Consider the following 56,626-nt stretch of genomic DNA (forward strand, 5'->3'; position numbering starts at 1 on the left):
CCCCCAGGGCGAGGCCGTCGCGCGGGTCGAGGTGACGCTGCTGGAACCGGCCGCCGATGGCTGGCGCGCGCTGGCCAAGCCCCTGCGCAAGCTGCGCGAGGGAGAGGTGATCCGCTTTGGCGACGCCCTGTCCGCCGAAGTCGCCGCCATTGCGGAAGGCGAATTGCGGCTGCGCTTCGATGCGCAGGGCGATGCCTTCGACACGGCGCTTCAGCAGGTGGGCGCCATGCCGCTGCCCCCCTATATCGCGGCGCTTCGCGCGCCTGACGACCAGGACCGGCAAGATTACCAGACCGTCTGGGCCGCGCGGCAGGGCGCCGTCGCCGCCCCCACGGCCAGCCTGCATTTCGATGCGGCATTGCTGGATGCGCTGGCCGCAAGGGGCGTGGAATTCGTTCATGTCACGCTTCATGTCGGCGCGGGAACGTTCCTGCCCGTCAAGGTCGATGACGTGACCACCCACCGGATGCACGCCGAATGGGGCGAGGTGGGGGCAGGGGCAGCCGATGCGATCAACCGGGCCAAGGCCCAGGGCCGCCGCGTGATCCCTGTCGGAACCACCGCGCTGCGGCTGATCGAATCGGCGGCGCTTGGGGATGGCAGGGTTCGGCCATTTCAGGGCACGACCGACATCTTCATCTATCCCGGCCATCACTTCCGGGTGACCGACGGGTTGATGACGAATTTCCACCTGCCGAAATCGACGCTGCTGATGCTGGTATCCGCGCTGATAGGGCAGGAAAGGATCAAGGACATCTATGCCCATGCGGTTGGGCAGGGCTATCGCTTCTTCAGCTATGGCGATGCGTCGCTGTTGATCCCCTAGGGTCGCTTTCCGGGTAGCCCCTCCGCGCCGGATGGGCGAGACAAGACCATTCCTGCGACCGGAGTCGAGACGACCATGCTTTCCGTGCTGCGAACCACTTGGCCGCTGTTCCTGGGCATCCTGCTGCTGATGGTCGGCAACGGGATGCAGGGCACGCTGCTGGGCATCCGCGGCGGGATCGAGGGGATCCCGACATTCCAGATGTCGGTCGCCATGTCGGGTTATTACGCAGGCTTCCTGTTGGGCAGCCTGTCGGTGCCCGCGCTGATCAAGAACGTGGGCCATGTGCGGGTCTTCGCCGCGCTTGGGTCGATGATCTCATCGGTGCTGGTGCTGTATTCGGTCGAGCCGAACTGGATCTGGTGGACGGTCCTGCGGGTCATCATCGGATACTGCTTCTGCGGGGTCTACATCACGTCGGAAAGCTGGCTGAACGCGGGATCCACGAACGAGAACCGGGGCCAGACCCTCTCGGCCTATATGATCGTGCAACTGCTGGGGATCGTCGCGGCGCAGGCGCTGCTGAACCTCAGCGATCCGGGCGGCTATACGCTGTTCATCGTCGCGTCGGTCCTGGTGTCCTTCGCCTTCATGCCGATCCTGTTGTCCGCACGTCCCGCGCCGCAGTTCCAGACGATCAAGCGCATGACCTTCGGTCAGCTTTACCGCGCCTCGCCCTTGGGCTGCGTCGGCATCTTCCTGATCGGGGGGGTCTTTGCGGTGCTGTCGGGAATGTCGTCGGTCTGGGGCGCCACGATCGGCCTGTCGGTTGCCCAGATCTCGATCTTCGTGGCGGCAAGCTATGCGGGCGGGTTGGTGATGCAATATCCCATCGGCTGGATCTCGGACCGCTATGACCGGCGCAAGCTGGTGCTGATGCTTTCCGCAGTCGGGGCGGTGACGGGCATTGCCGTCCTTGCAAGTCAGCCCGGCACCCTGGGGCTTATCGTTGCGGGCGCCCTGATGGGGGGGCTGGTGAACCCGATCTATGCGCTGCTGCTGGCCTATACCAACGACTACCTGGACCAGTCGGACATGGCTGCGGCATCTGCCGGGTTGTTGTTCATCTATGGCATCGGGTCTATGGGCGGGCCGATCATCACCGGCTGGCTGATGGAAGTGATCGGCCCGGACGGCTACTGGGTCTATATGGGCGTCCTGCTGGCGATGCTGGCGGTCTATGCCGGCTGGCGCACGACCCGCCGCCGTGCCCTGACACCGGAGGAACAGGGCAACTTCGCCGTGATCACGCCTAATGCCACCACTATCGCCGTCGAGGCCGCATTGGATGAAAAGCAATCGGACCCCGACAAACGAGCGCCCGACGCGGCGTAACTGGCCTGCTTGTTCCCCTTTGCGGAATGGTTTAACGCTCAACTATCGTGACCAGACGAGGATAGCTGATGGCCCAGAATTTCGACATGGTGGTGATTGGTGCCGGGCCGGGGGGCTATGTCGCCGCGATCCGGGGCGCGCAACTGGGCCTGAAGGTCGCCTGCATCGAGCGTGAGCATCTGGGCGGCATCTGCCTGAACTGGGGCTGCATCCCCACCAAGGCCCTGCTGCGATCGGCCGAGGTGTTCCACCTGATGCACCGTGCCAAGGATTTCGGGCTGTCGGCCGACGGCATCGGCTTTGACCTGGAAAAGGTCGTGGCCCGGTCGCGCGGTGTTGCCAAGCAACTGACCGGCGGCATCGGCCACCTGTTCAAGAAGAACAAGGTCACCACCATCATGGGCGAGGCGCGTCTGGTCGCCCCCGGCAAGGTCAGCGTCAAGACCGACAAGGGCACCGAGGAAGTCACCGCCAAGTCCATCGTCCTGGCGACCGGCGCCCGCGCCCGCGAACTGCCGGGGCTGGAGCCGGATGGCAAGCTGGTCTGGAACTACAAGCACGCGCTGGTGCCGCCGCATATGCCGAAAAAGCTGCTGGTGATCGGATCGGGCGCCATCGGCATCGAATTCGCCAGCTTCTTCAACACCCTGGGTGCCGATACCACCGTGGTCGAGGTGATGGATCGCGTCCTGCCGGTCGAGGACGCGGAAATCAGCGCCTTCGCGAAAAAGGCTTTCGTCAAGCAGGGCATGAAGATCCTGGAAAAGGCCACGGTCAAGAAGCTGGACCGCAAGGGCGGCACCGTGACCGCCCATATCGAAACGGGCGGCAAGACCGAGACGCAGGACTTCGACACGGTGATTTCCGCCGTGGGCATTGTCGGCAACGTCGAAAACCTGGGCCTGGAAGACCTGGGCGTGAAGATCGACCGCACCCATGTCCTGACCGACGAATATTGCCGCACCGGCGTCCCCGGGCTTTATGCCATCGGCGACGTGGCGGGCGCGCCCTGGCTTGCGCACAAGGCCAGCCATGAAGGCGTGATGGTGGCCGAACTGATCGCGGGCGGGCATCCGCATCCGGTCAAGCCCTCCAGCATCGCGGGCTGCACCTATTGCCATCCGCAGGTCGCATCCGTGGGCCTGACCGAGGCCAAGGCCAAGGAACTGGGCCACGAGGTCAAGGTCGGCCGCTTCCCCTTCATGGGCAACGGCAAGGCCATCGCGCTTGGCGAGCCAGAAGGCATGATCAAGACCGTCTTCGACGCCAAGACGGGCGAATTGCTGGGCGCGCACATGGTGGGCGCCGAGGTGACGGAACTGATCCAGGGCTATGTCATCGGACGCCAGCTTGAAACGACCGAGCAGGATCTGATGGAAACCGTCTTCCCGCACCCCACCCTGTCCGAGATGATGCACGAGTCGGTGCTGGACGCATACGGCCGGGCGATCCACTTCTGACACCCGTTGCGCGGGGCAGGGCTGCAACGCCCGCCCCGTCAATCCTGCGTTAACCGTTTGGTAACTATCCCTTCACCCATGCGCCTGCCGCGGCTGAAGGAGATAGGTCATGAACATCGCGATCACCAACGGGCTTGTGCTGATGCCACCCGCGTTCCGGGGTGGGCTGAATGCCTGGTCCACGACGAACGGCACGCCCGGCAGCCCGACCTGGGGATCGGCGGACAACGGCGCCCTTGTCCCGGCGGACCAGGATTTCGGCACCTGCCTCGAGGTGATGAAGCAGCAGACCACCACAAGCATTCGCTTCAAGGGCGAGACGCCCATGATCCCGGGCGTCTATCTGCGCGTCTCGGCCCGGATCAAGGCCGTCGCGGGCGCCTTGTGCGGCGCGCGGATCGCAGGATGGGCAGGGGACGGGTCGCGCAACCGCGTCGCCAGCCTGGTCGAGGTCGGGCCAACCCTGCCCCTGACCGCTTATGGCGAGGTGGTGGAGATCAGCGCCATTGTCGGTGTCGGATCGCGTCGCGGGGTGGACATGGCCTGGGGAACGGCGCCGGTCTATGGCCATTTCGGGCTGGATCTGGTGGGCGCGAACGGCGGGGCCTTTCGCATCGAATCGATCCGCATCGAGGACGTGACATCGGCCTTTATCCCGTCGCTGATCGACTGGGTGGATGTGCGCGATTTCGGTGCCAAGGGCGACAACGAGACCAACGACCGCGCGGCGTTCATTGCCGCCGACCAGGCGGCGAATGGCGGCTGGGTGGTGGTCCCGGAAGGCACCTTCTTCATCAACGGCGATCTAGGCATCAACAGTCCCATCCGCTTCAAGGGCACGATCCGCACGCCCACGGAAACGCGCGTGTCCTTGATGCAAAGCTTCGATTTCCCGACCTATGCCGATGCCTTCGGCAGCGAGACACTGGGTATGAAGAAGGCCTTGCAGGCGTTGTTCGGATATACCGACCATGTGTCGCTGGACCTGTGCGGGCGGCGCGTCGATCTGGAGGAGCCGCTGGATGTCGGCGTCCTGGCCCCCAGCCTGACCGGGTTTGACAATCGCCGCGTGATCAGCAACGGCAGCCTCAGCGCCAAGCCGGGCGCCGCCTGGGACACCGGCAAATGGACCAGCACGGCGACCTATGACCCCGCCCAGCCCTTGCGCCTGTCCAACGTGGCCAACGTCGCCGCCATCGAGGTGGGCAGCCGCGTGATCGGCAATGGCGTTGGCCGAGAGGTGTATGTGAACGCCAGGGACGTTGCCGCCCGCACGCTGACCCTGTCGCAGCCCTTTTACGGCGGGGCGGGGACGCGCAGCTATTCCTTTGAACGCTATCGCTACCTGTTCGACTTTTCGGGCGTCGAGCAGATGTCGCGGCTGAATTTCGTCGATCTGGACCTGAACTGCGAGGGCGTCGCCAGCGGCATCATGCTGCCCCCCAAGGGCGAGATGATCGCGCTGCGCGACTGCTATCTGACCAAGCCCAGGGACCGGGGCATCACGTCCATCGGGCGGGGATGCCAGGATATGCTGGTGGACCGCTGCCAGTTCCTGTCCAACGAGATGGACCTGCCCGCGCAGCAGCGGAAAACGGTCGCGATCAACGTCAACGCCAATGACGTGAAGATGCGCGACAACCGCTTTGTGCGTTTCGCGCATTTCATGGTCGCCAATGGCGGCGGGCATATCATTTCCGGCAACCACTGGTTCCAGGGGGACGGGTCGGGCGAGGGACTGCGCTATGCCGGGCTGGTGCTGACGCGGCCGAATGTGCAGACGACGATCAACGGCAACTACATCGACAATGCGTCGATCGAATGGACCAACGAACACAGCGCCCTGCCGAATTACACGGGAGACGAGTTCAGCTTTGGCGGGTTGACCATCAACGGCAACACCTGCCTGTGTTCCAACACCGCCGCATGGTTCACTTGGCTGACCGTGAAGCCCTATGGCACGGGGCATTTCATCCACGGGCTGACCGTGACCAGCAATGTCTTCAAGGCGCTGTATGGCGACATCGACCGGATCGAGCGGGTCGATACCTCGATCGCCGATCTGAACTACAACAATATGCGCAACCTGCAATTCGAGGGGAACACCTTCAACGGCGTGAAAAGCTATGTCTCGAACCCGCTGATGTTGCAGCACAACCAGACCTCGGCCTCGACCGCGTGGACCTTGCCGGTGATCGACGGGCTGCCCTTCAAGGGCTGGGCCAAGTCGGTGCAGTCGGTGATCGCGGAATCGGCCATCGTCAACGCCAGCGGGGCGCGCGTCGATGCCGCCCCCTGGGTGCAGACCGAAATCGGCACCACCAAGCGTCAGATCCGGCTGAACTGGCCATCGGGGGTAAAGGGCAAGGTCTCCATCTATGCGAGGATGGACCGCCCGCAATAGTCCGCCTGACCGCCGCGCCCGTCGCGGCGGTTCTTCATCGCAACCCCAGATCGGCGGGCGTCAACCGGAACGCCGCGCCGAAACCGGCGTTCAGAAAGCCCGACAGCGGCACCAGCCGCCAAAAGCGAAAATCCGGCAGGTCGATAAAGACCGCTGCCTTGGGATGCGCATCCAGCCAGCGATCCCGCAGTCCGGCAGGATCGTCGATCACATGGGCCGCGACCTGCAAGGACAGGCGCGGCCAGGTCATCGGATCGCCCCGATCCCCCTGCGCTTCCACCAGCAGCGCCGCGCGGTCATCGGCGGCCAGCGCATGGCTGTGGACTGCCAGCCCCGACAGCAGCGCAACAGGCACGCCGGATGCGTCGATCTGGCAGGCGATCTTGGACAGGTGCGGGTGGCCGGTTGGCCGGTCATTCACCGCCAGCACCGCATGACGCATTGCGGCCAGCATCCCCCGCGCGCTGTCGCGGGCGGCGTCGGTGATCGTACGAACGGGATCCTTTGTCATGCGCAAACGCTGGCGCCGGTCGGCGCGGTTTGCAAGGCTTGTGAATAATTTACCGCCACGCCAATAATTTCGTCAATTAGTTTTCAAAATTATCGTTTCGATAAAAACACTTAACAGACTCTCTGCGATGTGATTAACATTTCCCAGGGCGCGCCGAAAGTCCTGCTGCGACCAGCCAAAAGGCACCGGCCAGCAGCATGGCACGAAAAGCGAGGAGGGGACCACGATGACCGAAGCGATTGAAAAGCATCCAATTCCGGCAGGTTTTGAAAAGGCCCATGTGGGGCCAGGCGATTACGCCCGCCTTTATGCCGAATCGGTCAGCGACCCCGAATCGTTCTGGCGCCGCGAGGGACAGCGGCTGGACTGGATCCATCCCTACAGCGTCGTGAAGAACACCGACTTCACCTTTGGCAAGGTGTCGATCAAGTGGTTCGAGGACGGGATCCTCAACGCCTCGGTCAACTGCGTGGACCGCCACCTGCCTGCGCGCGCCAACCAGACCGCGATCATCTTCGAACCCGACGATCCCGCAACGCCCGCTCAGCACATTACCTATGCCCAATTGTCGGAAAAGGTGAACCGCTTTGCCAATGTGCTGCTGTCCCAGGGCATCATGCGCGGCGACCGGGTGGTGATCTATCTGCCGATGATCCCCGAGGCGGCCTATGCGATGCTGGCCTGCGCGCGGATCGGGGCGATCCATTCCATCGTCTTCGCGGGCTTTTCGCCCGATGCCCTGGCCAACCGCATCAACGACTGCGGCGCCAAGGTGGTCATCACCGCCGACACCGCCCCGCGCGGCGGGCGCAGGACCAACCTGAAATCGAATGCCGACGCAGCCCTGCTGCATTGTTCCGACCGGGTGCGCTGCCTGGTGGTCAAGCATACCGGCGACCAGACGACCTGGATCGGGGGCCGTGACGTGGACGTGAAGGCGCTGATGGAAACCGCCAGCCCCGATTGCCCGCCCCGTCCGATGGGGGCCGAGGATCCGCTGTTCATCCTCTATACCTCCGGCTCGACCGGCAAGCCCAAGGGGGTCGTGCATACGACCGGCGGCTATCTGGTCTATGCCGCGATGACGCATCAATACACCTTCGACTATCATGACGGCGACGTGTTCTGGTGCACGGCGGATGTGGGCTGGGTCACGGGCCACAGCTATATCGTCTATGGCCCGCTGGCCAATGGCGCGACCACGGTGATGTTCGAGGGCGTGCCGACCTATCCCGATGCCGGCCGCTTTTGGGAAGTCTGCGCCAAGCACAAGGTCACCCAGTTCTATACCGCGCCCACCGCGATCCGGTCGCTGATGGCCAAGGGCACCGAGCCGATCGAGAAGCACGACCTGTCCAGCCTGCGCCTGCTGGGCAGCGTGGGCGAGCCGATCAACCCCGAGGCCTGGAACTGGTATAACGAAAACATCGGCAAGGGCCGCTGCCCCATCGTCGATACCTGGTGGCAGACCGAGACCGGCGGCCATCTGATCACGCCGCTGCCCGGCGCGACGGAAACGAAGCCCGGTTCCGCCACGGTCCCCTTCTTCGGCGTCATGCCCGCGATCCTGGAGGCCGAAAGCGGCAAGCTGGTCGAAGGCAACCCGGCCGAGGGCGTGCTGTGCATCGCCGACAGCTGGCCCGGCCAGATGCGCACGCTGTGGGGCGACCACCAGCGGTTCATGGAGGCCTATTTCCAGCAATATCCCGGTTACTACTTCACCGGCGACGGCTGCCGGCGCGACGAGGACGGCTATTACTGGATCACCGGCCGGGTGGACGACGTGATCAACGTCAGCGGCCACCGGATGGGCACGGCCGAGGTCGAATCGGCCCTGGTCGCCCATGAGAAGGTCGCCGAGGCTGCCGTGGTCGGCTATCCCCATCCGCTGAAGGGGCAGGGCATCTATGCCTATGTCACGCTGATGAACGGCGTCGAGCCCAGCGACGAGTTGCGCGGCGAGCTGGAGAAATGGGTCCGCACGGAAATCGGCCCCATTGCCAAGCCCGACGTGATCCAATGGGCGCCCGGCATGCCCAAGACCCGTTCCGGCAAGATCATGCGCCGCATCCTGCGCAAGATCGCCGAGAACGACTATGGCAGCCTGGGCGACATCTCGACCCTGGCCGAACCCGAGGTGGTCGACGACCTGATCGCCAACCGGATGAACCGGGCCTGACGCAAGGGGCCATGCGCGCCCCGCGATGACAAGGCGGCCTCCGAAGGAGGATCGGGTGCCGCCAGACCCGCCTGACGAGCAATCCCCCGCCCGCGTTTCGGCATCCGAAGCGCGACCGGAGAAGGCTTGACCGTCGGGATCCCATGCCAGCACAGGGGCTGGCCCAACAGGAGGAGGATTGATGGCTTACGCATCGCCCGACGCGACGACCCGTTCGCGTCCCATGACATCCGAGGAAAAGAAGGTCATCCTGGCCTCGTCCGCGGGCACGATCTTCGAATGGTACGATTTCTACCTTTACGGCTCGCTGGCCTCGATCATCGGCGCGCAGTTCTTCACGGCCTTCCCGGAAGCGACGCGCAACGTGTTCGCGCTGCTGGCCTTTGCGGCGGGCTTCCTGGTCCGTCCCTTCGGCGCGCTTGTCTTCGGGTCGCTGGGTGACATCATCGGGCGGAAATACACCTTCCTGGCCACGATCCTGATCATGGGCTTCTCGACCTTCCTGGTCGGCCTTCTGCCCGGATATGCGTCCTGGGGGATCGCAGCCCCGATCATCCTGATCGCGCTGCGGATGTTGCAAGGCCTGGCGCTTGGCGGCGAATACGGCGGGGCGGCGGTTTATGTGGCCGAACACGCGCCGCAGGGACAGCGCGGCTATTTCACGGCCTTCATCCAGACCACGGCGACGCTGGGTCTGCTGCTGTCGCTGGTGGTGATCCTGATGGTCACGGCTTATGTGAACGGCAACTATCCCATGGTTCCGCAACTGGGCCTGGACGGACAGCCGCTGCTGGACGCGACCGGCGCCCAGGTCATGCTGGAGCCGTTCCGGGCCTGGGGCTGGCGCATCCCGTTCCTGGGTTCGGTCTTCCTGCTGCTGATCTCGCTCTATATCCGCCTGCAGATGAACGAATCCCCCGCCTTCAAGAAGATGAAGGAAGAAGGCGCGCAGTCCAAGGCACCGCTGAAAGAGGCTTTTGGCAACTGGAGAAACGGCAAGATCGCCCTGATCGCGCTGTTCGGTCTGACGGCAGGCCAGGCCGTCGTGTGGTACTCGGGCCAGTTCTATGCCCTGTTCTTCATCCAGAACGTGGTCAAGGTCGACCAGTTCAGCGCCAACGTCTTTGTCGCCTGGTCGCTGATCCTGGGCACTGCGGGCTTCATCTTCTTCGGCTCGCTGTCCGACCGCATCGGCCGCAAGCCGATCATCCTGGGCGGCTGCGCCCTGGCTGCCGCGACCTATATGTGGGTTTTCCCGATGCTGACCAGCGTCGCCAACCCGGCGCTGCACGCGGCCCAGGAAACCCCGGTCATCGTGACCGCCGCGCCTGACGACTGCTCGTTCCAGTTCAACCCGGTCGGCACCGCGCAGTTCAACAACAGCTGCGACATCGTCAAGGCGGCACTGTCGCGGTCGTCCGTGAACGTGCAGGAAACGGTCGAAGCCCCGGCAGGCACCGTGGCCTCGGTCCAGGTGGGCGAGACGGTCATTCAGGCCTATGACGGCAACACGCTGACGGGCGATGCCCTGGCTGCGGAAAAAACCCGCTTCACGGCCGAAGTCAACGCGGCGCTGACTGCGTCCGGCTATCCGCTGACGGCTGCCGACAACACCACCATCGCCAAGGCCAACCACTTCTTCGACATCTTCAACGGGCAGAACATCAAGGTCGTGCTGATCCTGACCTATCTGATCGTGCTGGTGACGATGGTCTATGGTCCGATCGCCGCGCAGCTGGTGGAACTCTATCCGACCCGGATCCGCTATTCTGGCCTGTCGCTGCCCTATCACATCGGCAACGGCTGGTTCGGCGGCCTGCTGCCCGCGACCGCCTTTGCGATCTCGGCCCAGACCGGCAACATCTACGCGGGCCTGTGGTATGCCATCGTGATCGCAGTCATGACGGTGATCATCGGCACCCTGTTCGTGCCGAACGACAGCCACAAGAAGAACATCTTCGCCGACGACAACGTGTGATCCCTGCCCGGGCCGGGAAACCCCCGGCCCGGCATCCCCCTGTTAGTCCAGGAAAGCTTGGCTCATGGCGCGCATTCTTGTTGTCGAGGACGAGGACAACATCGCCATGGCCCTGGAATTCCTGCTGGCCCGCGACGGCCATGCTCATTCGCGCCATTCGCAAGGCGGCCCGGCGCTGAACGCGATCCGCAGCGAACGCCCAGACCTGGTGCTGCTGGACGTGATGCTGCCGGATATGTCCGGTTACGAGATCGTGGAACGGCTGCGCGCAGATCCGGGTCTTTCGGGTGTGCGCATCCTGCTGATGACCGCGCGCGGGTCCATTGTCGAAAAGCGCCGTGGCATGGCGCTTGGGGCGGACGGCTTCATCGCCAAGCCGTTCGAACTGTCCGAACTGCGGGCCGAAATGATGCGGCTGCTAAGCTGAAAACTATCTACGCCGCTTCCACAGCGACCAGAGGGCCAGCCCGATGGCAATATAGACCGCATTCACGACAAGTCCGGCCAGCACCTGCGTGGGCAGCGGCTCGGGCCGGGTGGTGGCGCCGGTCAGCGGAATGATCACCGCCACGAAGAAGGCCCCTGCGGCCAAGGGCAGCAACATCCCCGTGATCGGGCGGTTGCGCAGGGTTGTCAGCAGCAGCGCCACCAGAAGGCCGATCCTAAACACATCCCCGGCTTGTGCGGCCAGCAAATCACCCATCACCGATTCCTTTGCATTTTCCGCAACCTAGCCGATTCAGCAAGCCGGGGTCTATAAGGGGATCTCGGGCTGGTCGGGGTCTATGGGAACCTGCGGGCCATCGGTGCCGCCTAGGTCGCGCAGCGATTCTCCAAGCGGAGGAGGCGGGGGCGCATCGGCGCGGCGGCGGATCAGGATGTCGCCATTCTCCAACCGCTCGGGGGGCTGGTAATTGCCCAGGTCATCGACCAGAACCGCCAGATCCTGCAGGACCGGCCCCAGATCGGTCAATGCCGCGCCCATGCCCTGGCCCAGTTGGCCCAGCTGCGGCCCGAATTCGGTCCACAGGTTGTCGGCGATGATGCCAAGGCCGCGTTCGACCAGGCCAAGCCCGTCCTCGGTCTCGGGTTGCGCGGCCGCCGGAACGGGTGCCGCCATAAAGGCCAGGATCAGAAGCCGGTGCATGGTCACCTCGCAGGTTTCCCGAACGGTCTGGGGACAGGTTACGCCCGGCCTCGGTTCCTGTCCACCGGCGCAACGAAAAAGGGCTGGCCAAAAGCCAGCCCTTTATATCCGACGGAACCCGGGTTCCGTTCAGAAATCAATCTTCAGCAGTGGTGTTGTTATCATCGTCGTCGTCGTCCGAAGCGACGGCGGCGATAACGCCCAGCAGCAGCAGGGCCGGGACAACCAGGCCAGCGTTGGTCGAAGCGGGACGCTCCTCCACAACAACAGGCTCAACGTCCACGATGGGGGCGACATAGCCACCGGCCAGAGCCGAAGTGGCGGTCAGGCCAAGAGCGGCAGCGAAAGTAGCGAATTTGGTCATGATCATGCTCCGTTTCGTTGAAAGCTGCCGTCACCGGCAACATCGAGGCGACAGTTACACAATCCCCAGACGTTTGAAAGCTGCATTGGTTCAAATCCGTCGCTGGCTCGTGCAGACTGTTGCATATTGGCCAACACCCCTGCCGACCCTTGGTTCCGCCATGGAAATGGTGCCTCCAGGGGTGTTGCAATCCTGCACTAAGTGCGGCGAAAAGCTTGCGAAATCAGGAAAATCATGGTGGCCGCGGCCACGATGGACGGACCCGCCGGAGTGTCCGCGCGCAGGCTGGTCCAAAGCCCCGCCATGACCGACAGGGCCGCGATCAGCATGGCGTTGCCAACCATCCTTTCGGGACTGCGCGACAATCCGCGGGCGGCAGCCGCCGGAACGATCAGCATGGCGGAAATCAGCAGCGATCCGACCACCCGGATCGACAAGGCCACCACGACCGCCAGCGCAAGGGACAGCACCAGCCGTTCGACGCGGGGGTCGATTCCGGCGGCCATGGCCAGCTCCTCGTTCAGCGATGCGGTCAGCAGCCGTTGCCACCGCCAGACAAGAACGGCCAGCACCGCGGCCGCGCCCGCCCAAATCAGCGCCAGATCGCCCCGGCCCACCGCCAGGATGTCGCCGAACAGATAGGCCGACAGATCCGATCGCGCTGTGGGCACAAAGCTGATCGCGACCAAGCCGATGGCCAAGGCGGAATGCGACAAGACGCCCAGCATCGTGTCCATCGCCTGCCCCCGCGACACCAGCGACGAGATCGCCAGGGCCATCGCCAAGGCCACCAGCATCGTGCCGGCATAAATCGAGATCTGGAAGGCCAGGCTGATCGCCACGCCCAGGATCGCCGCATGGGCGGTGGCGTCACCGAAATAGGCCATGCGCCGCCACACGACAAAGCTGCCCAGGGGGCCAGCGACAAGGGCGATGCCCAAGCCCGCCAGAACCGCGCGGATGAAGAAATCGTCCAGCATCAATGCGCCCCGGCATGGTGGTGATCATGGTCGTGATCATGATCATGGTGGTGGCGATACAGTGCCAGCGTACCCTCGGCCTCGGCCCCGAACAGGGCGCGGTATTCGGGGGCGGTGCTGACGTGCTGGGGGGTGCCCTCGCAGCAGACATGGCCGTTCAGGCAGATCACCCGGTCGGACGCGCGCATCACCACCAGCAGGTCGTGGCTGACCATCAGGATGCCGGCGCCGGTCTGGCGGCGCACCTCCTCGATAAGCTTGTAGAAGGCGACGATGCCGGGCTGGTCCAACCCTTGCGTGGGTTCGTCCAGCACCAGCAGTTCAGGGTCGTGCAGCAGCGCGCGGGCCAGCAGCACCCGTTGGAACTGACCGCCCGACAACTGCGTCAACTGGCGCGCGCCCACCCCATCGACGCCTGTCCGGGCTAGGGCCTGGGCGGCGTCGCGGTCGTCCACACGGCGGGGCAGGGACAGGAAGCGGCGCACGGTCATGGGGATGGTGGTATCGACCAGCACCCGTTGCGGCACATAGCCGATGCGCAACCCCGGCTTGCGTGCGACCTGGCCCCGTGCCAGCGGCATATGCCCCAGCAGCGCCCGCACCAGCGAGGATTTGCCCGATCCGTTCGGCCCGACCACCGTCACGATCTCTCCGGCCGCAATGCGGAAGTCGACGCCCTCCAGGACGGTTTCCTGTCCGCCCGGCCGATGGATGGTGAGGCCCTGGGCCTGGATCAGGGCGGTCACGGCTGGGTTCCTGCGCAGGCGGGGCAAAGGCCTAATGCCTCGATCGTGACGCGCTCGACCTGGAAGCCGTTTTCGGCGGCCAGAGCCGTCAAGGCGTCGCGGACCGGGGCGGCGGGCAGTTCGGCCAGCATATCGCAAGACCGGCAGATCAGAAAGGCGGGCGCATGGTCGTGGCCGGGATGCAGGCAGGCGGCAAAGGCGTTCAACCGTTGCAAGCGATGCGCCAACCCATGTTCCACCAGAAATTCCAGGGCGCGATAGGCCACTGGCGGCTGCCGGCCGAATCCCTCGGCCGCCAGGCGGTCCAGAACCTCATAGGCACCCATGGCCCGGTGCGATTCCAGCAGGATTTCAAGGGTCCGCCGCCGGACGGGGGTTAGCCGCGCGCCGTTTTCGGCCAGACGGTCGCGCGCTTGGTCAAGCGCGCGCGTTTCGCAAGCCTGATGGTCGTGCGGGGCAAAGGCGGGGGTTGGATGGACAGCGTGATCGGTCAATTTGTTACTTTATCACATTTATGATTGACTTGTTATGATGTAACATGAAAAAGCGCGGACCTGCAAGAAACCAAACAAAAGGTGCACGATGCGCATGATGCTTTCCGTTCTGGCCTTGACGGCCGCTGGCCCGGTCACGGCCCAGCCCTTGCAGGTGGTCGTCGATACCCCGATCACCGCATCCCTGGTCGCGCAGGTGGCAGGCGATCTTGCGCAGGTGCAGGTTCTGCTGCCGCAGGGGGCCAGCGCGCATCATCACCAGATGCGCCCCTCGGATGCGCGCGGCTTGCAGGATGCGGGCCTGCTGGTCTGGACGGGACCGGAACTGACCCCCTGGCTGGACCGCGCCGCTGCCTCGGTGGGGGCCGAGACCCCTCAACTGCGCCTGCTGGAGGTGCCGGGCACGCATCTGCGCGGATATGGCGACGATCACGGCCACGATCACGACGACCATGCGCATGACGACCATGCGCATGACCACGATCATGGCCATGACCATGACGGCACCGATTCTCATGCCTGGCTGGATCCGGCCAATGCAAGGCTCTGGCTGGAGGCCATCGAGGAAATGCTGGAGCAGACCGACGCCGGAAATGCCGATCTTTATGCCCGGAATGCGGCGGCGGCGGATCGCCGGCTTGCGGATCTGGATGCGCGAATCCAGACGGAACTGGCCCCTTATCGCGATGACGGCATTGTCGTTTTTCACGACGCCTATGGCTATTTCACCGACCATTTCGGATTGCGCCCCGCCATTGCAGTATCCTTGGGCGATGCCAGCACCCCGTCCGCCGCACGCCTGAGCCAGATTCGCGACCAGATCGCCGAGACCGGGGCAACCTGCGCCTTTCCTGAATTTGGCGGCGATCCCAAGCTGGTGCAGACCGTTATCGAGGGCACCCTGGTCAGAATGGGGAACGAACTGGAACCCGAAGGAGGAATGCAGGAAATCGGGCCCGGATTATACGAACAAACGCTGGAGAACATGGCGGCTGTTCTGGCCGGATGTCTTGGCGGGGAACAGCCAAAATAACACTGTTCGGACGCGGAAAAGATTTCCGACTATTTTACTTTGACAATCCATATTGTTTTCGTCAGATTTGCTGCAATGCAAGGCTAACCCCAAGAGGCTGATCATGACCGCAGTACGTCCCGCAGATTTCCAGCACCCGGCGACCAGCGTTCTGACGCGCATCCCGCAGCATGAAGCGACGCAACTGACGCGGGGCGGCAACCAGGCGCTGATCGTCCTGGACGAACAGATCTATCAACTGCGCATCACGCGCGCGGGCAAGTTGATCCTGACGAAGTGATCCCTCCTTCGTCCCGGACCGGCCCTTGAGGGCGGCCCGGGGGCGGGCGGCGGATCACCCGCGCGGCTTGCCTCCGGGACGACCGCCCGGTTTGCCTTCGGGCCGCCCGCGCGGCTTGTCGGTGAACCGGGCGTCCTGACCACCCCCGGCACCGCTGCGTGCGGGTTTCGGCCCGCCCGGTTTTCCAAAGGACTTGCGTTCGCCCGGCTTGCCGCCTCCATGCGGCCCATCGGCCCGAGGCCTGTCCCCACGCGGCCCGTCCCCACGCGGCTTGAACCCCCGTTCGCCGCCCGGCTTGCCCTCTCCCCGTGGCTTGAAGCCGCGTTCTGCGGGTTTTCCATCGCCCCTGGGCTTGAAGCCCCGTTCACTGTCGGTCCGATCACCATCCCGACGAGGCTTGAAGCCCCCCTCGGGCCGGTCGCCCCTTGGCTTGTAGCCGCGCTCACCCTCGGGGCGATCACCGCGGGGCTTGTAGCCGCGTTCGCCTTCGGGCCGGTCGCCTCTTGGCTTGAACCCCCGATCACCCTCGGGACGGTCGCCGCGCGGCTTGTAGCCCGGCTTGCCGCCGCGCGCGTCCCCGGTGGGCTTGTTGAAACGTGGCCGATCGCCGGCGCCATCGCGATCCTCGCGCGGCTTGCCGGACCAGGGGCGGGCAGGGCGGTCGTCGCCTTGCGGGCGCTTGTCCCGGAATTGCGGCCGGTCATCGCCGCCCTCGGACCAGGGCCGTGCGGGGCGATCCGAACTGTCGCGCGGACCGCCGGGCTTGCGCACAAAGCGGCCTTCCCCTTCGCCGCCGGCAGACCGGAAGCTGCGGCGGGGCGCTTCGCCATCATCCCGGCGCGGACGGGTGCCTTCGGCGCCACGGGGACGCATTTCGCGGTCCTTGGGGGCGTTTTCCTCGCCCGTCAGCAGCCCGCCCAACTGGTCGCGCAACACGCGGCGCTTGACCTCGACCACCTCGTTCTTTTCCATGCCGGTCAGCTTGAAGGGACCATAGCCGATGCGGATCAGCCGGTTCACCTGCAAGCCCACATGCGTCATCGCCCGGCGGATTTCGCGGTTCCTGCCTTCGCGGATGCCGACAGACAGCCAGGCATTGGCACCTTGCTGGCTGTCCAGCTTGATTTCCATGGGCGCGAATTCCTCGCCCTCGATGGTGGCGCCCCGGCGCAGCGGGTCAAAGGTCATGTCGCTGGGCGTGCCGTTCACCCGCACCCGATACCGCCGCAGCCACCCGGTCGAGGGAAGCTCCAACCGCCGCTTCAATTCGCCGTCGTTGGTCAGCAGCAGCAGGCCTTCCGAGGTCAAGTCCAGCCGCCCGATGGTCATCACGCGCGGCAGGTCACGGGGCAGGGCGTCGAACACCGTCTGGCGGCCCTTTTCATCGGCCTCGGACGTGACAAGGCCAATGGGCTTGTAATACAGCCACAGCCGCGTTTCCTGCGGTTCGTCCAGCTTTTTCCCGTCCACGGTGATATGGTCGCTGGGCAGCACGTCCAGTGCGGGGCTGTCGATTTTCTTGCCGTTCACCGTGACCCGGCCTTCCAGGATCATGCGTTCGGCGTCCCGGCGGCTGGCCACGCCCGCACGGGCCATCACCTTGGCGATGCGGTCGGCGGACTGGCTGGCGGATTGGCGGGGTGCTGGCGTAGTGTCGTCGGTCATGGCGATCTCTCCTGCGCATCGCTGCGGTGGCAAAGGCGCGCTTCTAGCGGGCGCGCGGGACGGGGGAAAGGGCGACTTGCACGGTGGCCGCGCCCCTGCGACAAGGGGGTCATATGACCCGCTTCACCTCTCATATGGCCCTGGCCTTGGATCAGGCAAGGGCTGCGGCGCTGCGGGACGAGGTTCCGGTGGGCGCCGTCGTGGTAGCCCCCGACGGCCGGGTGGTCGCGGCGGCAGGAAACCGGACGCGCGAATTGTCCGATCCGACGGCCCATGCCGAGATCCTGGCGATCCGGGAAGCCTGCCGGGCGGTGGGATCGGAACGGCTGCCCGGCCATGACCTGTGGGTCACGCTGGAACCTTGCCCCATGTGCGCGGCGGCGATTTCCGCGGCGCGGATCGGACGGCTGTATTACGGGGCCAGCGACGTGCGCATGGGCGGGGTCGAACATGGGGCAAAGGTGTTCGACCATCCGCAATGCCATCACCGCCCGCAGGTTTACGACGGGATCGACGCCAAGAACGCGAGGGCGCTGTTGCAGGGTTTTTTCCAGACCCGCCGATGACGGTTGCACGACCCGCGCGCCTGGCCTATACCACCGCCCATGCGGGTGTAGCTCAATGGTAGAGCAGCAGCCTTCCAAGCTGAATACGTGGGTTCGATTCCCATCACCCGCTCCAACCTTTCCCCCGATCAATCGAAGGCGACGCTGTCCTTGCGCAGGATGGATTGCAGTTCCATCGTCTGTGGGTCGATGCGGACCAGGTGCCCGTCAACGATCGCATAGCGGCTGCCACGAAGGTCCGATCCAAGGCCATAGCGGCCGGGCTGTTCGATGAGGTTGATGTCTTCGGCCGACAGCCTGTCGCCGGGCGTCAGCACGCGCGGTTCCGTTTGCACTGCCGGAGTTTCCTGCGCTTGAGGGGCCTGGTTGCCGAGAATGGCGATCACGACGGCTGCCCCTGCGGCGGTCGCGATTGCCATGGTCTTGCGTATCATCGTCCTGCCCGGCATTTTTCGATCCTTCGCAGGGAAAACCGGTCGGGCGCCGTCCGGGTTCCCTGGTTTCGTCACAGTTCTGTCGTGTCAGCCGTTTTTTTCGACAAAGCGTGGCAACATTGCCGAAAAGTCCCGGCCGCGCCCACCTTCCTGTTCAACGAACTGGTGGTAAAGCTGTTGCGCAAGCGCACCCATCGGGGTGTCCGCCCCGGCCGAGGACGCAGCGGCCTGAGACAGGTTCAAATCCTTCAGCATCAGTTCGGCGGCAAAGCCCGGCTTGTAACCGTTGTCGGCGGGCGATTTCGGACCTACGCCAGGTGCCGGGCAATACGCGTTCATGGACCAGCTGTAACCCGAGGATGTCGACACCACGTCGAACATCCTCGCGCGGTCCAATCCCAGCTTGTCGGCCAGCGCAAAAGCCTCGCAGGTGGCGATCATGGTGACGCCCAGGATCATGTTGTTGCAGATTTTCGCGGCCTGTCCGGCGCCCGCATCGCCGCAATGGACGGCCTTCTGGCCCATGATGTCGAACAGCGGGCGGACGGTCGCAAAGGCATCGTCCGGCCCGCCCACCATGAAGGTCAGCGTGCCCGCCTGCGCCCCGCCGATGCCGCCCGACACCGGCGCGTCAAGCGCCCCCAGCCCTGCCGCCCGGGCCTGGTCTGCCACCGCGCGGGCGCTGTCCACGTCAACGGTGGAGCAGTCGCAAAGGATCGCGCCCGGTTTCATCGCGGGAATCACCTGGTCGGCCACGGCGCGCAGGATGGGACCGTTGGGCAGCATGGTGATGACCACGTCGGCGTCGGCTGCCGCAGACGCGGCGCTGTCGGCCAGGGTCAGGCCCTCGGGCCGGGCGGCGGTGTCGAAGCCCGTGACCTCGTGCCCGGCCTGCGCCAGGTTCAGGGCCATCGGCGCGCCCATGTTTCCAAGCCCGATGAATGCGATCTTCATGCCGGTTCCCTCCAGCTCAGTTCATGTGCGCCCAAGGGTGCCAGCAACGCCGCCACATGGTCGGGGCTGGCGTCGGACATCCACCTGGGCTTGCGGTCCTTGTCAATGATCTGGGCGCGCACCCCTTCCAGGAAATCGGTTTCCTGCGTCGCGCGATAGGTGAAGCGGTATTCCCGGGCCAAGGCATCCTGCATCCGGGCGTCGCCGCGCGCCGCGCGCACCATGGCCAGCCCCGCCGCCATCGACAGGGGCGAATTGGCGTGCAGGATCTTCAGGGTTTGGGCGTCGCCGTCCTGTTCCAGCGCGTCGATGATGTCGGCCACCGTGTCCTGGGCAAAGGCCGACAGGTCGCGGGTCTTCAAGGGGGCCGAGGGTGCGTCGCCGCCCTCGATCAGGGACAGATCGCCCGTGGCCTCCAGGCGGTCGATCAGATCGGGCCAGCGATCCTCGGGAAGATAGGTGTCGGCAAACCCCGCGTGGATCGCATCGCCCGCGCCCATCCGCGCCCCGGTCAGCGCCAGGTATTCGCCGATCCGGCCGGGCGCACGGGACAAAAGCCAGGTGCCCCCCACGTCCGGGATCAGGCCGATCCCAGATTCGGGCATGGCGATCTGCGTCGTGTCGCCGACGATGCGATGGCTGGCATGACCGCCAACCCCCACGCCCCCGCCCATCACGAAGCCCCCCATGAAGGCCACGATGGGCTTTGGATAATCGGCAATCGCCGCGTTCATGCGGTATTCGTCGGCAAAGAAACGCTGTCCCAGGGCATAGTCCCCTGCCAGGCCCGCGCGATAGACCGCCGCGATGTCACCGCCCGCGCAAAAGGCCCGGTCCCCTTCGGCGTCGATAATGACCAGCTCGACCTGCGGGTCATCACGCCAGCCGTCCAGGGCGTCGTGGATCGCCAGGGCCATCTCGTGGCTCAGCGCGTTCAGCGCCTTGGGCCGGGTAAAGGTGATGCGCCCGGCGCGGCCGGATTTGCGGATGTTCAGGTCGTCCAATTCTTACCCCCGTTCGGCCAGCATCGCCCGTCCGACGATCAGGCGCATGATCTCGTTCGTGCCTTCCAGGATCTGGTGGACGCGCAGGTCGCGCACGATCTTTTCGATCCCGTAATCGGCCAGATAGCCGTAACCGCCATGCAGTTGCAGGCAGCCGTTCGCGACCTCGAAGGCGCGGTCGGTGACGTGCAGCTTGGCCATCGCGCAGAACTTGGTGGCATCCGGGGCGTGGGTGTCAAGCTTCCATGCCGCCTGGCGCAGGAAGATGCGCGAGGATTGCAGGGCTGTTTCCATCTCGGCCAGGCGGAATTGCAGGGCTTGGAACTGGTCCAGGCTTTGCCCGAAGGCGCGGCGTTCGCCCATATAGGCCAGTGTCGCGTCAAGCGCCGCCTGCGCCCCGCCAAGCGCGGTCGCCGCGATGTTCAGCCGACCGCCATCCAGACCCGCCATGGCATAAGCGAAACCGCGCCCTTCATCGCCCAGAAGGTTGTCGGCGGGGATGTCGCAGTCATCAAACTGGACCTGCGCGGTGGGCTGGGCGCGCCAGCCCATCTTGTCTTCCAATGCGCCAAAGGACAGGCCGGGGATGCCATCGGGGACGATCACGGCGCTGATGCCCTTGGGTCCGTCGCCGCCGGTGCGGACCATGGCGATATAGGCGTCCGAATAGCTGCCGCCCGAGATGAAGGCCTTGGTGCCGTTCAGCCGCCAGCCGGCATCCGTCCGGTCGGCGCGGGTGCGCAGGGCGGCGGCGTCCGATCCGCTGCCCGGTTCGGTCAGGGCATAGCTGAACACGGTGTCCATCCCGCACAGCCCCGGCAGCCAGCGGGCCTTGGCGTCCGGCGATCCGAACTTGTCGATCATGCCGCCGCACATATTGTGGATCGACAGAAAGGCCGCGACCGAGGGGCAGGCCATGGCAAGCGCCTCGAACACCAGGGTGCCGTCCAGGCGCGACAGGCCCGACCCGCCGTATTCCTCGGCAACATACAGCCCGCCGAAACCCAGGGCCGCCACGTCTGTCCACAGGTCGCGCGGGATGGTGCCCCGGGCTTCCCAGTCGCGGGCATTGGGGGCGATGCGATCCTGGCCGAAATCGCGCGCCATGTCGAAGATGGCCTGCTGTTCCTCGGTCAGCGCGAAATCCATGTCCCCATCCCCTTGTCGAAATTGAACATGCGTTTAATTGCCCGGCCTGCCCGGGTTTGGCAAGGGTTGCAGGCCGTGGTGGAATTCGGCGGCCAGGTGGCGGACCAGTTCGACCATCGCCTGGTCCCGCGTGGCGCCCGCAGCGGTGGCGCGGGCCAGGACGGCGCGCTGGCGTGCGGCAGACCCGCCCGATGCCACCATTTCGCGCGTATGGGCGACTTGGGGCTGGCTGCCCAGGGCATCGGCGTCCGGGGCGATCAGGGCCAGCCAATCCTCGATGGCTTCGGCAAAGGGGATGATCTGTCCCGCGCCAAAGTCGATCATTCCTTCAGTCATGCCGTAACGAACGGCCCGCCAGCGGTTCTCGCCCAGCAAAAAGGGGTCGTATTGCCGCCAGCGTTGGTTCTGCCGCGACAGGCGCCACAGCATCCGCAGCGTGGCCTGGTTCAGCGCCGCCAGCGTGATCGTGTCGTCCAGCCGGGGCGAGGCGTCGCAGACCCGCGTTTCCAGCGTCGGAAACCTGGACGAGGGCCGCAGATCCCACCAGATCTTGGAACTGTCCCCGATGATGCCCAGGTCGGCCAGCGCCCGGACCGACCGGTCGTATTCGTCCCAGCCCCCGAACTGCGGGGGAAAGCCGGTCCGGGGCATCCCGCCGAAGACGGTGGTGCGATAGGATGCAAGCCCCGTATCGCTGCCCTGCCAGAATGGGCTGGAGGCCGACAGCGCCAGAAGATGCGGCAGGAAATAGGTCATCTGGTTCATCAGGTCGATGCGCATGGCGGGCGATTCGATGCCCACATGGACGTGCATCCCGCAGATCAGCATCCGGCGCGACACCGCCCCCATGTCGCGCGACAACTGGTGATAGCGATCCTTGTCGGTGTGGAACTGGTCGCGCCAATCCGCGAAGGGGTGGCAAGACGCCGAAATGGGCGCCAGCCCGTATTCCCCCGCGATCCGCGCCACCGTCCGGCGCAGATGCGCCAGGTGATCGCGCGCCTGGGCGATGTCGGCCGATACCGGCGTTCCGACCTCGATCTGGCAGCGCAGGAATTCGGGGCTGACGGCGTCGCCCAGGACGTCCCGGCAATCGGCCATCATGGCATCGGGGGCAGGGGCAAGCTGGCCCGTGTCCGGGCTGACAAGCAGGTATTCTTCCTCGATGCCAAGGGTGAAAGGGGGATCGTCGGACATGGGCTTCCTTTGCTGGCTTGCGTGGGATGGAAGCGCGCGGCTGCCCGCAATGCAAGGGGCGGGTCAAGGAAAGGGCGGGGATGATCCCCGCCCTTTGTTGTCTCAGTCCATGGCGCGGAAGTTGAACTCCCCGCCTTCCTTGATGCCCGACGGCCAGCGGGCCGTGACGGTCTTGGTCCGGGTATAGAACCGGAAGGCGTCCGGCCCGTGCTGGTTCAGGTCGCCGAAGCCCGATTTCTTCCAGCCGCCGAAGGTGTGGTAGGCCAGCGGAACCGGGATCGGCACGTTGATGCCGACCATGCCGATGTTGATGCGGCTGGCGAAATCGCGGGCGGTGTCGCCGTCGCGGGTATAGATCGCGGTGCCGTTGCCGTATTCGTGGCTCATCGCCAGGCCGATGGCTTCCTCGTATGATCCGGCGCGGACGGTGGACAGGACCGGGCCGAAAATCTCGGTCTTGTAGATGTCCATGTCGGGGGTCACGCGGTCAAACAGATGAGGGCCGACGAAGAAGCCGTTCTCGTAGCCCTGCAGGTGGAAATCGCGGCCGTCGATGACCAGTTCCGCGCCCTGGTCCACGCCCGTCTGCACCAGCCGCAGGATGTTTTCCTTGGCGGCCTTGGTGACGACCGGACCGTAATCCACATCGTCGCCGGCGGTCCACGGGCCGACCTTCAGCTTCTCGATCCGCGGCACCAGCCGCTCGATCAGCGCGTCGGCGGTCTTTTCGCCAACCGGGACGGCCACGGAAATCGCCATACAGCGCTCGCCCGCCGCGCCATAGCCCGCGCCGACCAATGCATCCGCCGCCTGGTCCAGATCGGCGTCCGGCATGATGATCATGTGGTTCTTGGCGCCGCCAAAGCACTGCGCCCGCTTCCCCGTCGCCGCCGCGCGTTCATAGATGTACTGCGCGATCGGGGTCGATCCGACAAAGCCCACGGCCTGCACGGTCGGGTTGTCCAGGATCGCATCGACGCTGTTCTTGTCGCCGTTCACGACTTGCAGGATGCCGTCGGGCAGGCCTGCCTCTTGCAGCAGCGCGGCCAGCATCAGCGGCACGGACGGGTCGCGTTCCGACGGCTTCAGGATCATCGCGTTCCCGGCAGCCAGGGCCGGACCCATCTTCCACAGCGGGATCATGGCGGGAAAGTTGAAGGGCGTGATGCCCGCCACCACGCCCAGCGGCTGGCGCATGGAATACATGTCGATACCGGGGCCTGCGCTGTCGGTGAACTCGCCCTTCAGCAGATGCGGCGCGCCCACGCAGAACTCGATCACCTCAAGGCCGCGCTGAACGTCGCCCTTGGCGTCGGGAAAGGTCTTGCCATGCTCGGAGGACAGCGCCTCGGCCAGCTTGTCCATGTCGCGGTTGATCAGGCGCACGAATTCCATCATCACCCGGGCGCGGCGCTGGGGGTTGGTGGCACCCCATTTGACCTGCGCTTCGGCCGCGCGTTCGACGGCATGGTCCAGTTCGGCCTTGGTGGCCAGCGACAGGCGCGCCTGAACCTCGCCCGTGGCGGGGTTGAAGACATCGCTGAACCGGCCCGACGTGCCCTTGTATTCCTTGCCATCGATCCAGTGGTGAATCTCTTTCATCGCATCCTCCTTGATTGGGCGCAGCCTAGCCTTGCGGAATTGCCGGAGAAAGGGGCAGGGTGGCAAAGACGTTTTGCATAATTGCAAAGGGGCACGGGTGGACTGGGACGACTTGCGCATCTTTCTGGCAGTGTCGCGGGCCGAAAGCCTGTCCGGCGCGGGCCGCAGGCTGGGCATGGACGCGTCCACGGTCGGGCGCCGAATCGCGCGCCTGGAGGCATCCGTCGGTGCGGCGCTGTTCGCCAAGACCCCGCAGGGATATGCCCTGACGGCCGAGGGGGCACGCCTGGTCGCCCCTGCCGAGGCCGCCGAGCAGGGCGCCAATGCCGCAGCCGAGGCGACCCGCCGCGAGGCCGGGCTGACCGGCCAGTTGCGCATCGGCGCGCCGGATGGCTGCGCGAACTACCTGCTGCCGCAGGTGGCGCGCGACCTGTGCGCCGCCCACTCGGGGCTGGAAATCCAGATCGTCGCCCTGCCGCGCGTCGTGAACCTGACCAAGCGGGAGGCCGACATGGCTGTGGCGGTCTCGCCCCCGGATACGGGTCGGCTTACCGTGCAACGGCTGACGGATTACCACCTGCACCTGGCCGCGCACGCCGATTACCTGCGCGCCGCCCCGCCGATCCGCGATTTGTCCGACCTGCGCGGGCATCGGATGATCGGATACATTCCCGACATGATCTTCGACCGGGAACTGGATTATCTGTCGCAGACCGGGGTGCAGTCGGCGGCGATCACCTCAAACTCGGTGTCGGTGCAGATGCAGGCGATCCGGGCGGGGGCGGGCGTCGGCATCGTGCATGACTTCGCCATTCCCTTTGCGCCGGGGGTGGAACTGGTGCTGCCCGAACGCATCGCCCTGAAGCGCAGCTTCTGGTTGATCCGCCATGCCGACGACCGCGCGTCCCGGCGGCTGTCGCTGCTGGCCGACCTGCTGGCGCAAGGCCTGCGGGCCGAAGTCGCGCGCCTTGAATCGCTGCTTTCGGCCTCGCGCCTTTGTAGCCCTTGACGGATCACGATTCGGGGAAAATGATGAACCAGCAATATCGCTATTGGAGAATGCCCCATGCTCGTCAATCAGCTGCTGTCGACCAAATCCAGCTCGGGAAAGCCGGGGATCGAGGCACAGACGATCTTGACCATTCGCCCGGATGCAACCCTGGGCGAAGCGGTGAAGGTTCTGTCCGAGCATCGCATCGGCGCCGTGGTCGTGTCCGAGGACGGAAGGAAACCGCAGGGCATTCTCTCGGAACGCGACATCGTGCGCCAGCTTGGCGCGCAGGGCGCCGGGGTTCTGTCCACCCCGATCAGCGACGTGATGACCCGCGCCGTGCAGACCTGCACGATGGGCGACGACGCCCTGGCGATCCTGGAACGCATGACCCAGGGGCGGTTCCGGCATATGCCGGTGGTCGATCCCGACGGCAATATGCTGGGCGTGGTGTCCATCGGCGATGCGGTCAGCGGGCGGCTCAAGGAACTGGCCGCCGAGAAAGAGGCCCTGACCGGGATGATCATGGGGGCCTGACAGCCCGCGCAATCGCTTGCAATCTTGGCAGGAATCCGCTTTTCCTGCAGGGCAGGCAAGCAAAGGACGCCCGTTCATGCGCATCGGTCTTTATCCCGGCACCTTCGATCCGATCACGCTGGGCCATGTCGACATCATCCAGCGCGCCATGGCGCTGGTGGATCGCCTGGTGATCGGCGTCGCCATCAACCGCGACAAGTCCCCCTTGTTCGGGCTGGAAGACCGCGTGGCGATGGTGCAGGCCGAATGCGCCCAGATCACCGAGCGCACCGGGGGCGAGATCGTCGTCCACCCGTTCGAGAACCTGCTGATCGACTGCGCCCGAGACGTGGGTGCCCAGGTCATCGTGCGCGGGCTGCGCGCGGTCGCGGATTTCGAATACGAATTCCAGATGGTGGGCATGAACCGCGCGCTTGATTCCAGCATCGAGACGGTGTTCATGATGGCCGATGCCCGGCGCCAGGCCATCGCATCCAAGCTGGTCAAGGAAATCGCGCGCCTTGGCGGCGACGTGTCGAAGTTCGTGACGCCCCCTGTGGCCGAGGCCTTGGCGGAACGGTTTCGCGGATAAGGCTTGCGACGAACTGTCGCGCTGCTAGCATCCTTCCGAACGCGCGCCTGCCATGACACCCGGAGGGATTCCTTGGCCCGATCCGACCTGCCCGCGCGCGACCATGCCAACCTGCCCGACATCCTGCCCGAGCCGGGCCATATCGCCCTGTCGGATTTGTCCGATGCCCTGACCCTGGGCTGGCGCGATTTTCGCCGCGCCCCAGCCTTCGGACTGATCTTTTCCGCCTTTTACGTCCTGGGGGGCTGGGCCTTGGCATCCGTTGCCTTTGCATCGGGACAGGACTGGTGGCTGATCCCCTTCATCCTGGGGTTTCCGTTGATCGCGCCCTTTGCCGCCGTGGGCCTTTATGAGGTCAGCCGCCGGATCGAGGCGGGCGAGCCGCTGGAAACCGCCCGCATCCTGCGCGTCGTCTTTGAACAGCGGCAGCGGCAGATCCCGTCCATGGCAATGGTGATCCTGCTGTTGTTCATGTTCTGGGTCTTTGTCGCCCACACGGTTTTCGCGCTGTTCATGGGTGTGTCGGCGCTGACCAACATCACCACCTCGCCCGAGGTGCTGTTTGGGGGCAGGGGGCTGGTGATGCTGGTTCTGGGCACAGTGATCGGCGGGGGCTTTGCGGCCGTTCTGTTCTGCTTCACCGTTGTGGGCCTGCCCCTGCTGTTGGACCGAGAGGTCGACTTCATCACCGCCATCATCACGTCCTGCCGGGCGGTTGTGGAAAGCCCGGGCGTGATGGCCGTCTGGGGGGCGCTGATCGCGATCTGGCTGTTCGTGGCGATCATTCCCGGATTTCTGGGACTGCTGATCGTGTTGCCGGTGCTGGGCCATGCCAGTTGGCACATCTATCGCCGGGTGATGGGTGGCGGCTAACCCCGCCCGATAAAGGGCATGGTGGTGGCCATCACGGTCATGAACTGGACATTCGCCCCCGGCGGCAGGCTTGCCATGTGCAGAACGGCATCCGCCACCACGGACACGTCCATCAGCGGTTCCGCATCCGGGGAATTGGTGCTGACCTGGGTCAGCAATTCGGTCGCGGCATTGCCGATGTCGATCTGGCCGCAGGCGATGCCAAAGGGACGCCCGTCCAGCGACAGCGACTTGGTCAGCCCGGTCACGGCGTGCTTGGACACCGTATAGGCGACCGATCCAGGACGCGGGGCATGGGCGGAAATGGATCCGTTGTTGATGATCCGCCCGCCTTGCGGATCTTGCCCGCGCATCAACCGAAAGGCAGCGCGGGCGCAAAGGAACATCCCCGTCACGTTGACCGCGATCACGTCGCGGAAGATGCCGGGGTCGACGGCGTCGGGCGTGGCGGGGTTCGCGCCGCGCCCGGCATTGTTGAACAGCACCTCCAGCCGCCCCCATTCCGCATGACAGCGGTCGAACGCGGCATCCACCGCAGTTTCGTCGGTCACGTCGCAGGGCAGGATCAGTGCGGGGTTTTCCCCGGCGGTTTCCCGCAATGCATCGGCCCGGCGTCCCAGAAGCGCGACCCGCCAGCCCGTCGCCAGAAAGCGCCGCGCGGTGGCCCGCCCGATGCCGCTGCCTGCGCCGGTGATGATGATGGATCGCGCGCCGCCCATGTCAGACCGCCCTTTGCCGCTGTTCGCCCAGGCCTTCGATGCCCAGCCGCATGACTTGGCCGCGCTGAAGATAAACTGGAGGCTTCTGCCCCATGCCCACGCCCGGCGGCGTGCCGGTGGCGATCACGTCGCCCGGATGCAGCGTGGTAAAGCGCGAGGCATAGGCCACGATTTCCAAAGGCCCGAACACCATCGTCGCGGTCGTGCCGTCCTGGTAGCGATGCCCGTCCACGTCCAGCCACAAGCGCAGGGCAAGCGGATCGGGGATTTCATCGGCAGTGACCAGCCAGGGGCCGATGGGACCAAAGCCGTCATAGCCCTTGCCCTTGTCCCAGGTGCCGCCGCGCCGCAATTGCCAGTCGCGTTCGCTGATATCGTTGATGAGGCAATATCCGGCGATGTGGTCCGCCGCCCGCTCCTGCGGAATGTCCCGCCCGCCGTTGCCGATGACGATGCCCAGCTCGACCTCCCAATCGGTCGTCGCCGAATCCGGCGGCAGGGCGAGGTCGTCGTCCGGTCCGGCAATGCAGCTGGTCCATTTGGTGAACAGGATCGGCTCGGCCGGCACCTCCATGCCCGCCTCGGCGGCATGGTCCGCGTAATTGAGACCGACCGCCAGGAACTTGCCGACCCCCGCCACGCAAGCCCCCAGTCGCAGATCCTGCTGCGGGGCGCCCGAAACCAGCGGCAGCGATGCCGGGTCGATCGCGCGTAGCGCGGCCAGCCCCTCAGCCGTCAGGCAGGCGCCAGCGATATCCGCGACATGGGCCGACAGGTCACGGACCCGGCCATCACCGTCCAGAATCCCCGGCCGTTCCGCGCCCTTTGCGCCATATCTGACAAGTTTCATGCATTCCCCCAATTGCGATGATCGCAAGCCTAACCCATGTTGCCGCACGGGATTTTGCCCAATCGCCAGATGCTTTATGCTGCAGCCGAGGAAAGTCGGACATGGCAAAACGGCCCGCGCGGGACACGGGCCGTCCTGATTGCACGAAAGTGCCTATTCCGACGCGGGTGGTGCCAGCTTCTTGGTCGGGCCGTTGGCGATGGGGTCTTCCTGCCGCTGAACGGATCCTTCGAAATGCGCACCGGATTCGATGGCGATGGTCTTGTGGATGATGTCGCCCTCGACCCGTGCGCTGGCGGACAGGCGGACCTTCAAGCCCCGGACGCGGCCCACGACACGACCGTTCACGACGACCTCGTCGCCCACGATCTCGCCCCGGATGGTGGCGGTTTCGCCGATGACCAGTTGATGCGCGCGGATGTCGCCTTCGACGGTGCCTTCGATCTGGATGTCGCCTTCGGTGCGGATGTTGCCCGTGACCGTCAGGTCCGAGGACAGGATCGACGGCGCGGACCGGCGCGCGGGCGTCGCGGCAATGGCCGTCTCAGTCTTGTGATCATAGGTGGGGGCAGGTGCCGAAGCGGCGGACCCATCGGGTCCGGGGGTCGCGGGATTTGTCTGCGGTTTCTCGGTTACGCGGGTCTTACTGAACATTGCTTGCAGCCTTGATGAAGCTCATCGGGTCAACGGCCCGACCCTTCATGCGCACCTCGTAATGCAGATGCGGCCCGGTCGAGCGTCCGGTATTGCCCATATCACCGATCCGCTCTCCTTGCGACACCCTTTGGCCGACCTTGACGCGAATCCGCGACAGGTGGCCGTAGCGCGTCTCGACGCCCAGTTCATGTTCGATCTTGATCAGGTTGCCATAGGCCCCTTGGCGCCCTGCAAAGGTGACGACCCCGTCGCCCGGTGCATGGATCGGCGTGCCGACCGGGGCGGCCATGTCGATGCCTTCATGCGCGCGGCCCCAACGCCGCCCGAAGCCCGAAGTATAGCGGAACGAATCCTTTACCGGCATTGCCAGCGGCAGCTTTTCCATGGCGATGCGATAGGTGTTCATCTGGTCCAGCGTGACGATGATCTGGTTGGCCTTTGTCTCGCTGTTGGTCAGGGCGGCATTGCCGCGGGTGGAACGGCCCATCGGCGTCAGGGGGCCGCCCTGGCCGGAATAGCCCTCGCGGATGGTGTCCAGCACGTCGTCGGGGTTCATGCCCACCGACCGGAACACTTGATCCAGCGGTTCGACCGACACGCTGACCGCGTCTTCCAACTGGGTCAGGATTTCATCGTTGCGCGCCAGGATCTGGTCGCGTTCCAAGGCCAGTTCCTCGGCCGTCTGGAGGGCGGCCTCGGCTTGCTGGACGGCGGTGGCGCGTTCGTCGGCGGTTTGGCGCAATTCCCCGGTAAGGATGTCCAGGGCGGCGGCGACTTCCTGTTCGCGGGCAGGCTCGGCTGCGTCGGATCCGGTCGCGTCGACCACGGCGCGGGCGTCGTTGCGTTCGCTGATCGCGTCGCGCAGGGTGGACTGGACCATGCCAAGCCCGGCTTCCAACTCGCGGCTGCGCTCCTCGGACGCCAGCAGTTGGGACTGCATCTGCGACACCTGTTCCAGGGCCACGGCAAAGCGGTTCTGCGCGGCCAGCGCCTCGGCCGCGCGGGCGTCGCGTTCCTGGGACAGTTCGGTCAGGCGCGCCTCGAACGAGGACTGGGTGCGGGTGATCTGGTCGCGGGCGGACCCTGCGCTGATCGCGTCGATGGCCAGGACCGAGCTTGCAACCAGCGTCCAGCCGAAGGCAAGGGTGATGCCGCTGACGCCGATCAACTGGGTCAAGGGACGCAGGCGGACGAACCGGGTATCGTCATCGGACCGCAGGAACAGGCGCTTTTCAGGCAGAATGCGTTCCAGCGAGGCGTTGAGGCGGTTCGTCACATTCGGCAAATCATGTCCCCCGACAATGCACCCCTGTTTGGCCGGGGCGATCTGGTTCCAGTTGCGGTCGGGTTAATCGCAACTGTGTCGTCCTGGCAACAACCGCAGTCACCTTGGTTCCTCTTATGCGCGAAACACCGCCTCTCCGGGCAAGAATCCGCCGAACGCTTGTGCGGGAAACCTGCAAGCCTATGAAATTTCATAAGGAAGCGGTCCATGTCGGTCGGCGGGGATGCGCAGCGGCCGATCAATCGGCGGGACCGACCGCTGGTGGCAATCCGGCCTGGGGCAGATCCGGCAAGAGATCCCGATCGGTTCGAAGGCGCGCGGCTTGGTCAGATCCAGCCCGTCGGCGTAAACGACGCTGCCTGCATGGGACACTTCGCAACCCAGGCCGATGGCAAAGCGGCGGACCGGGGCGTTGAAGGCGCCTGCGTGTTTCGACACGTCGCGGGACATCAGCAGGTAACGCATTCCGTCCGGCGTTTCGGCCAGCTGGCGCAGGAAGCGCCCCGGCTGTTCGAAGGCCTGGTGGACATTCCACAGGGGGCAGGCGCCACCGAAACGGGCGAATTGCAGCCGCGTGGCGGAATGTCGCTTGGTGATGGTGCCAGCCTGATCGACGCGGACAAAGAAGAAAGGCACCCCCTTGGCGCTTGGCCGCTGGAGCGTGGACAGCCGGTGCGCCACCTGTTCCAGCGATGCGCCGAACAGATGGGACAGCCGTTCCAGGTCGTGGCGTTCCGCCTGGGCTGCGGCCAGAAAGGGGCGATAGGGCATCAGCGCCGCCCCGGCAAAGTAATTGGCCAGGCCCACCCGTGCCACGTCCCGCGCGGTCTGGCTGCGGAACCGTGCCAGATCCAGTGTCGCCTCCAGCAGGTCGGATTGCCGTTCCAAGGCCACCAGGTGCAGCAGCTGGAACAGCTGGGTGGGCCGTTCGGCCGCGGCATTCACCTGGATGTCGGACCCTGTGCGGCGAAAGACCGCGTTGGCAGGCAGTTCGGCCCGCGTGACCCGGATTCCGCGTTGCGCCAGGGCGGCGACGCCGGCGTCCCAAAGGTCCAGGCGCTGGCCCGCCGGGCAGGCAAAGCGTTCCGCCGCCCGGTCCACGGCGTCGATATAATTGTCGCAATAATGGAAGAAGTCGCGCACCTCCTCCCACGGGGTTGAAAGGGCATTCTGGCTGGATGCGCCGATCGCCTCGTCCAGGGCCGCCAGGCGTTCCTGGCCTTGGCGGTGGGCGCGGTACAGATCCAGAAAGGCGCGCGCCAGAACCGGGGCGTTGGTCGCAGCCAGGCGCAGGTCGGCCAGGGGCGGGGCGGCGTCGAACAGCGGATCGGCCAGGGCTTCCTGCATGTCGATGACCATGCGTTCCGCATCGCCCGCCGCCAGCGTGGTCAGATCGACGCCGAATTCCTGCGCCAGACGCAGCAGCACGCCCGCGGAAATCGGACGGTGGTTGTTTTCCATCTGCGACAGATAGGGCAGCGACACCCCCAGCCGTTCGGCAAAGCGCCGCTGGGTCAGCCCGCTGCGGCCCCGCGTTTCGCGCAGCGAGGTGCCTGCATAGATTTTCTGAGTGGCCATGATGATCCCCCATCTTTGCAAAAGCCGCCATAGCGTTTGCAAAGCGGTCCCGGCAAGGGCCGTGATAGGGGAAGGCGACGGGGTGCAGGTCAGGATCATGGCGTGATCGTGGCCTAAAAACCCTAAGATATCGTTGCTGCTTGCGCGGCGCCCGAAGGCGGGCTTTCATCGCGGCATGAAGCAACGCCCTGGCAGCCGCATCCTGACCGGAACCCGCATTCGCGAACGCCGTCTGGCGCTGTCGCGGCGGCAGGCGGACGTGGCGCGGGCGGCAGGGATTTCAGCGGCTTACCTGAACCTGATCGAACACAATCGCCGTCCGGTGGGCGATCACCTGGTCCTGCGCCTGGCCGCCGCGTTGGAGGTGTCGGCCGCCGAGTTGGCCGAGGGGCGAGAGGAAGCCCAGATCGCCGCCCTGCGCGAGGCGGCGGTGCGCCTGCCCGACAACGTGACCCCGGAACTGGAACAGGCGCCCGAACTGCTGGCCCGATTCCCAGGCTGGGCGGCGGCCCTGATCGCCACCGCGCGCCGGGCCGATGCCCTGGAACGCCAGCTTGTCACGCTGTCGGACCGGATGCGGCAGGATCCCTATCTGCTGACCACCCTGCACGAGGTGCTGTCGGCCGTTACCTCGGTCCGGTCCACCGCCTCGATCCTGGCCGAGGGGGGCGAGATCCCGGCCGACTGGCGGGCGCGGTTCCATGCCAACCTGGACGGCGACAGCCTGCGCCTGTCCAATACGGCGCAGGCCCTTGTGGCCTATCTGGACAGCTTCGACACCCAGGACGCCATCTTCACCCCGCAGGAGGAAGTGGAGGCCTGGTTGGCCGCAGGCGCGCCGCCGGTGGACGATGCAGGCGATCTGGCATCCGATGCGGCTCGCGCCCTGGCCCGCGCGCATCTGCGCCGGATGGAGGAGGAAAAGGCGGCCTTGCCGGACGCCGCCCTGGCCGTGGCGGCCGAGGATCCAGACCCCCTGCGCATGGCCGGGCGTTTGCGCCAGCCGCTGGATCTGGTCATGCGCCGCCTGGCGGTGCTGAAGCCCGCAGGCTTCGAATCCGCGGGCCTGCTGGTCTGCGACGGATCGGGGGCGCTGACGCTGCGCCGCCCCGCGCCGGGCTTTCCGCTGCCCCGTCCGGGCGATGCCTGCCCGTTGTGGCCGCTGTTCCAAGCGCTTGTCGTCCCCCAGACAGCCATCGCCAGGCTGGTCGAAGCGCCGTCCGGCCGCCGTTTCCGCACCCTGTCGCTGGCCACCCGCCACCAGCCGCTGGGCACGGACGGCCCGGTCCTGACCCGTGCGCAGATGCTGATCCTGCCCGACGAGGCAGGATCGCCCGCCCGGCCCGACCTGCTGATCGGTCCGGCCTGCCGCATCTGCCCGCGTGCGGAATGCGCGGCGCGGCGCGAACCCTCGATCCTGCTGACGGGGTGAACACAGGCTTTGACAGCAGCCGCCCGACCGTCACATTATCGTGCCATATGGGGGGCCATTCGCCGAATGCTCGATATTCTGATGATCGAGGACGAACCCAACATCGCCGAGGCGGTGCGGTTCATCCTGTCCCGCGAAGGCTGGCAGGTTGCCCTGCACGGCGACGGTCTGGGCGGTATCGAGGCGATCCGGGGGGCCAAGCCGCGCCTGGTGATCCTGGACGTGATGCTGCCGCATCGGTCGGGAACCGAGATCCTGGCCGAATTGCGCGGCGATCAAGACGCAAGCCTGGCCGCGACGCCGGTGCTGATGCTGACCGCGCGGGGTCAGGCGACGCTGGCGCTGCCGCAGGCCGATGCGGTGCTGGCAAAGCCCTTTGCCAATGACGACCTGCGCGCGATGGTGCGCCGGATGCTGGTCTGACCGCCATGCCGGACCGCCCGCTGTTTCTTGAACGCGCCTCGTTCCGCCGCCGCCGCCTGGGCGACGCGGCCCGGGTGCTGCCGGTGCTGGCGGCGATCCTGGTCCTGGTGCCGGTCTGGTGGATGCCCGCCCAAGTCAGCTTTGCGGCAGGCGCGGTCTGGCTGTTCGGGATATGGGCCGGGCTGATCATGGCCATCTGGGCGCTGCACCGCGCCTTGCGCCGGGCCGATGCCGCAACCCTGCGTGCCAGCCGGGAAATCGCCGGGCAAGACGACGATGCCCTTTGAGGCGCTGGTCGCGGGCTGCCTGGCCTATGTCGCGCTGATGTTCGGAGTGGCCTTCGCGGCCGACCGCGCGGCCTCTCAGGGCAGGGTGCGCTGGCTGGATCACCCCGCCGTCTATACGCTGTCGCTGTCGGTCTATTGCTCGGCATGGACCTTTTACGGCGCAGTCGGTTACGCCAGCCGGTCGGGGCTGGAATTCGCCACGATCTATCTGGGACCGACCGTTGTCTTTTGCGGGGCATGGTGGGGGCTGCGGAGGCTGGTGCGGGTCGCGCGGATGCACCATGTCACATCCATCGCGGATCTTGTCTCGGCGCGCTTTGGCAAATCCAACCGGCTGGCGGCCCTGGTCACGCTGATCGCGGTGATCGCGGCCACGCCCTATGTCGCCCTGCAACTGCAATCGGTCAGCCTGTCGTTCGAGGTGTTTGCCACCGACAGCCTGACCGACATCCCCATGGCCGGGAGTGGAGGAACAGCACTGTGGGTGGCAGGCGGGCTGGCCCTGTTCACCATCATCTTCGGCACGCGCAACCTGGCCGCCGACGAACGTCACCACGGCGTCGTCACCGCCATCGCACTGGAGGCGCTGGTCAAGCTGCTGGCCTTTCTGGCGCTTGGGGCATTTGTCGTCTGGGGCTTGGCCGACGGCCCGCTGGATATGCTGCACCGGATCGAGGAAACGGTCGCAAGTCCCGAACATGGCGGCTGGATCCTGCGCCCGGACCGCTGGACCGCGCTGATCATCGTGTCGGGCGCGGCGATCATCGCCCTGCCGCGGATGTTCCAGGTGCTGGTGGTCGAGGCGGCGGACGAAGACCGCCTGAGCGTCGCGGGCTGGGCCTTTCCGGCCTATCTGTTCGCGATGTCGCTGTTCGTGCTGCCGATTGCCGTGATGGGCCAGCAGCTTCTGCCCGCAGATGCCAATCCCGACCTGTATGTGCTGACGCTGCCTGCGCAATCGGGCCAGAACTGGCTGGCCTTCCTGGTGTTCCTTGGCGGTTTTTCCGCAGCGACATCCATGGTGGTGGTTTGCACGATCGCCCTTGCCACCATGATCTCGAACCACTGGCTGGTACCCTTGTGGCTGCTGCTGCGCCGCAAGCCGCAGTTGGACGACCCCGAGGATTTGCGCGGCTTCGTGCTCAATGCCCGGCGGCTGGCGATCCTGGCGGTGATGGCGGTGGGCTGGGTTTATTACCGGGCCACCGGAGGGACGACAGCGCTTGCCTCGATGGGGTTGGTGGCGTTCACCGGCATGGCGCAGGTGCTGCCGGCGATGATCGGCGGCCTGCTGTGGCGCGGCGCCAACCGGCAGGGGGCCTATGCCGGGGTGGGGACCGGGTTCCTTTTGTGGCTGGCGCTGATCTTTCTGCCCTCGGTCGGGATCGGGGGGGCGCCAACCTTGCCGCCGGGGGTGGATCCGCTGGCCTTCGCGATCTTCCTGTCGCTGACCCTGAACACGCTGGCCTTTATCGCGCTGTCGATATTCGGGATGCCCGACCCGGTGGAACGGCTGCAAGGCCTGTCCTTTGTCAGCGCCGTCGATCCGGTCCGCCACCGGCGCTTGTCGCGCGGTGCCGATCAGGTGGAACCGCTGCTGGTCATGGCCCGCCGCGTCTGGGGGGCCGAGGATGCGCTGCGCTTCTTTCAGTCCGAGGCCGCGTTCCAGGGCAAGTCCGGCTATCTGCCCGACCTGACCCCGCGGTTCCTGACGCGGCTGGAACGGCGGCTGGCAGGCTCGATCGGGGCGGCCACCGCCCACGCCATGATCGACAGCGTGGCGGGCGGGTCGGAACTGACCGTGTCCGACCTGATGCAGGTCGCGACTGAGGCGCAGCGCGCCAAGGAGGAAACGCAGCGCCTGGAAAACGCCCGCGCCGAACTGGCCCGCACCGCAACCCAGTTGCGGGAAGCGAACGACAAGCTGACCGCGCTATCGGTGCAGAAGGACGCATTCCTGGGCCAGATCAGCCACGAATTGCGCACGCCCATGACCTCGGTCCGGGCGTTTTCGGAAATCCTGCGCACGCCCGATTTGCCTGCCGCCGACCGCGACCGCTTTGCCAAGATTATCTATGACGAATCCGGGCGGCTGACGCGCCTGCTGGACGACCTGCTGGATTTGTCGGTCCTGGAAAGCGGGCAGGCGCAGCTTTCGGTCACCCCCGCCAACCTGCACAACCTGATCGACCGCGCGCTGTCCGCCGCATCCGCCACCCGCCCCGAACGCGTCTTCCGCATCGAGCGGGAGCCCCTGGCAGAATATGTCGGCATCATCACCGACGCCGACCGGCTGTTGCAGGTGCTGATCAATGTCATCAGCAATGCGCGCAAGTATTGCGACGCCGAGCCGCCGGTTCTGTCGATCAGGGTGCGCCGGACCCTGCGGGGCAGCGCGCAGATCGACATCATCGACAACGGATCGGGGATCGAGGCCGCGCGCCAATCACTGATCTTCGAGAAATTCGCCCGCTTGAACGATCCGGCGCGGGCAGGGGGGGCGGGGCTGGGCCTGGCGATCTGCAAGGAAATCATGGCGAACCTGGGCGGGGAAATCTCCTATCTGCCCGGGCAGGGGGGCGCGGCCTTTCGCATCCTGCTGCCACGGCGTCCCCCGGTGCCGGTGAATGCCGGGTTGCGGCGGGCATAAACCCTTTCTCAACCGCTTTTTGCCACATTGCAGGTCAGGCAAGGGCGATTCGGGGCGATCATGGCGCAATCTGGTCAGGCAGGACTGCTAAGGACGCTGCTCCGGGCGCGGAACCGCGACGCGGACAAACCGGGCCGAATTCCCCAGCCGCAGCCCTTGTCGCCTGCCCGCGCGGCGGCCAATGCGGTGGGGCGCGCCGCCGAACGGCTGTATCGCCTGCCTGTCCTGCCGGTCGAGATCAAGCCGGGCATGGCGACGCTGGCGGAATTGCCGGAACTGCTGCCCGACCAGTCGTTGCTGGTGGTCCTGCAGGGACCGGGCGACCAGATCGGCGTCATGGCGCTTGGGTTCGAAGCCGTGACCGCGCTGATCGAGGTCCAGGCCCTGGGCCGCATCACCGCCCGCCCCGCCGAACGCCGCCGCCTGACCCGCAGCGACGCGGCCATCTGCGTTGATTTCGTCAATGCCCTGATGGCGGATCTGGGAACGGAAATGGCAGCGGTGGACGGATTCGGTCCTATCCAGGGCTATCGCTATGCGACCCATCTGGACGATCCGCGCCCGCTGATCCTGATGCTGGAGGATCGGCCTTATCGCAGCTTGGCCTTCGATCTGCGGTTTGGGGCTGCGGAAACCCGTGACGGCCAGATCCTGATCGCGGTGCCGCACAAGCCAGAAGCGCGTCCGGCCCTGCCGCAGCCTGTTGCCCGGAATGCGGCCCCGTCCGCAAATGCCGGGGCGGCCCCCGCCGCGACCCTGGCCTCTGCCATGGCCGCAGCCCCGGTCGAGGTCGTGGGCGTCCTGTGCCGCCGCACCATGACCTTGGGCGAATTGCGTGCTCTGGTTCCCGGCAAGCTGATGCCCCTGCCGCGCGTCACCCTGACCGATGCGCGTCTGGAAACGCCGGACGGCCAGTTGCTGGCCACCGGCAAGCTGGGCGAGGCCGAGGGATGCCACGCCCTGCGCCTGCATGATCCCGCCGATGCGGCGGCTTCCCCCCGGCTTGACCCGGTTTCCCCGCCCGCCGCGCTGCCCCCGGCAGACCTGGCCGACCGCGACCCGTTCCGGGCCGCGCCCGACGTGGGAACTGGCGGAGCGGACGGCATGACGGCGCGTGCCCTTGGCGCATGAAATGTTCTTTACACTTGAAATCCTTGCGTTGTGGCCGCATTTAACCCCGGTCCCGAATCAGCCGGGTCGATCACGATGGAGTAGTCATGGCCAAGGAAGAAATGCTCGAATTCCCGGGTGTCGTGAAGGAACTCTTGCCGAATGCGACGTTCAGGGTCGAGCTGGAAAACGGCCATGAGATCATCGCGCATATGGCAGGGAAGATGCGCAAGAACCGCATCCGGGTTCTTGCCGGCGACAAGGTTCAGGTAGAAATGAACACCTATGACCTGTCCAAGGGACGGATCAATTACCGCTTCAAGTGATGCGGGCGCCGCGATGACCGCGCGCCCCCTGGCCGCATCGCGCCCGCGTCTGGTCCTGGGTTCGGCAAGCCCGCGCCGTCTGGATCTTCTGGCGCAGATCGGCATCGTCCCCGACGACATCCGCAGCGCCGATATCGACGAAACTCCCATAAAGGGCGAGTTGGCGCGCGATTATGTGCGGCGCATCGCCATTGCCAAGGCGCAGGCTATCGACCTTGCGCCCGGTGACGTGCTGCTTTGCGCCGATACCACGGTTGCGGTGGGCCGCCGCATCCTGGGCAAGCCGGAATCGCGCCGGGAAGCCGCCGATTTCATGCGCCTGATGTCGGGCCGCCGCCACCGCGTCCTGACCGCCATCGTCCTGCGCCAGGATGGCCGGACGCGCGATCGCCTGGTGGAAACCACCGTGCGGATGCGCCCCATCGGCGTCACCGAACTGGAAGCCTATCTTGATATCGGCGACTGGCAGGGCAAGGCCGGGGGCTATGCCATCCAAGGGGCTGCCGCGGCGTTCATCCCCTGGATTCAAGGGTCGTTCTCGGCCGTTGTCGGCTTGCCGTTGTCGGAAACCGCCGCGATGCTGGCCGCCAGCGGCATTACCATGAAGGGATCCCGCCCATGAAGGGACGACAGGTCGTTCTGGGCCATCTGTTTGGCGCCGAGGCTGCCGCCCTGATGCAGGACGGCGTGCTGACCGACCTGTTGGTGGATGCCAACAGGCTGGCCCCCCTGGTGCCCGGCGATATCTGCCGGGGCGTGGTCGAGCGCCTGATGAAGGGGCAGGGCGGCGTCTTCCTGCGCCTGCCCGAAGGTCAGCGCGGCTATCTGCGCGACCGCTCCGGCCTGCGCGAAGGTCAGGCCCTGCTGGTCCAGGTGGCTGGCGTGGCCGACGAAGGCAAGGCTGTTCCCGTGACCTCGCGCATCGTGTTCCGTGGCCGGCACGCGCTGGTGACGCCCGGCGCGCCCGGCATCAATGTCTCGCGCCGCATCCGGGACGATGATCTGCGCGCCGAACTGGCCACCCTGGGCGAGACCGCTGCCCCCCCCGAAGGCACCGGCATCATTTTCCGCAGCCTGTGCGACGTGGCGCCAATCGACGAGATTGCCGGGGAATTGCGCAGCCTTCTGGATTTGTCCGCCAAGCTCGCGGGCGAACAGGCAGGACCACCCGAATTGCTGCTGGGGGCGCCTTCGCCCCATGAGCAGGCCTGGATGGATTGGGCCGATCCCGAACCCGACGCGATCGAGGAGGGCGAGGACAGCTTCGACCGCTGCGGCGTCATGGAAGCCGTCGATGCCCTGTTGTCCCCCGACCTGCCCTTGCCGGGCGGCGGCCATGCCATCATAGAGCCTACCCGAGCGCTGCTGGCCGTTGACGTGAACACCGGCTCGGACGCCAGCCCCGCCGCCGCGGTCAAGGCCAATATCGCGCTTGCCCGCGACCTGCCGCGCCAGTTGCGCCTGCGCGGCCTTGGCGGGCAGGTGGTGGTCGATTTCGCCCCCATCCCCAAGCGCGACCGCGCCACGCTGGACCAAGTGCTGCGCGCCGCCTTCAAGGGCGAAAGCGCGGAAACGTCGCTGATCGGCTGGACCACGATGGGCCTTTACGAGATCAACCGCAAACGCGACCGCATTGCCCTGCACCGTCTGGCCATGGGGGCGGACTGATGGCCTGCCCGATCTGCACCAAGAACAGCGTCCCGGCCTATCGTCCGTTCTGTTCGAAACGCTGCGCCGATGTGGATCTGGGCCGCTGGCTGCGCGGCGCCTATGTCATCCCTGGCCAGCCGGATGAGGATCTGCCCCCGGATCACGGCGGGGAAAGCGAAAAAAACAATGGTGAGGGACTGGACAGCCGCCCCAAGCGCCCGTAAACACCGCCCACACCACGCGCCCAACGGCGCGATAGGGCGCCCGGATAGCTCAGTTGGTAGAGCAGCGGATTGAAAATCCGCGTGTCGGCGGTTCAAATCCGTCTCCGGGCACCATTCACCCAGGCAGTCTTTTTCCTCACGGACCTCTGGCGGGAACGCGCGTCTTGACGCATCCTGCAAAGGACGGTCGGGGCTTGCGCCGGAGGGGTTCGCGGTGCAGATGCAAGGGCGGCCTGCGCGTGTCGAGGATTGGCAAGGCCTTCAGTTGAATAACCGTGATTGTGGCGGAAGAAGGTTTTGTCACCCGCCATCAATCCCTTGCAGGAGCGGCGGATGTCCGACAACACTCCGGGACCAGTCGAACGCGACTGGTCCGACGCGATTTCCCCCATCGAGGAAATCATCAACGAGGCCCGCAATGGCCGGATGTTCATCCTGGTCGATCACGAAGACCGGGAAAACGAAGGCGACCTGGTGATCCCCGCGCAGATGGCTACGCCCGAGGTCATCAACTTCATGGCCACGCATGGGCGCGGTCTGATCTGCCTGTCCATGCCCGGCGCGCGCATCGACGCGCTGGGCCTGCCGCTGCTGAGCGCCAAGAACTCCAGCCGGCACGAGACCGCCTTCACCATGTCGATCGAGGCGCGCGAAGGCGTGACCACCGGGATCTCTGCCCAGGACCGCGCGCTGACGGTCGCGGTGGCCATCGATCCCACCAAGGGGCCGGGCGACATCGCAACCCCCGGCCACATCTTTCCGCTGCGCGCCCGCGATGGCGGCGTGCTTGTCCGCGCCGGCCATACCGAGGCCGCGGTCGATGTCGCACGGCTGGCGGGGCTGAACCCCTCGGGCGTGATCTGCGAGATCATGAACGACGACGGCACCATGGCGCGGCTGCCCGACCTGGTGGCCTTTGCCCAGAAGCACGGGCTGAAGATCGGCACCATCAGCCAGTTGATCGCCTACCGCCGCCGCCATGACAACCTGATCGCCGAACGCGGGCAGATGGCTGTCCAGTCGGCGCATGGCGGCGAGTGGATGATGCGCATCTTTGCCGACGACACCACCGGCGCGGAACATATCGTGCTGACCAAGGGCGATCTGGCAGCACCCGGCCCGGTCATGGTGCGGATGCACGTGCTGGATCCCCTGCACGATGTGCTGGGCATCGGGCGCGAAAACGCCGGGTCTCTGGGCAGCGCCATGCAGGTCATCGCCGAGAATGGCAGGGGCGTGGTCGTGCTGTTCCGCGACATCGAACCGCGCCTGCCGCGCCAGGACGAGGTGTCTTCCCATGTGCTGCGGCAATACGGGCTGGGCGCGCAGATCCTGTCCGTGCTGGGTTTGTCGGAATTGATCCTGCTGACCAACTCGGCGCCGGTCCGGGTGATCGGGCTTGATGCCTATGGCCTTTCCATTCATTCCACCCATCCGGTTCCCAAGGGATAAGCCATGGCCGCCAGCATTGAACATTACCAACTGCCGCTGCCGCCCGCCGAGGGGGCCCGCCTGCTGATCGTGGTCGCGCCTTATTACCGCCAGATCGCCGACGGGCTGGTCGAGGGCGCGCGCGCCGTCGCGGTCCAAGCGGGAGCCACCGTCGATCTGGTCGAGGTGCCGGGCGCGCTGGAAATCCCCACCGCCATCGCGCTTGCCGCCAGCGGCGGTCTTTACGACGGCTATGTGGCGCTTGGCTGCGTGGTCCGGGGCGAGACGACGCATTACGACACGGTCTGCAACGACAGTTCCCGCGGATTGACGCTGCTGGGCTTGCAGGGACAGTGCATCGGCAACGGCATCCTGACGGTGGAAAACATCCACCAGGCCGAGGTCCGGGCCGATCCGCAAGGCCAGAACAAGGGCGGCGGCGCGGCGGCGGCTGCGCTGCACCTGATCGCGCTGAAACGCCGCTGGAACCCTGCGTGACGGCAGGGCGGCGGGGTGCGACTTCTAGTCGATTGTGACCGCCCCCCGCCCGTGCCACCTTTGTCGCCAAAGAAAGCCGAGGGGGGAAACCATGCGCTTTCCGTGGATTGGCCGGATCGCCGGTGTGGTCGCGGCTGTCCTGGTGCAGGCGGGGGCGGGCCTTGCGCAGCAGGCGCCGCTGCCCGTGGTCACCATCGGCACCCTGGAAAACGGCACCGTCAATTGGGAACTGCGCACCATCCAGGATCGCGGCTTCGACCGCGAGAACGGCTTCGAATTGCGGATGCAGCCCTTTGCCGGCAATCCCGCCACCCAGGTCGCCATGCAGGGCGGACAGGTCGATGCGATCGTCTCGGACTGGATTTGGGTGGCGATCCAGCGGGCCAACGGCGCGCCCTTCACCTTTTGGCCCTATTCCACCGCCGTGGGCGGACTGGTGGTTCCCGCCGACAGCCCGGCGCGCAGCCTTGAGGATCTGGAGGCGGAAAGGATCGGCATCGCGGGCGGGCCTGTGGACAAAAGCTGGCTGATCCTGCGTGCCTGGCATCGCCAGCAGACCGGCCGCGATCTGGCCGATGTCACGCAACAGGTCTTCGGCGCCCCGCCGATGATCCAGAACGCGGCGGAAACCGGACAGGTCGCGGGGGCGATCAACTTCTGGCATTTCATGGCCAAGATGCAGGCGGCTGGGATGCGAGAGGTCGTCAGCGTGTCCGACGCCGCCAAGGGGCTGGGGCTGGATCCGGGCACGCCGCTTTTGGGATATGTGCTGCGCGACGACTGGGTGGCGGCGAACCCCGATCTGGCACGCGGGCTGGCGCGGGCTTCGCGCCAAGCCAAGGATCTGCTGGCGTCCGACGACGCGGCCTGGCAGGCCCTGCGCCCGATGATGGGCGCCGATACGGATGCGGAATTTGCGGCCCTGCGCGACGGCTGGCGGACGGGCATCCCGCCAGAAGGCCCGGTCGATGCCGGGGACGCGCAAAGCCTGTTTTCCCTGCTGGCGGACCTGGGCGGGGACGATCTGACGGGCGGGTTGACCGAATTGCCGCAAGGGTTGTTCTGGCAAGGTGAGTGACGCGTCCCCCCGCAAGCGCCCCGGCCTTGTGCCGGGCATCCTGTCGGTCCTGGTGCTGCTGGCCTTGTGGATGGCAGTGGCGGGCGTGGCCGGTGATCCGCGCACCATGCCCTCGCCCCTGCTGGTGGCGGCGCGGATCGTCGATCTGGCTGTCACGGGGGAATTGTGGCTGCACGCGGGGGCGACGCTGCTGCGGGTGCTGGCCAGCTTTGCCATCGCCATGGCGGCGGGTGTCGCCCTGGGCCTGTGGATGGGCCGGTCGCGTCGTGCGGATCACTGGCTGAACCCCGTCCTGGTGATCGCCCTGAACATCCCGGCCCTGGTGGTGATCGTGCTGGCCTATATCTGGATCGGCCTGAACGAGGTCGCCGCCGTCACGGCCGTCGCCTTGAACAAGATCCCCGTCGTCACCGTGATGCTGCGCGAGGGCAGCCGCGCCCTGCGTCCCGACCTGGACGACATGGCGCGGGTTTTCGCGATGGGCTGGTGGACGCGGATGCGCCATGTCGTGCTCCCCCAGCTTGGCCCCCATATCGCGGCGGCGGCGCGGGCGGGGATTTCGCTGATCTGGAAGATCGTGCTGGTGGTCGAATTTTTGGGCCGGTCGAACGGCGTCGGCTTCAAGATCCACCTGCTGTTTTCCTCCTTCGACGTGGCGGGCGTGCTGGCCTGGGCCTTGGCCTTCGTGGGGGTGATGCTGCTGATCGACCTTGCCGTCCTGCGTCCGTGGGAGGCTGGCGCGAACCGCTGGCGGCGCGATGAGGCTTGATCTGGCGGGCAAGTCCTTTGCGGACCGCCCGGTCCTGGGCGCCCTGAACCTGGCCATCCAGCGCGGTCAGCGCGTGGCGATCCTGGGTCCGTCGGGCATCGGCAAATCGACGCTGCTGCGGATCCTGGCCGGGCTGGACCGCGATTTCCACGGTCAGCTTCAGGGCGGCGAAAAGCTGGCCCTCGTGTTTCAGGAGCCGGTCCTGCTGCCCTGGCGGCAGGCGGTGGCCAATATCACCCTGCCAACGGGTTGCGACCAAGCCCAGGCCCGCGCGCTGCTGGCCGATGTGGGCCTGGCAGGCCACGAGGACAAGTTTCCCCGCCAACTGTCCTTGGGCCAGCAGCGCCGCCTTTCACTGGCCCGCGCCTTTGCCGCAAGCCCGGACATCCTGCTGATGGACGAACCCTTTGCCAGCCTTGACCCGGACACGGCAGGCCGGATGCTGGATCTGACCGCACGTCTGCTGGATCGCAGCGGCGCGGGGCTGATCCTGGTCACGCATGACGCGGCCGAGGCGGCCCGGCTGGGCGCCGCCCCGATCCGACTGGCGGGCAATCCGGCGGCTGTCGTCCCCTGGTGACGCCCGCTACTCGACCGGTCGCAGCCCCGGCGTACCTGCAACAGAGGCAGCTGTCGGCATCATGGCCTGCAACCGCGACACACCATCGGTGCCGCCGCCTTGCCGCGACAGGTCATCCTGTAGCCGCACCACTCCTGCAAAATCCGCGACCTGCAAAGACAGCCGGATCGCACTGACGCCAGATCCGGGATCTGGTCCACGACGGTGATATGGGCATGGACCAGCGTCTGCGCGCCGTTCAGGGGCAGGAACGCCCGGCCGTCCAGCGTTTCCGCGTCGCGAGAGTCGCCGCAAACGAACTGGCAGCTGTCCTTGGCCCGGTCGCGCCGCCGAGGCGTGGCAACATCGGCCCGAGCGCCGCACCAGCGGGAGAGGGAGGCACGACGATCCAATTCGCCGACCCATCCTGGAAAACAACGCCTTGCTTGACCATCGTCAAGAGAGCCGCCGATTTCCCGGGCTAGAGAGCAGCCCCATGATCCAGTCCCAGATCCCTCTCCGCAGCCGTTCCCCGTTTCCCGACCGGCGGGCTGTTCTGGCCTTCGCCGATGCGCGGGGCGATCCGGCGCGGATCGGCGCATCCCTGTCCCTGCGTCACGAGATGACCGCCTTTCCGCCTGCCGCCCTGCGCCGCCAGGGGCCGATCCCGCCGCGCTATGCGCGACGCCCGGTCCCGCTGGCCGATGAGGCGGGCGGCGCGGCCCACGGTGTGGCGCAATGCCCCCCTGCAGCAGGAGGATCTGCCGGGCATCAATGCACTTCCCGTGCAGTTGAAGGAGCGCCGCCCGCCGGTCACGCTGGCCCGGGAAGCGCCGCTGACCCTGGCGCATCTGCGCACCATGCAGGCCGCGGCCGAACCGGGGGCGGTGATCCGTTCCCCGGTTCCTGCCTTTTACCTGCGACCGGCAAAGCCGGCATCACTGCCCGGATCGCGGCCCGCGCCGTCGATCTGCTGCATCCGGCCCTGCCGCTGGCGCGGGCCTGGACCCCTGATCCCATCGGAGAAACGCATGACCGACCCCCTTCTTTCCCCCGGCAACACCGTGGCCGACATTGCCGCGAAACTGCCCGGCGCGGCCCGCATCTTTCGCGAGACCGGTATCAGCTTTTGCTGCGGCGGCGATCTGAGCCTGATCCAGGCCGCAGATAAGGCAGGGCTGGATCTGGCGGACCTGACCGCGCGGCTGCAGGGCCTGATCGACAAGGCCAGCCGGGATGCCCCTTTGGACACGCCCGCGCTGATCCAGCGTATCATCGACCGTTACCACGTCACCCATCGCGAGGAACTGGACTTCCTGATCCCGCTGGCGAACCGGGTGGAAATCGTCCATGGCGATCATGACGAAGCGCCCCTGGGCCTGACCCAGGCGCTGATCGCATTGCGCGACGGCCTGGACGTGCAGATGACGGCCCAGGAAAACCTGCTGTTTCCTGCGATCCTGCAGGGCGAGGTTGCCGGATTGGCCGGTCATGTCAGAACGGTGATCGACCAGCACGACGAGATTGGAACGATCCTGCAACGGATCGAGCACGTCACCCATTCGATGCAGCTTCCCATCGGCGCCTGCGGATCTTGGACGGCGCTTTACACCGGATTGCGCAAGCTGTGCGCGGATGTTGTGGCGCATTTCTATGTGGAACAATCGCTGCTGCTGCCCCGCGCCGTGGCTGCCTGACGCCTTGGCCGGCCTTTTGGCCAGCCGCGCGCCACCGCTGTCTTGCAGATGGAAAAGGGGGCCGTGCGGCCCCCTTCCTTATCCCGCCAGCAGCGCGGCGTTGCCGCCCGCTGCCGTGGTGTCCACGCACAGGTGGCGTTCATGCGCGACATGGGCCAGGTCGGGCATCCCGGTGACAAGCTGCACGATCTCGCCATTGCGCGCGGCCAGGGCCTGGGCATAGGCGCGGCCCTGCGCCTCGTCGCCCCACCAGAGGGCGGCGGCCATGGCGGGCAGGCGGGTCAGTGCCTCGGACGGCAGGGGACCACCATCCACGCCCACGGCATCCCCGCCCAGGGCGGCGACCGCTGCCATCTGGGCCGCCACGGTCTGTGCGCCGGGGCCAAGGCACAGGACAGGCGGCCGGGTATGGGCGGTCAGGCGGTTCAGCTCTCCGGTGGGGCCGGGCATCAGGCGTTCGTCGATCTTTCTTGACCGATGGGCGGCAAGCTGGGCGCGAATGCGGCCTTCATCCGCATGACCCTGCCAACCGGCCCCTGCAACGGCGGGGGCCTCGGGGGCGAAGAAGCGCGGCACATAGCGCGGCCCGCCGGCCTTGGGTCCGGTGCCCGACAGCCCCTCGCCGCCAAAGGGCTGGCTGCCCACGACGGCGCCGATCTGGTTGCGGTTCACATAGATGTTGCCCACATGGATCGCGTCGCTGACCTCCTGGACGCGGCTGTCGATGCGGGTGTGAAGCCCGAAGGTCAGGCCGAAGCCGCGCGCATTGATCTCGGCCACCACCTTGTCCAACTGGTCCGCCTTGAAGGTCGCAACGTGCAGGACCGGACCAAAGATTTCGCGTTCCAGATCATTGATGCCCCCCACGCGCAGCATGGTCGGCGGAACGAAGGTGCCGGTGCCGGGCGTGTCCAGCTTGTGGATGACGCGGTTGCCGTTGGCGGCGATATAGCCCGCGATGTCGTCCCGCGCGCCCGTGTCGATCACCGGGCCGACATCGGTCGCCAGATCCCACGGATCGCCCACGACCAGTTCGTCCATCGCGCCCCGGATCATCTCGATCACATGGGGGGCGATGTCCTCCTGGACATAAAGGCAGCGCAGGGCGGAACAACGCTGGCCCGCAGATCGGAAGGCGCCGTTCACGATGTCGCGCACCGCCTGTTCGGGCAGAGCGGTCGAATCCATGATCATCGCGTTCAGCCCGCCGGTTTCGGCGATCAGCGGCGTGCCGGGTGCCAGCTTCTCGGCCATCGTGCGAGCAATGGTCCGGGCGGTGTCGGTCGATCCGGTGAAGACCACGCCCCTGACGCGCGGATCCGCGGTCAGGGCCGCGCCGACCACGCTGCCGCGTCCCGGCAGCAGTTGCAGCGCCGACAGCGGCACGCCCGCCTGATGCAGCAGCCTGACGCCATAGGCCGCAATGATCGGCGTGGCCTCGGCGGGCTTGGCGATCACCGCATTGCCCGCCATCAGCGCCGCCGCGATCTGGCCCGTGAAGATCGCCAGCGGAAAGTTCCAAGGGCTGATCGCGCCGACGATGCCGCGCGGGGCTTGCGGGCTGTGTTCGCCCTCGGCGGCGTAATAGCGCAGGAAATCCACCGCCTCGCGCAACTCGGCCACGGCATCGGCCAGGGTCTTGCCGGCTTCCTTCGCAAGGATGCCGAAGATCGGGCCGAAGTTTTCCTCGTAAAGATCCGCAGCCCGGCGCAGCACGGCGGCGCGTTCCGCAGCAGGCGCGTCCCAGGCGCGCGCATCGTCGATGGCCCGCGCGGCGGTTGCGGCATCGGCCATCGTCACCGTGGCGATCGGGCCGCCCGTGGCGGGATTCACCACGTCCTGCACAGTGCCCGTGGCGCCTGATACCGTCAGCGGCACCGCGTCGGGCATCGTCACGTCGCGCGCGCCATTGATCCGGGCCAGGGTTTGCTCGTCGCTGATGTCGAACCCGGTGGAATTACGACGCGAGGCTCCGAACAAACCCGCGGGGGTCAGCAGGGATGCCGGGGCCTTGGCCGTGGCAAGCGCATCAAAGGGGTCGCGGGCGACTTCCTCGGGCGTGACCGCCTCGTCCACGATCTGGTTGACAAAGCTGCTGTTCGCGCCGTTTTCCAGCAGGCGCCGCACCAGATAGGCCAGCAGGTCGCGATGCGCCCCCACAGGGGCATAGATGCGGCAGCGACCCCCGGTTTCGCGCAACACGATGTCGTGCAGGCGTTCCCCCATGCCGTGCAGCCGCTGGAACTCGAAGGGGATGTCGCCCGCCATCTCCAGGATCGCGGCGACGGTGTGGGCGTTGTGCGTGGCGAACTGCGGATAGATGCGGTCAGCGTAGCCGACCAGCTTGCGGGCATTGGCGATATAGCTGACATCCGTGCCAGTCTTGCTGGTGAACAGCGGAAAGCCGGGATGGCCGTCCACCTGGGCGCGCTTCATCTCGGCATCCCAATAGGCGCCCTTGACCAGGCGCACCATGATGCGCCGGTCCAGCCGCGCGGCCAGGTCGTGCAGCCAGTCGATGGTCTGGCCCGCGCGCTTGGCATAGGCCTGCACCACGACGCCGAACCCGTCCCAACCGGCCAGTGAGGGATCGCCCAGCACCGCCTCGATCACCTTCAGCGAGATGACCAGCCGGTCCTGTTCCTCGGCGTCGATGTTCATGCCCATGTTCGCGGCCTTGGCCTGCTGTGCCAGCCGCAGCACCACCGGCACCAGTTCACGCATCACGCGGGCTTCCTGCGCGACCTCGTATCGCGGGTGCAGTGCCGACAGCTTGATGGATATGCCGGGGTTCTGTTCGACCGACCCCTTGGTGCAGGCTTTCGCAATCGCGGCAATGGCATCGCCGTAGGCGCGGGCATAGCGCGCGGCATCCGCGCCGGTCATCGCCGCCTCGCCCAGCATGTCATAGCTGTAGGTGAAGCCCTGCTTTTCGCGCGTGCGGGCGCGGTCAAGCGCGTCGGCGATGGTCTGGCCCAGCACGAACTGGCGGCCCATTTCCTTCATCGCCCGGCCCACGGCGGTGCGGATCACGGGTTCCCCCAAACGGCGGACCATGCGGCGCAGCGTGCCTGCCTGATCGTCGTCCAGAACCTTGCCTGTCAGCATGAGCGCCCAGGTCGAGGCGTTGACCAGCGACGACGACGCCTCGCCCAGGTGGCGGCCCCAGTCGGACGGGGCGATCTTGTCCTCGATCAGGGCGTCGATGGTGATCTTGTCGGGCACGCGCAGCATCGCCTCGGCCAGGCACATCAGCGCCACGCCTTCGCGGGTGGACAGCCCGTATTCGGACAGGAAATGTTCCATCAGCGACGGACGCGCCTCGGCCCGGATGCGGCGGACCAGATCGGCCGCGCGGTTGCTGATGGCGGCGCGCCGATCCGGCGGCAAGTCGGCCCCTCCGGTCAGGCGTTCCAGAAGCTGCGCTTCGTCCGCGAACTTGGCTTGGGTGGAAAAGACGCTGGAAGCAACAGGGGCCATGCCGATCTCCTTGACTGACCGAACAGGAATATCAAAGATCGGCTAGGCGGTGCGCCTGTCTTTGATATAACCGTTGGTCGGATCGAACATTCTTGGGGCGGTTTTCAGGATGAATGTCAAGCTGGATGCCCAGGACCAGAAGATCCTGGCCGAACTGACCCGCAACGCCCGCATCCCCATTGCCGAACTGGCGCGCAAGGTGGGCCTGTCCAAGACCCCGGTCGCCCTGCGCATCAGGCATCTTGAGGAGATCGGCCTGATCACCGGATACCGCGCGATCCTGTCCCCCGTGAGACTGGGCCTGACCCATGTCACCTATGTCGAGGTCAGCATGAGCGACACCCGAGAGGCAGCCTTGCAGCAATTCAACGCCGCCGTCCGCGCCATCCCGGAAATCGAGGAATGCTACATGATTGCCGGGGGCTTCGACTACCTGGTCAAGGTCCGGTCCCGCGATATGGCCGATTTCCGGCGCATCATGGCCGAGAAGATATCCAGCCTTCCCCATATCAGCAACACATCAAGCTATGTCTCGATGGAGGCGGTGGTGGAGCAGACCTTTACCTTCGGCTGACAAAGCCAAGGTCTCGGCAACTTGAGAACGGCAGTGAGAAATTAGTCCACGGAAGCGGCGGCATGGAGCTGCTGCGGGCGGCGTAAAAGTCGTCCACCCTTTCCCTTTCTGCGACAGCAGGGAGGGTGCGAGGATTTTCAGCGTGGAACTATATCTCAGGGTTCGCCAGGCCTGCGCGGCGGGCATGAGCCAGCGTCAGGCGGCGAAGGCCTTCAACATCTCCCGTGATACGGTTGCGAAGATGATGACGTTCTCGGTGCCGCCGGGCTACCGGCGGACGGCCGAGGTCAGGCGGCCGAAGCTTGATCCTTTCGTCCCGATCATCGAGGGCTGGCTTGAGGCGGATCGCTCCATGCCACGCAAGCAGCGGCACACCGCGAAGCGGGTGTTCGACCGGCTGCGTGACGAATGCGAGTTCACCGGCGGCTACACGATCATCAAGGATTACATCCGGGAGCGGGAACGGCGGGGCCAGGAAGTGTTCGTGCCGCTGGCGCATCCTCCGGGCCATGCGCAGGCCGACTTCGGCGAGGCGATGGTCAGGATTGGCGGTGTCGAGCAAAAGGCGCATTTCTTCGTGCTGGACCTGCCGCATAGCGACGCCTGTTACGTCCGCGCCTATCCGGCGGCTGTGGCCGAGGCTTGGGTGGATGGCCATATCCACGCCTTTGCCTTCTTTGGGGCGGTCCCCCAGTCGATTGTCTATGACAATGACAGATGCCTGGTGGCGAAGATCCTGCCCGATGGCACCCGTAAGCGGGCCGTCCTGTTCAGCGGCTTTCTGTCGCATTACCTGATCCGGGACCGCTACGGCCGTCCTGGCAAAGGGAACGACAAGGGGAATGTCGAAGGGTTGGTGGGCTATTGCCGCCGCAACTTCATGGTGCCGCTCCCCGAGTTCCCGACGTGGGAGGCGTTCAACCTTTGGCTGGAAGAGCAATGCCGCAAGCGCCAGCAGGATGTCCTGCGCGGCGAAAGCGAAACAATCGGCGAGCGGTTGCAACGCGATCTGGCAGAGATGCGATCCTTGCCTGCGTCACCCTTTGACGCCTGCGACCAAGACACCGGCCGCGTCTCGTCCCAGTGTCTGGTGCGCTACAAGACCAACGACTACTCGGTGCCGGTTGCTTATGGTCATCAGGATGTCTGGATCCGGGCTTATGTCCACGACGTGGTGATCGGCTGTCGGGGCGAGGTCATTGCCCACCATCCCCGGTGCTGGGACCGCGAAGAATTCATCTTCGATCCGATCCACTACCTGCCGCTGCTGGAGCAAAAGATCAACGCACTCGACCAGGCCGCGCCGTTGCACGGCTGGGAGCTTCCCGAGGAATTCGCCACGTTGCGCCGTCTGATGGAAGCCCGCATGAACCGGCATGGCCGACGCGAATACGTCCAGGTCCTGCGGTTGCTGGAAACTTTCGACCTGGCTGATCTGCATGCCGCGGTGAAGCAGGCGCTTCAGATGGGCGCGATTGGCTTTGACGCCGTAAAGCACCTGCTGCTTTGTCGTGTAGAACGCCGTCCGGCCCGACTGGACCTGGACTGCTATCCCTATCTGCCCAAGGCCACGGTCGAGAAGACCAAGGCCGGTTCCTACATGCGGCTGTTGTCAGGCAATGCGGAGGACGCGGCATGAACGATGTCCCGGAAATCCTGCTCGCCCATCACCTCAAGGCGCTGAAGCTGCCGACGTTTCTGCGGGAACATCAGAAGCTGGCCCGGCAATGCGCGGCCGAAGGCATGGACCATGTCCGATACCTCGCCCGGCTTGTTGAGCTGGAGTTGATCGACCGGGAGCGGAGGATGGTCGAACGCCGCATCAAGGCCGCCAAATTCCCCACTGTCAAAAGCCTCGACAGCTTCGACTTCAGCGCCATACCGAAGCTCAACAAGATGCAGGTGCTGGAACTGGCGCGGTGTGAATGGATCGACCATCGCGAGAACGTCATTGCCCTCGGCCCAAGTGGCACGGGCAAGACGCACATTGCCCTTGGCCTCGGACTGGCAGCTTGCCAAAAGGGGCTCTCTGTTGGCTTCACCACCGCCGCGAGCCTGGTCAGTGAGATGATGGAGGCCCGCGACGAGCGCCGCCTGCTTCGCGTTCAGAAGCAAATGGCCGGTTACAAGCTGCTCATCATCGACGAGCTGGGCTTCGTGCCGCTGTCCAAGACCGGTGCCGAATTGCTGTTCGAACTGATCTCGCAACGCTACGAGCGCGGCTCGACCCTGATCACCAGCAATCTGCCCTTTGATGAATGGACCGAGACCTTCGGCTCCGAGCGCCTCACCGGCGCACTGCTCGACCGGCTGACACACCACGTCAGCATCCTCGAGATGAACGGCGAGAGCTATCGCCTCGCCAACAGCACTGCCCGAAAGCGGCAACAAAAGTCCTGAGATCAGATCGCTCGTTTTGGCCCAAAGAGGCCAATGCGCCATGGCACGCGCTAGCTATTGGTAAGCGCGCGCGCCATGGCGCCGGCCACCGCCACCTGACCTGGTCTTACGCCGCCGCGTGGCCGGATTTTACGCCGCCGTTGACACCTTCGATCTCTGTGCCGAGCAAGACATACGAATTTGAGACTTCAGCGGACTGGCACGGTTCGATCATCAAGGACTATGTCGAGGGCGATGTGTTCGACTTCAGCGGCATTGACGCGAACATGGGAAAAACTGGCGATCAGGCATTTGATTTTCTTGGTGTTGCAGGCACGAAAGCCTTTACGACTGATGGCGCTCAGATCCGGCTGCGTCATTATGACGGCGATACCTATATCTATCTCAACACGGATGGAGATACCTTCTACGAGGCCAAAGGAAGGATCGAAGGCATTCACCACTTGAGCGCGGACGACTTGCTGCTCTAGGCGCGAGCCTTTGGGGTGTCTTCCGCGCAAGCGCCCCACACGCTTCACGCCGAGAAGGCCGGTATCATCCCCACCGGAGCGAATGCCGGAAGCGCGCCTTCACGCCCGGCGAGGCATGGACAGCAGCCACAGGCAGGGCCGACACCGCCGGGGTGTCGGCCAACAAGCGGCGCGCCGACATCCAAGAGGCTTTCGCGATTCCCGCCGCGCCCTCATCTGCCTCAGCTAGAGCAGAAGGCGTGTCAGGTAATCTCCGGGCCGGTAAGTATGGGGACAACGCTGCTTTCCGCCCGCAACAGATCCCGGTTACCGTTTTCCTAGTGTCCCACAGGTCTTATGGGCAGATTAGAAAACACCGGGAGACAAGGAAATGAAAGCCCAGCAAACAATGACTTCTGCTAGGGCCAGCGCGGCTGGAAACGCCAGAATGGCGGAGAGGGTGTGACTCAGGCGCGTTTAGATGCTGCATTAAGCCTTTTCTTTTCAGTAACTTGCAAGCATGCATTTCGGCTGTGTGTGTCTTTGATGCGGCTTTTGTGTAACCTCCAGTAACCGTGTAGCTTTCCGTCGCTTCAATAGCGCAAATGGGGCAGGGGCCTTAACGAAGAGAGCGGTGCTGCAACGAACAACAATAACAACACCAACACTAATCCTTCTTTTTTGAACTCGCTTTTGCTGACCCCGAGCCCCCCTTTGGGACCCCTATTGTTTTATCCAACGAAGCGGGCGTGCTTGAACCTGACCGCCTGCCTCAGGGTCTCGGTGTCGCCTGGGTCCTCCATTTGAGGAACCACGCGGTGGCAGGTAGGGCAGAGTACTGCAAAGTCGTCGGGCACCTTGTAGGTCAGACGCTCTCCCTCTTGGAGATCGCTGAGAGGCATGAGGTGATGAACGTCTAGGGGAAGTTTGGTACCGGGAGGGGCATAGTTTTTGAGTGGCGCCAGGCCACACCCTTCGCACTCTGGGTCTTTACGCGCGAGAACTTGCTTTCGAACCTGGGGTTCCGTTCAAGCTTCTGGACCATCTGGTAGCGGTGTTCGAAGCCGCTGCAGATATTCGCTCTGCTTTGGCTCATGGAGGCTCGATCTCCAGCGAGGAAAGCCGTGGCGCGGCCCCCAGTATAGGACACAGTCTCGGATGACAGGCGAAGAGACGCGATAGCGGCGTGCCACTGTAGACCATGACGGTGTGTTACGTCTCGCTTCCCAAGCCGTCGCGTACTCTTTACATATTGCGACCCGATCCTCGTTTGTCAGCTTCGAGCCGTTTCCTCCACGCATCACGTTGTACCCATACTCAGGGTGCCGTGCGTCAAGTCGGTCGATATGCGCGCTTTCCATATTGAGGAGTTCCTCCTTGTCGTTGGCAGTCGCGAGAATGGTCCACTTAAAGGCCTCTGCACCCTGTTCGCGAAGTGCGGCGGCGAGCCGGAACCCTCTCCCGTAGCGAAAGGCGTCGTGCTCGTGGCGCTTCCGGACCTTGTCTAGAGTAAAGCAGGAGCGACCTACATAGACCTTGCCGTCATTAAGATTTCGGGCACAATAGATGATCACCCTAGAACCCCTCCTTAGCCTACAACAATGACGTGCCCCGTCTGTTGTCCATCCGAATCTAAGAACATATTGTAACGTTGTTAGGCCCCAAGACAAATGGTGTGAAGATAGCATCATACGTGCTGCTGTTTTGGCAGATCGGCCAGTTGGCTGCGAATCGGCTACAGGGTGTGACGCAAGCACTGATCGTAGATGCCGACGGTGAGTTGCAAGTGCTGAGGTGCCTGTGGGAATTGTTGGCGACATTGTGGGGCATGAAAAGCAGACCATGACCTATGGTCTTTATTCGGGCAGGTCGTCTTTGCTTCGCAAGGCCGAAGCTTTGAGCCGTCTGCACTATACAGAGTGGGCCAACACTGATGCTCATCCTGCTGTCACACCGCATGTGCAGCTGCAATGGATATCCCTGCCCACTTCCTTAACGTAACAAGATTGAGGGCCGAACAAAGACTGGATGAGCTATGCGGGAATTTGGGTGACGCGGCCTAATCAAGCGGCGCGATTTTCGGCGACGCTCGCGGCGACACCGTCGTTGAATGTGACGCCTTCGATGACCAAAGGCAACTGGTTCGCCCCCTTCAGGCGGCGCCACGTTTTGGCGGCAGCCTGAACGAGCTTGAACACCATCAGCTTCGCCGTTTTCTGCGAGAGCGCACCCTTGGTTCGCACGGTCCGGTGCCGAACGGTGGCAAAGACGCTCTCAATCGGGTTTCCCGTGCGCAGGTGATCCCAGTGATCGGCCGGGAAGTCGTAAAAGGCGAGCAACGCTTCGCGGTCCTTGGTCAGGCAGGTCACTGCCTTCTCGTACTTGGCGCCGTATTTCTCGGCGAAGGTGTTCATCGCAGTTGCCGCTGCGGCGCGGGTTTCGGCCTGCCAGATCTCGCGCAGGTCGGCCTTCACCGCCGGCTGCATGGATTTCGGGAACTTGTTAAGCACGTTGGCGGTCTTGTGAACCCAGCATCTTTGATGGCGCGTGCCCGGAAAGACCTCGTCAAGCGCCTTCCAGAACCCCATGGCCCCATCGCCGACGGCGATCTCGGGCGGAACCCCAAGGCCGCGCGCCTTGATGTCGACCAGGAGCTCGCGCCAGCTCTGCGCGCTCTCGCGCACGCCGACCTGGAAGCCGACGAGTTCCTTCTTCCCTTCGGGCGTGGCCCCCAGAATGACCAGCATGCATTCGGCCTGCGGCTCCATCCGAGCCTGCAGGTAGACACCGTCCGCCCAGATGTAGACATACCGCCGGGCCGAGAGATCGCGGCGCTGCCAGCGGTCGTAATCCTGCTGCCACTCCCCGGTCAGGCGCGAGATCACATCCGGCGACAGGTTGGGCGCGTCTTTCCCCAAGATCGCGGCCAGCACCTCCTGGAAATCTCCCATCGAGATGCCACGCAGGTAGAGAACCGGCAGGAGGGCATCGAGGCTGCGCGAACGCCGCGCCCATTTCGGCAGGATCGCAGAAGTGAAGCGGATCTTCTTCTCGGCCGGCACATCAGTGGCGCGGTCGCGCACCTTCGGGCGCTGTACGTCGAGCGCACCGATCCCGGTCAGAATGCTGCGCTCCGGCCCGTAACCGTGCCGGACAACCCGCTGGCGGCCGTCTGGCAGGATCTCTTCGGCGTGCTGCGCGACAAAGGCGTCGGCCTCGG

54 protein-coding genes, 2 tRNA genes and 1 pseudogene (2 of these 57 running past the window's edge) are annotated in these 56,626 nt (G+C 65.5%); 36 read left to right on the top strand and 21 right to left on the bottom strand.

Going from position 1 to position 56,626, the window contains the following annotated elements; translation table 11 throughout:
- From queA to LZ585_RS04500, 4 genes are all read left to right on the top strand, one after another.
- Nucleotides 1–826: the 3' portion of a tRNA preQ1(34) S-adenosylmethionine ribosyltransferase-isomerase QueA gene (queA, locus tag LZ585_RS04485; RefSeq protein WP_234855231.1), read on the top strand. The gene continues 221 nt to the left of window position 1, outside the view; 826 of the gene's 1,047 nt are visible here — the last part of the coding sequence; its start codon lies beyond the left edge, outside the window; it ends in the stop codon at nt 824–826.
- A gap of 75 nt (nt 827–901) precedes the next feature.
- On the top strand, nt 902–2,161 hold the full coding sequence (locus LZ585_RS04490) for an MFS transporter (protein WP_234855232.1): 1,260 nt from the start codon (nt 902–904) through the stop codon (nt 2,159–2,161).
- Nucleotides 2,162–2,226: 65 nt separating this feature from the next.
- Nucleotides 2,227–3,621 carry a dihydrolipoyl dehydrogenase gene (lpdA, locus tag LZ585_RS04495; RefSeq protein ID WP_234855756.1) on the top strand — a complete coding sequence of 465 codons (1,395 nt, stop codon included), beginning with the start codon at nt 2,227–2,229 and terminating at the stop codon, nt 3,619–3,621.
- Between the two features lie 109 nt (nt 3,622–3,730).
- On the top strand, nt 3,731–6,025 hold the full coding sequence (locus LZ585_RS04500; protein ID WP_234855233.1) for a glycosyl hydrolase family 28-related protein: 2,295 nt from the start codon (nt 3,731–3,733) through the stop codon (nt 6,023–6,025).
- Nucleotides 6,026–6,059: 34 nt separating this feature from the next.
- Here LZ585_RS04500 and LZ585_RS04505 read toward each other — a convergent pair whose 3' ends face one another.
- The gene (locus LZ585_RS04505) at nt 6,060–6,536 is read right to left on the bottom strand and encodes a pyridoxamine 5-phosphate oxidase (protein WP_234855234.1); all 477 of its coding nucleotides are present in this window, start codon (nt 6,534–6,536) and stop codon (nt 6,060–6,062) included.
- 226 nt (nt 6,537–6,762) lie between these two features.
- Between LZ585_RS04505 and acs the strand changes: the two genes are divergently transcribed.
- From acs to LZ585_RS04520, 3 genes are all read left to right on the top strand, one after another.
- Entirely contained in the window at nt 6,763–8,715 is a 1,953-nt protein-coding gene (gene acs, locus LZ585_RS04510) for an acetate--CoA ligase (RefSeq protein ID WP_234855235.1), read from the top strand.
- A gap of 181 nt (nt 8,716–8,896) precedes the next feature.
- Nucleotides 8,897–10,693 carry an MFS transporter gene (locus LZ585_RS04515; RefSeq protein ID WP_234855236.1) on the top strand — a complete coding sequence of 599 codons (1,797 nt, stop codon included), beginning with the start codon at nt 8,897–8,899 and terminating at the stop codon, nt 10,691–10,693.
- Between the two features lie 64 nt (nt 10,694–10,757).
- Nucleotides 10,758–11,120, top strand: a complete 363-nt coding sequence (locus LZ585_RS04520; RefSeq protein ID WP_234855237.1) for a response regulator transcription factor — start codon at nt 10,758–10,760, stop codon at nt 11,118–11,120.
- Nucleotides 11,121–11,123: 3 nt separating this feature from the next.
- Here LZ585_RS04520 and LZ585_RS04525 read toward each other — a convergent pair whose 3' ends face one another.
- The 6 genes from LZ585_RS04525 to LZ585_RS04550 all read right to left on the bottom strand — a co-directional run bounded on the left by LZ585_RS04525 (nt 11,124) and on the right by LZ585_RS04550 (nt 14,424).
- A complete protein-coding gene (locus tag LZ585_RS04525; RefSeq protein WP_234855238.1) occupies nt 11,124–11,396 on the bottom strand; it encodes a hypothetical protein in 273 nt (90 codons plus the stop codon).
- A 51-nt stretch (nt 11,397–11,447) separates the two neighbouring features.
- Nucleotides 11,448–11,840, bottom strand: coding sequence for a hypothetical protein (locus LZ585_RS04530; RefSeq protein WP_234855239.1), 393 nt, complete (start codon nt 11,838–11,840; stop codon nt 11,448–11,450).
- Between the two features lie 136 nt (nt 11,841–11,976).
- Complete coding sequence (locus tag LZ585_RS04535; protein WP_315857634.1) at nt 11,977–12,204, bottom strand: hypothetical protein; 228 nt, start codon at nt 12,202–12,204, stop codon at nt 11,977–11,979.
- Between the two features lie 197 nt (nt 12,205–12,401).
- The gene (locus LZ585_RS04540; RefSeq protein ID WP_234855241.1) at nt 12,402–13,184 is read right to left on the bottom strand and encodes a metal ABC transporter permease; all 783 of its coding nucleotides are present in this window, start codon (nt 13,182–13,184) and stop codon (nt 12,402–12,404) included.
- Nucleotides 13,184–13,930, bottom strand: a complete 747-nt coding sequence (locus tag LZ585_RS14940; RefSeq protein ID WP_390625097.1) for a metal ABC transporter ATP-binding protein — start codon at nt 13,928–13,930, stop codon at nt 13,184–13,186. The genes LZ585_RS04540 and LZ585_RS14940 overlap by 1 nt, the downstream gene beginning before the upstream one ends.
- Nucleotides 13,927–14,424 carry a Fur family transcriptional regulator gene (locus tag LZ585_RS04550; RefSeq protein WP_234855242.1) on the bottom strand — a complete coding sequence of 166 codons (498 nt, stop codon included), beginning with the start codon at nt 14,422–14,424 and terminating at the stop codon, nt 13,927–13,929. Before LZ585_RS04550 ends, LZ585_RS14940 begins: the two co-directional genes overlap by 4 nt.
- A gap of 88 nt (nt 14,425–14,512) precedes the next feature.
- Between LZ585_RS04550 and LZ585_RS04555 the strand changes: the two genes are divergently transcribed.
- Nucleotides 14,513–15,457, top strand: coding sequence for a zinc ABC transporter substrate-binding protein (locus tag LZ585_RS04555; RefSeq protein WP_234855243.1), 945 nt, complete (start codon nt 14,513–14,515; stop codon nt 15,455–15,457).
- Between the two features lie 103 nt (nt 15,458–15,560).
- Nucleotides 15,561–15,737, top strand: a complete 177-nt coding sequence (gene hemP / locus LZ585_RS04560) for a hemin uptake protein HemP (RefSeq protein WP_234855244.1) — start codon at nt 15,561–15,563, stop codon at nt 15,735–15,737.
- A 54-nt stretch (nt 15,738–15,791) separates the two neighbouring features.
- Here hemP and LZ585_RS04565 read toward each other — a convergent pair whose 3' ends face one another.
- Nucleotides 15,792–17,402 carry a pseudouridine synthase gene (locus tag LZ585_RS04565; RefSeq protein WP_234855245.1) on the bottom strand — a complete coding sequence of 537 codons (1,611 nt, stop codon included), beginning with the start codon at nt 17,400–17,402 and terminating at the stop codon, nt 15,792–15,794.
- 113 nt (nt 17,403–17,515) lie between these two features.
- Here LZ585_RS04565 and LZ585_RS04570 point away from each other — a divergent pair, with 113 nt between their 5' ends.
- Nucleotides 17,516–17,968: a nucleoside deaminase gene (locus tag LZ585_RS04570; RefSeq protein ID WP_234855246.1), complete on the top strand. Its 453-nt coding sequence runs from the start codon at nt 17,516–17,518 to the stop codon at nt 17,966–17,968.
- A gap of 41 nt (nt 17,969–18,009) precedes the next feature.
- Nucleotides 18,010–18,083, top strand: a tRNA-Gly gene (locus LZ585_RS04575).
- Nucleotides 18,084–18,096: 13 nt separating this feature from the next.
- Here the strand turns inward: LZ585_RS04575 and LZ585_RS04580 are convergent.
- From LZ585_RS04580 to LZ585_RS04605, 6 genes are all read right to left on the bottom strand, one after another.
- A complete protein-coding gene (locus tag LZ585_RS04580; RefSeq protein ID WP_234855247.1) occupies nt 18,097–18,402 on the bottom strand; it encodes a hypothetical protein in 306 nt (101 codons plus the stop codon).
- 87 nt (nt 18,403–18,489) lie between these two features.
- Complete coding sequence (gene mmsB, locus LZ585_RS04585; protein ID WP_234855248.1) at nt 18,490–19,356, bottom strand: 3-hydroxyisobutyrate dehydrogenase; 867 nt, start codon at nt 19,354–19,356, stop codon at nt 18,490–18,492.
- Complete coding sequence (locus LZ585_RS04590; protein WP_234855249.1) at nt 19,353–20,360, bottom strand: enoyl-CoA hydratase/isomerase family protein; 1,008 nt, start codon at nt 20,358–20,360, stop codon at nt 19,353–19,355. The genes mmsB and LZ585_RS04590 overlap by 4 nt, the downstream gene beginning before the upstream one ends.
- Nucleotides 20,361–20,363: 3 nt before the next feature.
- A complete protein-coding gene (locus tag LZ585_RS04595; protein WP_234855250.1) occupies nt 20,364–21,509 on the bottom strand; it encodes an acyl-CoA dehydrogenase family protein in 1,146 nt (381 codons plus the stop codon).
- Between the two features lie 33 nt (nt 21,510–21,542).
- The gene (locus tag LZ585_RS04600) at nt 21,543–22,706 is read right to left on the bottom strand and encodes a carboxylate-amine ligase (protein WP_234855251.1); all 1,164 of its coding nucleotides are present in this window, start codon (nt 22,704–22,706) and stop codon (nt 21,543–21,545) included.
- A gap of 102 nt (nt 22,707–22,808) precedes the next feature.
- The gene (locus LZ585_RS04605; protein ID WP_234855252.1) at nt 22,809–24,308 is read right to left on the bottom strand and encodes a CoA-acylating methylmalonate-semialdehyde dehydrogenase; all 1,500 of its coding nucleotides are present in this window, start codon (nt 24,306–24,308) and stop codon (nt 22,809–22,811) included.
- A 97-nt stretch (nt 24,309–24,405) separates the two neighbouring features.
- On the opposite strand from LZ585_RS04605, the gene LZ585_RS04610 reads away from it, so the two are divergent.
- The 4 genes from LZ585_RS04610 (at nt 24,406) to LZ585_RS04625 (ending at nt 27,280) form a co-directional block, all read left to right on the top strand.
- A complete protein-coding gene (locus LZ585_RS04610; protein WP_234855253.1) occupies nt 24,406–25,317 on the top strand; it encodes a LysR family transcriptional regulator in 912 nt (303 codons plus the stop codon).
- Between the two features lie 57 nt (nt 25,318–25,374).
- Nucleotides 25,375–25,836: a CBS domain-containing protein gene (locus tag LZ585_RS04615; RefSeq protein ID WP_234855254.1), complete on the top strand. Its 462-nt coding sequence runs from the start codon at nt 25,375–25,377 to the stop codon at nt 25,834–25,836.
- A gap of 76 nt (nt 25,837–25,912) precedes the next feature.
- Nucleotides 25,913–26,407, top strand: a complete 495-nt coding sequence (gene coaD / locus LZ585_RS04620; protein ID WP_234855255.1) for a pantetheine-phosphate adenylyltransferase — start codon at nt 25,913–25,915, stop codon at nt 26,405–26,407.
- Nucleotides 26,408–26,479: 72 nt separating this feature from the next.
- Nucleotides 26,480–27,280 (top strand): DUF2189 domain-containing protein, encoded by an 801-nt coding sequence (locus tag LZ585_RS04625; RefSeq protein WP_234855256.1) that lies wholly within the window; start codon nt 26,480–26,482, stop codon nt 27,278–27,280.
- On the opposite strand, the gene LZ585_RS04630 is transcribed toward LZ585_RS04625, so the two are convergent.
- From LZ585_RS04630 to LZ585_RS04650, 5 genes are all read right to left on the bottom strand, one after another.
- Nucleotides 27,277–27,999, bottom strand: a complete 723-nt coding sequence (locus LZ585_RS04630; RefSeq protein ID WP_234855257.1) for an SDR family oxidoreductase — start codon at nt 27,997–27,999, stop codon at nt 27,277–27,279. The two genes, LZ585_RS04625 and LZ585_RS04630, sit on opposite strands and share 4 nt — an antisense overlap.
- 1 nt (nt 28,000) lies before the next feature.
- Nucleotides 28,001–28,849, bottom strand: coding sequence for a fumarylacetoacetate hydrolase family protein (locus LZ585_RS04635; protein WP_234855258.1), 849 nt, complete (start codon nt 28,847–28,849; stop codon nt 28,001–28,003).
- Nucleotides 28,850–29,002: 153 nt separating this feature from the next.
- Complete coding sequence (locus tag LZ585_RS04640; RefSeq protein WP_234855259.1) at nt 29,003–29,503, bottom strand: bactofilin family protein; 501 nt, start codon at nt 29,501–29,503, stop codon at nt 29,003–29,005.
- Nucleotides 29,493–30,782 (bottom strand): M23 family metallopeptidase, encoded by a 1,290-nt coding sequence (locus LZ585_RS04645; protein ID WP_234855260.1) that lies wholly within the window; start codon nt 30,780–30,782, stop codon nt 29,493–29,495. The genes LZ585_RS04640 and LZ585_RS04645 overlap by 11 nt, the downstream gene beginning before the upstream one ends.
- A 189-nt stretch (nt 30,783–30,971) precedes the next feature.
- Nucleotides 30,972–32,369, bottom strand: coding sequence for a helix-turn-helix domain-containing protein (locus LZ585_RS04650; protein WP_234855261.1), 1,398 nt, complete (start codon nt 32,367–32,369; stop codon nt 30,972–30,974).
- Nucleotides 32,370–32,544: 175 nt separating this feature from the next.
- On the opposite strand from LZ585_RS04650, the gene LZ585_RS04655 reads away from it, so the two are divergent.
- The 17 genes and pseudogenes from LZ585_RS04655 (at nt 32,545) to LZ585_RS04735 (ending at nt 46,503) form a co-directional block, all read left to right on the top strand.
- On the top strand, nt 32,545–33,801 hold the full coding sequence (locus LZ585_RS04655; RefSeq protein ID WP_234855262.1) for a helix-turn-helix transcriptional regulator: 1,257 nt from the start codon (nt 32,545–32,547) through the stop codon (nt 33,799–33,801).
- A gap of 66 nt (nt 33,802–33,867) precedes the next feature.
- Complete coding sequence (locus LZ585_RS04660) at nt 33,868–34,224, top strand: response regulator transcription factor (RefSeq protein ID WP_234855263.1); 357 nt, start codon at nt 33,868–33,870, stop codon at nt 34,222–34,224.
- 5 nt (nt 34,225–34,229) lie between these two features.
- Entirely contained in the window at nt 34,230–34,511 is a 282-nt protein-coding gene (locus LZ585_RS04665) for a hypothetical protein (RefSeq protein ID WP_234855264.1), read from the top strand.
- Nucleotides 34,501–37,161, top strand: coding sequence for an ATP-binding protein (locus LZ585_RS04670; RefSeq protein ID WP_234855265.1), 2,661 nt, complete (start codon nt 34,501–34,503; stop codon nt 37,159–37,161). Before LZ585_RS04665 ends, LZ585_RS04670 begins: the two co-directional genes overlap by 11 nt.
- A 156-nt stretch (nt 37,162–37,317) precedes the next feature.
- Nucleotides 37,318–38,292 carry a FliM/FliN family flagellar motor C-terminal domain-containing protein gene (locus LZ585_RS04675; RefSeq protein WP_234855266.1) on the top strand — a complete coding sequence of 325 codons (975 nt, stop codon included), beginning with the start codon at nt 37,318–37,320 and terminating at the stop codon, nt 38,290–38,292.
- 86 nt (nt 38,293–38,378) lie between these two features.
- Nucleotides 38,379–38,597: a translation initiation factor IF-1 gene (gene infA, locus LZ585_RS04680; RefSeq protein WP_036636451.1), complete on the top strand. Its 219-nt coding sequence runs from the start codon at nt 38,379–38,381 to the stop codon at nt 38,595–38,597.
- Nucleotides 38,598–38,610: 13 nt separating this feature from the next.
- Nucleotides 38,611–39,219 (top strand): Maf family protein, encoded by a 609-nt coding sequence (locus tag LZ585_RS04685; protein WP_234855267.1) that lies wholly within the window; start codon nt 38,611–38,613, stop codon nt 39,217–39,219.
- Nucleotides 39,216–40,265 carry a ribonuclease E/G gene (locus LZ585_RS04690; RefSeq protein ID WP_234855268.1) on the top strand — a complete coding sequence of 350 codons (1,050 nt, stop codon included), beginning with the start codon at nt 39,216–39,218 and terminating at the stop codon, nt 40,263–40,265. The genes LZ585_RS04685 and LZ585_RS04690 overlap by 4 nt, the downstream gene beginning before the upstream one ends.
- Nucleotides 40,265–40,471, top strand: a complete 207-nt coding sequence (locus LZ585_RS04695; RefSeq protein ID WP_234855269.1) for a DNA gyrase inhibitor YacG — start codon at nt 40,265–40,267, stop codon at nt 40,469–40,471. Before LZ585_RS04690 ends, LZ585_RS04695 begins: the two co-directional genes overlap by 1 nt.
- Before the next feature lie 38 nt (nt 40,472–40,509).
- Nucleotides 40,510–40,585: transfer RNA gene (locus LZ585_RS04700), tRNA-Phe, on the top strand.
- Nucleotides 40,586–40,804: 219 nt separating this feature from the next.
- Nucleotides 40,805–41,923, top strand: a complete 1,119-nt coding sequence (ribB, locus tag LZ585_RS04705) for a 3,4-dihydroxy-2-butanone-4-phosphate synthase (protein WP_234855270.1) — start codon at nt 40,805–40,807, stop codon at nt 41,921–41,923.
- Nucleotides 41,924–41,926: 3 nt separating this feature from the next.
- Nucleotides 41,927–42,400, top strand: a complete 474-nt coding sequence (locus LZ585_RS04710) for a 6,7-dimethyl-8-ribityllumazine synthase (protein WP_234855271.1) — start codon at nt 41,927–41,929, stop codon at nt 42,398–42,400.
- Nucleotides 42,401–42,491: 91 nt separating this feature from the next.
- Entirely contained in the window at nt 42,492–43,478 is a 987-nt protein-coding gene (locus LZ585_RS04715; protein ID WP_234855272.1) for an ABC transporter substrate-binding protein, read from the top strand.
- 70 nt (nt 43,479–43,548) lie between these two features.
- A complete protein-coding gene (locus tag LZ585_RS04720; protein ID WP_449301143.1) occupies nt 43,549–44,247 on the top strand; it encodes an ABC transporter permease subunit in 699 nt (232 codons plus the stop codon).
- Nucleotides 44,237–44,827 (top strand): ABC transporter ATP-binding protein, encoded by a 591-nt coding sequence (locus LZ585_RS04725; protein WP_234855274.1) that lies wholly within the window; start codon nt 44,237–44,239, stop codon nt 44,825–44,827. Before LZ585_RS04720 ends, LZ585_RS04725 begins: the two co-directional genes overlap by 11 nt.
- A 755-nt stretch (nt 44,828–45,582) precedes the next feature.
- Nucleotides 45,583–45,812: pseudogene (locus LZ585_RS14880) on the top strand (phenolic acid decarboxylase); the annotation flags it as partial.
- A gap of 25 nt (nt 45,813–45,837) precedes the next feature.
- A complete protein-coding gene (locus LZ585_RS04735; protein WP_234855757.1) occupies nt 45,838–46,503 on the top strand; it encodes a DUF542 domain-containing protein in 666 nt (221 codons plus the stop codon).
- Between the two features lie 78 nt (nt 46,504–46,581).
- Here LZ585_RS04735 and putA read toward each other — a convergent pair whose 3' ends face one another.
- Nucleotides 46,582–49,983, bottom strand: a complete 3,402-nt coding sequence (gene putA / locus LZ585_RS04740) for a bifunctional proline dehydrogenase/L-glutamate gamma-semialdehyde dehydrogenase PutA (protein WP_234855275.1) — start codon at nt 49,981–49,983, stop codon at nt 46,582–46,584.
- Nucleotides 49,984–50,092: 109 nt separating this feature from the next.
- Here putA and LZ585_RS04745 point away from each other — a divergent pair, with 109 nt between their 5' ends.
- The 4 genes from LZ585_RS04745 (at nt 50,093) to LZ585_RS04760 (ending at nt 53,427) form a co-directional block, all read left to right on the top strand.
- Complete coding sequence (locus tag LZ585_RS04745; RefSeq protein WP_234855276.1) at nt 50,093–50,557, top strand: Lrp/AsnC family transcriptional regulator; 465 nt, start codon at nt 50,093–50,095, stop codon at nt 50,555–50,557.
- A gap of 142 nt (nt 50,558–50,699) precedes the next feature.
- Nucleotides 50,700–52,196 (top strand): IS21 family transposase, encoded by a 1,497-nt coding sequence (gene istA, locus LZ585_RS04750; RefSeq protein ID WP_449301138.1) that lies wholly within the window; start codon nt 50,700–50,702, stop codon nt 52,194–52,196.
- Nucleotides 52,193–52,957, top strand: a complete 765-nt coding sequence (gene istB / locus LZ585_RS04755; RefSeq protein WP_234853208.1) for an IS21-like element helper ATPase IstB — start codon at nt 52,193–52,195, stop codon at nt 52,955–52,957. Before istA ends, istB begins: the two co-directional genes overlap by 4 nt.
- A 140-nt stretch (nt 52,958–53,097) precedes the next feature.
- The gene (locus LZ585_RS04760) at nt 53,098–53,427 is read left to right on the top strand and encodes a hypothetical protein (RefSeq protein ID WP_234855277.1); all 330 of its coding nucleotides are present in this window, start codon (nt 53,098–53,100) and stop codon (nt 53,425–53,427) included.
- Nucleotides 53,428–55,469: 2,042 nt separating this feature from the next.
- Here the strand turns inward: LZ585_RS04760 and LZ585_RS04765 are convergent.
- Nucleotides 55,470–56,626, bottom strand: the 3' portion of a protein-coding gene (locus tag LZ585_RS04765; RefSeq protein ID WP_234855278.1) for an IS256 family transposase. Its footprint extends 112 nt past the window's final position; the window shows 1,157 of its 1,269 coding nt (coding positions 113–1,269); the start codon falls outside the window, past its right edge; it ends in the stop codon at nt 55,470–55,472.

The organism is Paracoccus everestensis (assembly GCF_021491915.1).
Lineage (GTDB): Bacteria > Pseudomonadota > Alphaproteobacteria > Rhodobacterales > Rhodobacteraceae > Paracoccus > Paracoccus everestensis.

Excerpts from the sequence above, each read along its gene's own strand:
- LZ585_RS04490 (WP_234855232.1), top strand. The coding sequence starts at position 902 with ATGCTTTCCGTGCTGCGAACCACTTGGCCGCTGTTCCTGGGCATCCTG.
- LZ585_RS04500 (WP_234855233.1), top strand. The coding sequence starts at position 3,731 with ATGAACATCGCGATCACCAACGGGCTTGTGCTGATGCCACCCGCGTTC.
- LZ585_RS04505 (WP_234855234.1), bottom strand. The coding sequence starts at position 6,536 with ATGACAAAGGATCCCGTTCGTACGATCACCGACGCCGCCCGCGACAGC.
- acs (WP_234855235.1), top strand. The coding sequence starts at position 6,763 with ATGACCGAAGCGATTGAAAAGCATCCAATTCCGGCAGGTTTTGAAAAG.
- LZ585_RS04515 (WP_234855236.1), top strand. The coding sequence starts at position 8,897 with ATGGCTTACGCATCGCCCGACGCGACGACCCGTTCGCGTCCCATGACA.
- LZ585_RS04520 (WP_234855237.1), top strand. The coding sequence starts at position 10,758 with ATGGCGCGCATTCTTGTTGTCGAGGACGAGGACAACATCGCCATGGCC.
- LZ585_RS04525 (WP_234855238.1), bottom strand. The coding sequence starts at position 11,396 with ATGGGTGATTTGCTGGCCGCACAAGCCGGGGATGTGTTTAGGATCGGC.
- LZ585_RS04530 (WP_234855239.1), bottom strand. The coding sequence starts at position 11,840 with ATGCACCGGCTTCTGATCCTGGCCTTTATGGCGGCACCCGTTCCGGCG.
- LZ585_RS04535 (WP_315857634.1), bottom strand. The coding sequence starts at position 12,204 with ATGACCAAATTCGCTACTTTCGCTGCCGCTCTTGGCCTGACCGCCACT.
- LZ585_RS04540 (WP_234855241.1), bottom strand. The coding sequence starts at position 13,184 with ATGCTGGACGATTTCTTCATCCGCGCGGTTCTGGCGGGCTTGGGCATC.
- LZ585_RS04555 (WP_234855243.1), top strand. The coding sequence starts at position 14,513 with ATGCGCATGATGCTTTCCGTTCTGGCCTTGACGGCCGCTGGCCCGGTC.
- hemP (WP_234855244.1), top strand. The coding sequence starts at position 15,561 with ATGACCGCAGTACGTCCCGCAGATTTCCAGCACCCGGCGACCAGCGTT.
- LZ585_RS04565 (WP_234855245.1), bottom strand. The coding sequence starts at position 17,402 with ATGACCGACGACACTACGCCAGCACCCCGCCAATCCGCCAGCCAGTCC.
- LZ585_RS04570 (WP_234855246.1), top strand. The coding sequence starts at position 17,516 with ATGACCCGCTTCACCTCTCATATGGCCCTGGCCTTGGATCAGGCAAGG.
- LZ585_RS04580 (WP_234855247.1), bottom strand. The coding sequence starts at position 18,402 with ATGATACGCAAGACCATGGCAATCGCGACCGCCGCAGGGGCAGCCGTC.
- mmsB (WP_234855248.1), bottom strand. The coding sequence starts at position 19,356 with ATGAAGATCGCATTCATCGGGCTTGGAAACATGGGCGCGCCGATGGCC.
- LZ585_RS04595 (WP_234855250.1), bottom strand. The coding sequence starts at position 21,509 with ATGGATTTCGCGCTGACCGAGGAACAGCAGGCCATCTTCGACATGGCG.
- LZ585_RS04600 (WP_234855251.1), bottom strand. The coding sequence starts at position 22,706 with ATGTCCGACGATCCCCCTTTCACCCTTGGCATCGAGGAAGAATACCTG.
- LZ585_RS04605 (WP_234855252.1), bottom strand. The coding sequence starts at position 24,308 with ATGAAAGAGATTCACCACTGGATCGATGGCAAGGAATACAAGGGCACG.
- LZ585_RS04615 (WP_234855254.1), top strand. The coding sequence starts at position 25,375 with ATGCTCGTCAATCAGCTGCTGTCGACCAAATCCAGCTCGGGAAAGCCG.
- coaD (WP_234855255.1), top strand. The coding sequence starts at position 25,913 with ATGCGCATCGGTCTTTATCCCGGCACCTTCGATCCGATCACGCTGGGC.
- LZ585_RS04630 (WP_234855257.1), bottom strand. The coding sequence starts at position 27,999 with ATGGGCGGCGCGCGATCCATCATCATCACCGGCGCAGGCAGCGGCATC.
- LZ585_RS04635 (WP_234855258.1), bottom strand. The coding sequence starts at position 28,849 with ATGAAACTTGTCAGATATGGCGCAAAGGGCGCGGAACGGCCGGGGATT.
- LZ585_RS04640 (WP_234855259.1), bottom strand. The coding sequence starts at position 29,503 with ATGTTCAGTAAGACCCGCGTAACCGAGAAACCGCAGACAAATCCCGCG.
- LZ585_RS04650 (WP_234855261.1), bottom strand. The coding sequence starts at position 32,369 with ATGGCCACTCAGAAAATCTATGCAGGCACCTCGCTGCGCGAAACGCGG.
- LZ585_RS04655 (WP_234855262.1), top strand. The coding sequence starts at position 32,545 with ATGAAGCAACGCCCTGGCAGCCGCATCCTGACCGGAACCCGCATTCGC.
- LZ585_RS04660 (WP_234855263.1), top strand. The coding sequence starts at position 33,868 with ATGCTCGATATTCTGATGATCGAGGACGAACCCAACATCGCCGAGGCG.
- LZ585_RS04665 (WP_234855264.1), top strand. The coding sequence starts at position 34,230 with ATGCCGGACCGCCCGCTGTTTCTTGAACGCGCCTCGTTCCGCCGCCGC.
- LZ585_RS04670 (WP_234855265.1), top strand. The coding sequence starts at position 34,501 with ATGCCCTTTGAGGCGCTGGTCGCGGGCTGCCTGGCCTATGTCGCGCTG.
- infA (WP_036636451.1), top strand. The coding sequence starts at position 38,379 with ATGGCCAAGGAAGAAATGCTCGAATTCCCGGGTGTCGTGAAGGAACTC.
- LZ585_RS04685 (WP_234855267.1), top strand. The coding sequence starts at position 38,611 with ATGACCGCGCGCCCCCTGGCCGCATCGCGCCCGCGTCTGGTCCTGGGT.
- LZ585_RS04690 (WP_234855268.1), top strand. The coding sequence starts at position 39,216 with ATGAAGGGACGACAGGTCGTTCTGGGCCATCTGTTTGGCGCCGAGGCT.
- LZ585_RS04695 (WP_234855269.1), top strand. The coding sequence starts at position 40,265 with ATGGCCTGCCCGATCTGCACCAAGAACAGCGTCCCGGCCTATCGTCCG.
- ribB (WP_234855270.1), top strand. The coding sequence starts at position 40,805 with ATGTCCGACAACACTCCGGGACCAGTCGAACGCGACTGGTCCGACGCG.
- LZ585_RS04710 (WP_234855271.1), top strand. The coding sequence starts at position 41,927 with ATGGCCGCCAGCATTGAACATTACCAACTGCCGCTGCCGCCCGCCGAG.
- LZ585_RS04715 (WP_234855272.1), top strand. The coding sequence starts at position 42,492 with ATGCGCTTTCCGTGGATTGGCCGGATCGCCGGTGTGGTCGCGGCTGTC.
- LZ585_RS04720 (WP_449301143.1), top strand. The coding sequence starts at position 43,549 with ATGGCAGTGGCGGGCGTGGCCGGTGATCCGCGCACCATGCCCTCGCCC.
- LZ585_RS04725 (WP_234855274.1), top strand. The coding sequence starts at position 44,237 with ATGAGGCTTGATCTGGCGGGCAAGTCCTTTGCGGACCGCCCGGTCCTG.
- LZ585_RS04735 (WP_234855757.1), top strand. The coding sequence starts at position 45,838 with ATGACCGACCCCCTTCTTTCCCCCGGCAACACCGTGGCCGACATTGCC.
- putA (WP_234855275.1), bottom strand. The coding sequence starts at position 49,983 with ATGGCCCCTGTTGCTTCCAGCGTCTTTTCCACCCAAGCCAAGTTCGCG.
- LZ585_RS04745 (WP_234855276.1), top strand. The coding sequence starts at position 50,093 with ATGAATGTCAAGCTGGATGCCCAGGACCAGAAGATCCTGGCCGAACTG.
- istB (WP_234853208.1), top strand. The coding sequence starts at position 52,193 with ATGAACGATGTCCCGGAAATCCTGCTCGCCCATCACCTCAAGGCGCTG.